Annotated in this window: 61 protein-coding genes and 1 riboswitch (2 of these 62 cut by a window edge); of the genes, 21 read left to right on the top strand and 40 right to left on the bottom strand. The window is 37.3% G+C overall.

The genetic code is table 11. The features are described from left to right. The 7 genes from HCH28_RS20355 to mutY form a co-directional block, all read right to left on the bottom strand. Positions 1-1,267, bottom strand: partial view of an ABC transporter substrate-binding protein gene (locus HCH28_RS20355; protein ID WP_221682839.1) — the 5' portion only. It extends 350 nt beyond the left edge of the window; 1,267 of the gene's 1,617 nt are visible here — the first part of the coding sequence; it begins with the start codon at positions 1,265-1,267; the stop codon falls past the left edge of the window. Between the two features lie 30 nt (positions 1,268-1,297). Continuing rightward, a complete protein-coding gene (locus HCH28_RS20350) occupies positions 1,298-2,278 on the bottom strand; it encodes an ABC transporter ATP-binding protein (protein ID WP_221682838.1) in 981 nt (326 codons plus the stop codon). After that, the gene (locus HCH28_RS20345) at positions 2,253-3,266 is read right to left on the bottom strand and encodes an ABC transporter ATP-binding protein (RefSeq protein ID WP_221682837.1); all 1,014 of its coding nucleotides are present in this window, start codon (positions 3,264-3,266) and stop codon (positions 2,253-2,255) included. The genes HCH28_RS20350 and HCH28_RS20345 overlap by 26 nt, the downstream gene beginning before the upstream one ends. A 295-nt stretch (positions 3,267-3,561) precedes the next feature. Continuing rightward, positions 3,562-5,307 carry an ABC transporter ATP-binding protein gene (locus HCH28_RS20340; RefSeq protein WP_305068591.1) on the bottom strand — a complete coding sequence of 582 codons (1,746 nt, stop codon included), beginning with the start codon at positions 5,305-5,307 and terminating at the stop codon, positions 3,562-3,564. A 179-nt stretch (positions 5,308-5,486) separates the two neighbouring features. After that, positions 5,487-6,038: a nucleoside tri-diphosphate phosphatase gene (gene ntdP / locus HCH28_RS20335; RefSeq protein ID WP_004230486.1), complete on the bottom strand. Its 552-nt coding sequence runs from the start codon at positions 6,036-6,038 to the stop codon at positions 5,487-5,489. 318 nt (positions 6,039-6,356) lie between these two features. Then, positions 6,357-6,536: a gamma-type small acid-soluble spore protein gene (locus HCH28_RS20330; protein ID WP_004230485.1), complete on the bottom strand. Its 180-nt coding sequence runs from the start codon at positions 6,534-6,536 to the stop codon at positions 6,357-6,359. A gap of 78 nt (positions 6,537-6,614) precedes the next feature. Then, entirely contained in the window at positions 6,615-7,664 is a 1,050-nt protein-coding gene (gene mutY, locus HCH28_RS20325; protein WP_221682836.1) for an A/G-specific adenine glycosylase, read from the bottom strand. A gap of 197 nt (positions 7,665-7,861) precedes the next feature. Between mutY and HCH28_RS20320 the strand changes: the two genes are divergently transcribed. Further along, positions 7,862-8,848 carry a metal-dependent hydrolase gene (locus tag HCH28_RS20320; RefSeq protein WP_221682835.1) on the top strand — a complete coding sequence of 329 codons (987 nt, stop codon included), beginning with the start codon at positions 7,862-7,864 and terminating at the stop codon, positions 8,846-8,848. A gap of 35 nt (positions 8,849-8,883) precedes the next feature. Here HCH28_RS20320 and HCH28_RS20315 read toward each other — a convergent pair whose 3' ends face one another. Genes HCH28_RS20315 through recX form a run of 3 tightly spaced genes read right to left on the bottom strand, consistent with a single transcriptional unit; the run spans position 8,884 to position 10,284 of the window. Further along, complete coding sequence (locus HCH28_RS20315; protein WP_221682834.1) at positions 8,884-9,153, bottom strand: YfhJ family protein; 270 nt, start codon at positions 9,151-9,153, stop codon at positions 8,884-8,886. 1 nt (position 9,154) lies between these two features. Beyond that, a complete protein-coding gene (locus HCH28_RS20310; protein ID WP_036076977.1) occupies positions 9,155-9,484 on the bottom strand; it encodes a YfhH family protein in 330 nt (109 codons plus the stop codon). Then, a complete protein-coding gene (gene recX, locus HCH28_RS20305; RefSeq protein ID WP_036219262.1) occupies positions 9,481-10,284 on the bottom strand; it encodes a recombination regulator RecX in 804 nt (267 codons plus the stop codon). The genes HCH28_RS20310 and recX overlap by 4 nt, the downstream gene beginning before the upstream one ends. A gap of 205 nt (positions 10,285-10,489) precedes the next feature. Between recX and HCH28_RS20300 the strand changes: the two genes are divergently transcribed. The 5 genes from HCH28_RS20300 (at position 10,490) to HCH28_RS20280 (ending at position 15,428) form a co-directional block, all read left to right on the top strand. Beyond that, positions 10,490-11,398: a TIGR01777 family oxidoreductase gene (locus tag HCH28_RS20300; protein ID WP_221682833.1), complete on the top strand. Its 909-nt coding sequence runs from the start codon at positions 10,490-10,492 to the stop codon at positions 11,396-11,398. Between the two features lie 67 nt (positions 11,399-11,465). After that, complete coding sequence (locus HCH28_RS20295; RefSeq protein ID WP_009371550.1) at positions 11,466-12,290, top strand: polysaccharide deacetylase family protein; 825 nt, start codon at positions 11,466-11,468, stop codon at positions 12,288-12,290. 37 nt (positions 12,291-12,327) lie between these two features. Then, positions 12,328-13,716 carry a 23S rRNA (uracil(1939)-C(5))-methyltransferase RlmD gene (rlmD, locus tag HCH28_RS20290; RefSeq protein WP_221682832.1) on the top strand — a complete coding sequence of 463 codons (1,389 nt, stop codon included), beginning with the start codon at positions 12,328-12,330 and terminating at the stop codon, positions 13,714-13,716. Positions 13,717-13,949: 233 nt separating this feature from the next. Then, positions 13,950-14,633 (top strand): Crp/Fnr family transcriptional regulator, encoded by a 684-nt coding sequence (locus HCH28_RS20285; protein ID WP_221682831.1) that lies wholly within the window; start codon positions 13,950-13,952, stop codon positions 14,631-14,633. A 135-nt stretch (positions 14,634-14,768) separates the two neighbouring features. Further along, positions 14,769-15,428 (top strand): peroxiredoxin-like family protein, encoded by a 660-nt coding sequence (locus HCH28_RS20280; RefSeq protein WP_221682830.1) that lies wholly within the window; start codon positions 14,769-14,771, stop codon positions 15,426-15,428. Between the two features lie 506 nt (positions 15,429-15,934). On the opposite strand, the gene HCH28_RS20275 is transcribed toward HCH28_RS20280, so the two are convergent. Both HCH28_RS20275 and HCH28_RS20270 read right to left on the bottom strand, forming a co-directional pair. Beyond that, complete coding sequence (locus HCH28_RS20275) at positions 15,935-16,570, bottom strand: hypothetical protein (protein ID WP_221682829.1); 636 nt, start codon at positions 16,568-16,570, stop codon at positions 15,935-15,937. A 238-nt stretch (positions 16,571-16,808) separates the two neighbouring features. Continuing rightward, positions 16,809-17,993 (bottom strand): MFS transporter, encoded by a 1,185-nt coding sequence (locus HCH28_RS20270; RefSeq protein ID WP_221682828.1) that lies wholly within the window; start codon positions 17,991-17,993, stop codon positions 16,809-16,811. Positions 17,994-18,367: 374 nt separating this feature from the next. Between HCH28_RS20270 and HCH28_RS20265 the strand changes: the two genes are divergently transcribed. Continuing rightward, the gene (locus HCH28_RS20265) at positions 18,368-18,553 is read left to right on the top strand and encodes an SE1561 family protein (RefSeq protein WP_004230471.1); all 186 of its coding nucleotides are present in this window, start codon (positions 18,368-18,370) and stop codon (positions 18,551-18,553) included. 40 nt (positions 18,554-18,593) lie between these two features. Here the strand turns inward: HCH28_RS20265 and HCH28_RS20260 are convergent, their stop codons facing one another. Continuing rightward, on the bottom strand, positions 18,594-19,394 hold the full coding sequence (locus tag HCH28_RS20260; RefSeq protein WP_221682827.1) for a YwqG family protein: 801 nt from the start codon (positions 19,392-19,394) through the stop codon (positions 18,594-18,596). Between the two features lie 188 nt (positions 19,395-19,582). Between HCH28_RS20260 and HCH28_RS20255 the strand changes: the two genes are divergently transcribed. Both HCH28_RS20255 and HCH28_RS20250 read left to right on the top strand, forming a co-directional pair. Further along, positions 19,583-21,121: a fumarate hydratase gene (locus HCH28_RS20255; protein ID WP_221682826.1), complete on the top strand. Its 1,539-nt coding sequence runs from the start codon at positions 19,583-19,585 to the stop codon at positions 21,119-21,121. A gap of 272 nt (positions 21,122-21,393) precedes the next feature. After that, positions 21,394-23,298, top strand: coding sequence for a heavy metal translocating P-type ATPase (locus HCH28_RS20250; RefSeq protein ID WP_221682825.1), 1,905 nt, complete (start codon positions 21,394-21,396; stop codon positions 23,296-23,298). Positions 23,299-23,474: 176 nt separating this feature from the next. On the opposite strand, the gene HCH28_RS20245 is transcribed toward HCH28_RS20250, so the two are convergent. Both HCH28_RS20245 and HCH28_RS20240 read right to left on the bottom strand, forming a co-directional pair. Then, on the bottom strand, positions 23,475-24,392 hold the full coding sequence (locus HCH28_RS20245; protein WP_221682824.1) for a YihY/virulence factor BrkB family protein: 918 nt from the start codon (positions 24,390-24,392) through the stop codon (positions 23,475-23,477). 22 nt (positions 24,393-24,414) lie between these two features. Continuing rightward, positions 24,415-24,741, bottom strand: coding sequence for a hypothetical protein (locus tag HCH28_RS20240; RefSeq protein WP_004225578.1), 327 nt, complete (start codon positions 24,739-24,741; stop codon positions 24,415-24,417). A gap of 177 nt (positions 24,742-24,918) precedes the next feature. On the opposite strand from HCH28_RS20240, the gene HCH28_RS20235 reads away from it, so the two are divergent. Beyond that, the gene (locus HCH28_RS20235) at positions 24,919-25,140 is read left to right on the top strand and encodes a DUF1128 domain-containing protein (protein ID WP_004225580.1); all 222 of its coding nucleotides are present in this window, start codon (positions 24,919-24,921) and stop codon (positions 25,138-25,140) included. A gap of 66 nt (positions 25,141-25,206) precedes the next feature. Here the strand turns inward: HCH28_RS20235 and motB are convergent, their stop codons facing one another. Together motB and motA are read right to left on the bottom strand one after the other, a co-directional pair. Continuing rightward, positions 25,207-25,959 carry a flagellar motor protein MotB gene (motB, locus tag HCH28_RS20230; protein WP_004225581.1) on the bottom strand — a complete coding sequence of 251 codons (753 nt, stop codon included), beginning with the start codon at positions 25,957-25,959 and terminating at the stop codon, positions 25,207-25,209. Next, entirely contained in the window at positions 25,943-26,746 is an 804-nt protein-coding gene (motA, locus tag HCH28_RS20225; protein ID WP_004225583.1) for a flagellar motor stator protein MotA, read from the bottom strand. Before motA ends, motB begins: the two co-directional genes overlap by 17 nt. A gap of 191 nt (positions 26,747-26,937) precedes the next feature. Between motA and HCH28_RS20220 the strand changes: the two genes are divergently transcribed. The 3 genes from HCH28_RS20220 (at position 26,938) to HCH28_RS20215 (ending at position 29,197) form a co-directional block, all read left to right on the top strand. Then, positions 26,938-28,179 (top strand): aminopeptidase, encoded by a 1,242-nt coding sequence (locus tag HCH28_RS20220; RefSeq protein ID WP_221682823.1) that lies wholly within the window; start codon positions 26,938-26,940, stop codon positions 28,177-28,179. A gap of 140 nt (positions 28,180-28,319) precedes the next feature. After that, the gene (locus HCH28_RS25185) at positions 28,320-28,454 is read left to right on the top strand and encodes a hypothetical protein (RefSeq protein ID WP_004225590.1); all 135 of its coding nucleotides are present in this window, start codon (positions 28,320-28,322) and stop codon (positions 28,452-28,454) included. Positions 28,455-28,633: 179 nt separating this feature from the next. Further along, entirely contained in the window at positions 28,634-29,197 is a 564-nt protein-coding gene (locus HCH28_RS20215; protein ID WP_004225593.1) for a beta-class carbonic anhydrase, read from the top strand. Positions 29,198-29,269: 72 nt separating this feature from the next. Here the strand turns inward: HCH28_RS20215 and HCH28_RS20210 are convergent, their stop codons facing one another. Together HCH28_RS20210 and HCH28_RS20205 are read right to left on the bottom strand one after the other, a co-directional pair. Beyond that, positions 29,270-29,857: a GNAT family N-acetyltransferase gene (locus HCH28_RS20210; RefSeq protein WP_221682822.1), complete on the bottom strand. Its 588-nt coding sequence runs from the start codon at positions 29,855-29,857 to the stop codon at positions 29,270-29,272. Between the two features lie 147 nt (positions 29,858-30,004). Next, positions 30,005-30,829, bottom strand: a complete 825-nt coding sequence (locus tag HCH28_RS20205; protein WP_004225596.1) for a polyphosphate kinase 2 family protein — start codon at positions 30,827-30,829, stop codon at positions 30,005-30,007. A 199-nt stretch (positions 30,830-31,028) separates the two neighbouring features. Between HCH28_RS20205 and HCH28_RS20200 the strand changes: the two genes are divergently transcribed. Beyond that, positions 31,029-31,742, top strand: coding sequence for a hypothetical protein (locus HCH28_RS20200; protein WP_221682821.1), 714 nt, complete (start codon positions 31,029-31,031; stop codon positions 31,740-31,742). Positions 31,743-31,771: 29 nt separating this feature from the next. On the opposite strand, the gene map is transcribed toward HCH28_RS20200, so the two are convergent. Continuing rightward, complete coding sequence (map, locus tag HCH28_RS20195) at positions 31,772-32,527, bottom strand: type I methionyl aminopeptidase (protein WP_004225600.1); 756 nt, start codon at positions 32,525-32,527, stop codon at positions 31,772-31,774. Between the two features lie 162 nt (positions 32,528-32,689). Then, positions 32,690-33,250: an energy-coupled thiamine transporter ThiT gene (gene thiT / locus HCH28_RS20190; protein WP_221682820.1), complete on the bottom strand. Its 561-nt coding sequence runs from the start codon at positions 33,248-33,250 to the stop codon at positions 32,690-32,692. Between the two features lie 134 nt (positions 33,251-33,384). Further along, positions 33,385-33,492, bottom strand: a riboswitch (TPP riboswitch). Between the two features lie 125 nt (positions 33,493-33,617). Here thiT and HCH28_RS20185 point away from each other — a divergent pair. Both HCH28_RS20185 and HCH28_RS25180 read left to right on the top strand, forming a co-directional pair. After that, complete coding sequence (locus HCH28_RS20185) at positions 33,618-33,941, top strand: magnetosome magnetite crystal formation protein family (protein ID WP_009371560.1); 324 nt, start codon at positions 33,618-33,620, stop codon at positions 33,939-33,941. 55 nt (positions 33,942-33,996) lie between these two features. Further along, a complete protein-coding gene (locus HCH28_RS25180; protein WP_255601705.1) occupies positions 33,997-34,119 on the top strand; it encodes a hypothetical protein in 123 nt (40 codons plus the stop codon). Between the two features lie 30 nt (positions 34,120-34,149). Here the strand turns inward: HCH28_RS25180 and HCH28_RS20180 are convergent, their stop codons facing one another. The 9 genes from HCH28_RS20180 to HCH28_RS20140 form a co-directional block, all read right to left on the bottom strand. Beyond that, on the bottom strand, positions 34,150-37,230 hold the full coding sequence (locus HCH28_RS20180; protein WP_221682819.1) for an AAA family ATPase: 3,081 nt from the start codon (positions 37,228-37,230) through the stop codon (positions 34,150-34,152). Beyond that, complete coding sequence (locus tag HCH28_RS20175; RefSeq protein WP_221682818.1) at positions 37,227-38,384, bottom strand: exonuclease SbcCD subunit D; 1,158 nt, start codon at positions 38,382-38,384, stop codon at positions 37,227-37,229. The genes HCH28_RS20180 and HCH28_RS20175 overlap by 4 nt, the downstream gene beginning before the upstream one ends. Before the next feature lie 141 nt (positions 38,385-38,525). After that, the gene (locus HCH28_RS20170) at positions 38,526-39,428 is read right to left on the bottom strand and encodes an SGNH/GDSL hydrolase family protein (protein ID WP_221682817.1); all 903 of its coding nucleotides are present in this window, start codon (positions 39,426-39,428) and stop codon (positions 38,526-38,528) included. 30 nt (positions 39,429-39,458) lie between these two features. Further along, positions 39,459-40,688 (bottom strand): aminopeptidase, encoded by a 1,230-nt coding sequence (locus HCH28_RS20165; protein WP_221682816.1) that lies wholly within the window; start codon positions 40,686-40,688, stop codon positions 39,459-39,461. Position 40,689: 1 nt separating this feature from the next. Beyond that, positions 40,690-41,838, bottom strand: a complete 1,149-nt coding sequence (locus tag HCH28_RS20160; RefSeq protein WP_221682815.1) for a DEAD/DEAH box helicase — start codon at positions 41,836-41,838, stop codon at positions 40,690-40,692. Between the two features lie 216 nt (positions 41,839-42,054). After that, a complete protein-coding gene (gene cuyB / locus HCH28_RS20155) occupies positions 42,055-42,756 on the bottom strand; it encodes a cysteate racemase (RefSeq protein ID WP_004225616.1) in 702 nt (233 codons plus the stop codon). After that, entirely contained in the window at positions 42,753-43,985 is a 1,233-nt protein-coding gene (locus HCH28_RS20150; protein WP_004225618.1) for a carboxylate--amine ligase, read from the bottom strand. The genes cuyB and HCH28_RS20150 overlap by 4 nt, the downstream gene beginning before the upstream one ends. A 55-nt stretch (positions 43,986-44,040) precedes the next feature. Beyond that, positions 44,041-45,078, bottom strand: a complete 1,038-nt coding sequence (locus tag HCH28_RS20145; RefSeq protein WP_255601704.1) for a C39 family peptidase — start codon at positions 45,076-45,078, stop codon at positions 44,041-44,043. Between the two features lie 172 nt (positions 45,079-45,250). Continuing rightward, on the bottom strand, positions 45,251-46,747 hold the full coding sequence (locus HCH28_RS20140) for a class I adenylate-forming enzyme family protein (protein WP_221682814.1): 1,497 nt from the start codon (positions 46,745-46,747) through the stop codon (positions 45,251-45,253). 244 nt (positions 46,748-46,991) lie between these two features. Here HCH28_RS20140 and HCH28_RS20135 point away from each other — a divergent pair, with 244 nt between their 5' ends. Next, positions 46,992-47,585 carry a metallophosphoesterase family protein gene (locus HCH28_RS20135; RefSeq protein ID WP_221682813.1) on the top strand — a complete coding sequence of 198 codons (594 nt, stop codon included), beginning with the start codon at positions 46,992-46,994 and terminating at the stop codon, positions 47,583-47,585. A 40-nt stretch (positions 47,586-47,625) separates the two neighbouring features. Here HCH28_RS20135 and HCH28_RS20130 read toward each other — a convergent pair whose 3' ends face one another. From HCH28_RS20130 to HCH28_RS20105, 6 genes are all read right to left on the bottom strand, one after another. Continuing rightward, positions 47,626-49,377, bottom strand: coding sequence for a methyl-accepting chemotaxis protein (locus HCH28_RS20130; RefSeq protein WP_221682812.1), 1,752 nt, complete (start codon positions 49,375-49,377; stop codon positions 47,626-47,628). A gap of 281 nt (positions 49,378-49,658) precedes the next feature. After that, positions 49,659-50,243 carry a DUF305 domain-containing protein gene (locus tag HCH28_RS20125; protein ID WP_004225628.1) on the bottom strand — a complete coding sequence of 195 codons (585 nt, stop codon included), beginning with the start codon at positions 50,241-50,243 and terminating at the stop codon, positions 49,659-49,661. A gap of 102 nt (positions 50,244-50,345) precedes the next feature. Next, positions 50,346-50,519 (bottom strand): cysteine-rich CWC family protein, encoded by a 174-nt coding sequence (locus tag HCH28_RS20120; protein WP_255601707.1) that lies wholly within the window; start codon positions 50,517-50,519, stop codon positions 50,346-50,348. A gap of 92 nt (positions 50,520-50,611) precedes the next feature. Then, the gene (locus HCH28_RS20115; RefSeq protein WP_221682810.1) at positions 50,612-50,809 is read right to left on the bottom strand and encodes a gamma-type small acid-soluble spore protein; all 198 of its coding nucleotides are present in this window, start codon (positions 50,807-50,809) and stop codon (positions 50,612-50,614) included. Between the two features lie 14 nt (positions 50,810-50,823). Next, positions 50,824-51,033 (bottom strand): hypothetical protein, encoded by a 210-nt coding sequence (locus HCH28_RS20110; protein WP_221682809.1) that lies wholly within the window; start codon positions 51,031-51,033, stop codon positions 50,824-50,826. Between the two features lie 44 nt (positions 51,034-51,077). Further along, a complete protein-coding gene (locus HCH28_RS20105; protein ID WP_221682808.1) occupies positions 51,078-51,311 on the bottom strand; it encodes a hypothetical protein in 234 nt (77 codons plus the stop codon). 135 nt (positions 51,312-51,446) lie between these two features. Between HCH28_RS20105 and HCH28_RS20100 the strand changes: the two genes are divergently transcribed. Next, complete coding sequence (locus HCH28_RS20100) at positions 51,447-51,941, top strand: L,D-transpeptidase family protein (protein WP_202342770.1); 495 nt, start codon at positions 51,447-51,449, stop codon at positions 51,939-51,941. Between the two features lie 39 nt (positions 51,942-51,980). Here HCH28_RS20100 and HCH28_RS20095 read toward each other — a convergent pair whose 3' ends face one another. Beyond that, positions 51,981-52,748 (bottom strand): DUF2935 domain-containing protein, encoded by a 768-nt coding sequence (locus tag HCH28_RS20095; RefSeq protein ID WP_221682807.1) that lies wholly within the window; start codon positions 52,746-52,748, stop codon positions 51,981-51,983. A gap of 178 nt (positions 52,749-52,926) precedes the next feature. Here HCH28_RS20095 and HCH28_RS20090 point away from each other — a divergent pair, with 178 nt between their 5' ends. Then, positions 52,927-54,600, top strand: coding sequence for a ribonuclease J (locus tag HCH28_RS20090; RefSeq protein WP_221682806.1), 1,674 nt, complete (start codon positions 52,927-52,929; stop codon positions 54,598-54,600). 44 nt (positions 54,601-54,644) lie between these two features. On the opposite strand, the gene HCH28_RS20085 is transcribed toward HCH28_RS20090, so the two are convergent. Then, on the bottom strand, positions 54,645-55,298 hold the full coding sequence (locus HCH28_RS20085; protein ID WP_221682805.1) for a restriction endonuclease subunit S domain-containing protein: 654 nt from the start codon (positions 55,296-55,298) through the stop codon (positions 54,645-54,647). A 211-nt stretch (positions 55,299-55,509) separates the two neighbouring features. Here HCH28_RS20085 and HCH28_RS20080 point away from each other — a divergent pair, with 211 nt between their 5' ends. Continuing rightward, a complete protein-coding gene (locus HCH28_RS20080) occupies positions 55,510-55,899 on the top strand; it encodes a helix-turn-helix domain-containing protein (protein ID WP_004225641.1) in 390 nt (129 codons plus the stop codon). 41 nt (positions 55,900-55,940) lie between these two features. Here HCH28_RS20080 and HCH28_RS20075 read toward each other — a convergent pair whose 3' ends face one another. Then, positions 55,941-56,816: a radical SAM/SPASM domain-containing protein gene (locus tag HCH28_RS20075; protein WP_221682804.1), complete on the bottom strand. Its 876-nt coding sequence runs from the start codon at positions 56,814-56,816 to the stop codon at positions 55,941-55,943. Between the two features lie 196 nt (positions 56,817-57,012). On the opposite strand from HCH28_RS20075, the gene HCH28_RS20070 reads away from it, so the two are divergent. Then, on the top strand, positions 57,013-57,426 hold the full coding sequence (locus HCH28_RS20070) for a hypothetical protein (protein WP_221682803.1): 414 nt from the start codon (positions 57,013-57,015) through the stop codon (positions 57,424-57,426). Positions 57,427-57,626: 200 nt separating this feature from the next. Here the strand turns inward: HCH28_RS20070 and HCH28_RS20065 are convergent, their stop codons facing one another. Then, positions 57,627-57,671, bottom strand: partial view of a SpoVR family protein gene (locus HCH28_RS20065; protein WP_221682802.1) — the 3' portion only. The gene runs 1,359 nt beyond the window's last position; only the last 45 of its 1,404 coding nucleotides appear in the window; the start codon falls outside the window, past its right edge; the stop codon is at positions 57,627-57,629.

Raw genomic sequence — 57,671 nt, 5'->3', positions numbered from 1 at the left:
CTAAATACGTAGCCCATTCAAATGACACAATTTTAGATTTAATACCTACGTCTTCTAAGTTCTTTTGAATCGCTTCAGCCACTTTTTGTCCGTCTGGCATGTATGGACGTGGTACTGGCATCGCCCATAGCTCAATTTCCTTGCCATCGTAGCCTGCTTCAGCAAGTAATGCTTTCGCTTTTTCAGGATCATACGTATAGCCTGTCACTTCATCGTTATAACCAGAAATTACTGGTGGCATTGGGTTTTTCGCTGGTTCAGCTAGCCCTTCATAAAACGCATCCACTAATGCTTGTTTATCAATTGCATAGTTGACTGCTTGACGTACTTTTACATTATCAAAAGGTGGACGTGTAACAGTTAAACCAAGGTAACCAACGTTCATAGATGGACGTTCGATTAACTGTAAATTTGCATCGCCTTCAATTGTTCCTTTATCAGAAGGACTTAAGCCATCAGCTACATCAATATTGCCTGCTAATAAATCATTTAAACGTGCTGAGTTTTCTGGAATAGAACGATAAATTACTTTATCTAATTTAGGATACCCATCAATATAGTAATCTGGGTTTTTCTCAATTGTGATTGAGTCATTACGTACCCAGCTAACAAACTTGAATGGACCTGTTCCTACAGGATTTGCAGATAAACCTTCTTCATCTGCTTCAAATGCTGTTGGAGAAGCAATTGCAAATGGAGACATTGCTAAATTTTTTAAAAATGGTGCTTGAGGTTGACTTAACTTAAAGACAACTGTGTAGTCTCCCTCTGCAGTTACTGATTCAATTACTTGCTTGTCACCAACGACAAATTGTGAACTAAAGTAAGGATGTTTATCTGCACCTGTTTTCCAACGTTCAATATTCTTAACAACAGCCTCAGCATTGAAATCTGTGCCATCATGGAATTTCACACCTTCTTGTAGCTGGAAAGTATACGTTAAACCATCCTCTGATGCCTCCCATGATTTGGCTAAGCCTGGTTGAATTGTTACATCTTGCTCTCCAAAGTTTACAAGTGTTTCATAAATATTAGCTGTCACTGTGAAGGATTCACCGTCTGTAACAACAGCAGGGTCAAGTGCTACAGAATCTCCACCACGACCATAGACTAAAATTTTTGGTTCTCCACTGCTAGCTGTATCGCCACCAGTTGAAGTATCTTTACTACCCGTATCCTTGGTATCTGAGCCGCCACATGCTGCTAAGATTGTCGAGAGAATAAGGAGTAGCATTACACCTAAAGTCCAAAACTTCTTTTTCTTCATCGAATTTCCCCCTATGAGTTTTTATATCATTTAATGTTGGAGTGCCTCGTAAAGATGGCAAGCAACATAATGACCTGGTTTCACTTCTTGCATTTTAGGTATTACCTGTGAGCACTGATCCTTTTTAAACGGACATCTCGTATGGAACGTACAACCGCTTGGCGGGTTTGATGCACTTGGAATATCTCCTGAAATGATGATCTGCTCCCGTTCAAACGTAGGATCTGGAACAGGGACCGAAGATAAAAGTGCCTGTGTATATGGATGAAGCGGTTCAGCATATAAGTCCTCACTCGCTGTCAGCTCAACTAATTTACCTAAATACATAACGCCAACTCGATTACTAATATGACGCACAACCCCTAAATCATGGGAAATAAAAATATAAGTTAGCCTCAAATCCTTTTGCAGCTTTTGCAATAAATTCAAAACCTGTGCCTGGATGGATACATCAAGTGCAGATACTGGCTCGTCCGCAATAATTAAGCGTGGATTAGTCATCAAGGCTCTAGCAATGCCGATACGTTGCCTTTGCCCTCCACTAAATTGATGCGGATAGCGCTTGATATGATATTCATTCAATCCAACAATCTCAAGTAGCTCCAACACTTTCTGTTTTCGCTCTTTGGCATTACCTATCCCATGAACAATAAGAGGCTCCTCTAAAATTTTGCCGATGTTATGGCGAGGATTTAGTGAGGCATAGGGATCCTGAAAAATCATTTGAATATCTCTACGTGCCTTCCTCATTTCGTTATTGGATAATTCTGAAATCATTTTACCTGCGAATTCTATCTTACCTCCAGTTGGCTCCAGTAAACGCATTAATAAGCGACCCGTTGTGGATTTGCCACAGCCTGATTCGCCAACAATTCCTAATGTTTCTCCTTCAAACACTTCAAAGGAAACATCATCTACGGCCTTTACATCCCCGGCATGTGAATGAAGGACTCCTTTTCGAATCGGAAAATACTTTTTTAACCCCTCAACCTTTAATAACGCTTTCGACACGTTGCTCCACCTCCTGCTTCTCTAGTAAAAAACATCTCGATTTATGATTCTCTGCTGCTTCAAATAAAGGTGGTGTTTCCTGTAAACAACGTTCCATTGCATATTCACAGCGTGCCGCAAAACGACAGCCTACCTGAATACTTCCTGGTTTCGGTACACTTCCAGGAATGGAGTATAAATTTTCCTTTTTATAACGCATGTCAGGTACTGATTGAATGAGCCCTTGTGTATAGGGATGTTTAGGATTAGTAAAAATTTCATGAATCGGCGCCTCTTCCACTATTTGTCCTGCATACATAACAATCACTCGCTCACAAGTTTCCGCGACAACCCCCAGATCATGTGTAATTAACAACACAGCTGTATTCAATCGTTTATTTAAGTCTTTCATAAGCTGTAAAATTTGGGCTTGTATCGTAACATCCAATGCAGTTGTAGGCTCATCCGCAATCAATACTTGAGGATCACAGACAAGTGCCATAGCAATCATCACACGTTGACGCATACCGCCAGACAGCTGATGTGGGTAGTCCTTTAGCAATTCCTCAGCACGTGGTAGACCTACCAATTTCATGATTTCGACCGCTCTTGCAAACGCTTCCTTTTTTGTCCATTTTGGATTATGGATTAATATAGCCTCCTTTAACTGATCACCAATCGTGAACAGAGGGTTTAGCGAAGTCATGGGCTCTTGGAAAATCATTGCAATGTCTTTTCCACGTATTTTTTGCATTTGTTTATCCGTACATTTAGCAATATTTTTGCCATCTAGCAAAATTGCTCCACCCGTTATTTTACCTGGTGGTGATGGAATTAATCCCATGATGGACAGCGACGTAACACTTTTACCACTTCCCGATTCTCCTACAATCCCTAAAATTTCTCCTTCATGGACAGAAAAATCGATATCGTCTACAGCAGGAATTTGCCCATTATCTGTGAAAAAGGTTGTTTTCAAACCTTTTATTTCTAGTAGTTTTTTCCTCATGTGTAACGCCCCACTCTACCTATATTTTACTTAAATGTATAATAATATTAATAGAATACTATAACTTTCGTTAAATTCCTTATTTTCAGATAATTCTAACTAAAAATCCTTACTCTTTCAATCATTAATATTCTGCAAATTACATAGAATTTCTACAATAATCGCCTTCGATAATAATAAAATCTTATAAAGAGATAATTTTTAACATTTTTCAAAAAAAAATAGCCTTCCATTTTCGAATAAATGAAAGACTTTTTTGAAAAAAGTTCTTAAACCGTGTAATTTACGGAAAATTTTAATCTAAATGCTGCACTTGGAATAAATTATAATATGTCCCTTGACTGTCCATTAACTGTTCATGTGTTCCACTTTCGATTAATTGACCATGATCGATGACGAAAATCTTGTCAGCATGGGTAATTGTAGAAAGACGGTGCGCAATAATAATAGTTGTTCGTTCATGAGCAAGCTTGTCTAACGATTCTTGAATCAGTGCTTCACTTTCCAAATCTAATGCAGAAGTAGCCTCATCAAGGATTAAAATTGGTGGATTTTTTAAAAACACACGCGCAATGGCAACTCGTTGTTTTTGTCCGCCAGAGAGCTTTACTCCTCTTTCTCCAACCTTTGTGTCATAGCCATTAGGCAGACTCATAATAAAGTCATGGGCATTTGCCGCTTTCGCTGCTTCGATAACCTGTGCATCTGTTGCATCTGGTTTCCCCATTAAAATATTCTCTTTGACAGAGTCACTAAAAAGTATATTATCTTGCAGGACAATACCAATTTGAGATCGTAAGGAATGTAAAGTGACATCCCGTACATCTTTTCCATCAATGGTCACTTGCCCGCTTGTTGTATCATAAAAGCGAGGAATTAAACTGATAATCGTTGACTTACCACCACCACTCATCCCTACAAAGGCAACAGTCTCTCCAGGATTTATCGTTAAATCGATAGCATCTATAATAGGTGAGCCAGTTTCTTCATATTGGAAGGATACATTTTGAAAGCGAACCTGCCCATTTGCACGTGGGAGTTCAAGAGCATAGTCCTTATCCTTCACTTCATAAGGCTCATCTATTAAATCGAACATTCGATCCATTGAAGCAATTGACTGTGTTAAAGTTGTGGAAGAGCTAACAAGTCGACGAAGTGGGCCATACAGACGTTCAATATAAGCAATAAAAGCAACCATTGTTCCAACTGAAAGTGACCCATTTATTACTTGATAGCCCGCGTAGGCTATAACTAGTAATGGCGCTACATCTGTAATGGTATTGACGACAGCAAATGATTTTGCATTCCACTTTGTTTGATCAAGCGCTTTTTCTAAAAACTCACCGTTTGCTGAATCGAACAATTTTTGTTCATGCTTTTCTAAAGTAAAGCTTTTAATAATGCTCATACCAGCTACACGTTCATGTAAATAGCTTTGTACACCTGCAAGAGCTTGAGAACGTTTCCGTGTTAAATCTCTCAATTTGCCAAAAAAGTACTTCACACTGAAAGCATAAAATGGAAATGCGATTAACGCTACTAGTGTTAGCTTCATATCCATGGTTAGCATAATGGCAATCGCAATTACAATCGTCGCCAGATCTAACCAAACATTCATTAATCCTGTCATGACAAAGGTTTTTGTTTGTTCAACATCATTAATTACCCTTGAAATAACATCCCCTGCTCGTGTATTGGCATAGTACCTTAAGCTTAAACGCTGTAAATGTGCATAAATTTCCTTACGAATATCAAATAGCACCTTGTTGCTTACGTGTTGTGCAAAATATTGTCGATAATACTCAATAGGTGGACGGATAATAAAGAACACAATAATAGTGCCACCTAGCCAATAAAATAGTTCTTTTGTTTTTTCTACATCTGTTAAGTCATCTGCTGCAATAATATCGTCTAGCACAATCTTAATGAGCAGTGGAATAAATAGTGGAATAGCAAATTTTACTATACCAATGATAATCGTTAAAATAATTTCCCATGTATATGGTTTAACAAAGCGCATATATCGCTTAATGCTTCCCAATTTATCATCACATCCTTACAAAAAGAAACAGACATTCGAAGATGAATGCCCTAAGTATTATAGCAATATTTTGACTAAAATACAGTTATGATGACTTTATAGCGAACTATTTTACCTTTGCCTTACCAACACTCTGCTCCCCTCCAATAAAAAACACCTATTAGTTAAACTAATAGGTGTCATGATTGATCATCTGACTGCATATCAAGCTGGAACTTGTAACGATTTGTCCAGACATCGATGAAATCGGGTGCAAATGGTCCTCTTTTTTGTTGAATCCAGCTTATTAATTTATCGACATTGCGCTTTAAAATCTTATCTATGACATCAGGATAAGACATTTCCTTCCGATGGAGCTCATATTCATCCTCGTCTAAAAGTGTATAAGACATGTCAGGAAAAACTTTAATATCTAAATCATAGTCGATATATTTAATGGCATTATTATCGAAAACAAATGGTGAGCTTAGATTGCAATAATAATACACACCGTCTTCACGTAGCATACAGATGATGTTAAACCAGTGTTCCGCATGGAAGTAGCAAATAGAGGGCTCTCTCGTTAGCCATGTACGACCATCGGATTCTGTTACAAGTGTCCGTTCATTCGCACCGATTACGATATTTTTCGTTCCTTTTAAAACCATCGTTTCTTGCCAAACACGGTGGATACGGCCATTGTGCTTATAACTATGTATTTGTATCGTTTCTCCTTCTACCGGTAATGCCATTTTGTTAGCCCACCTTTTCGTCTATGCTACCTAAATCTAGCAGTCTCTAGTATATTATAGCAATGTGTACGCGAAAGGTGTAGTTAGAAAACCACAAATTTCACTACGCTATTTTGAATTTGTATAAAATTTAGTCAATTATAAGCGAATTTTAATATAATGTCAGCTTTGATGGGATTTTTTAGTTAATGCTATAGAGGATTTCCTTTTATGCTGACCATTTACTTACCTAAACAATTTGAAAGGGGCTGTCTTTTTCATCTTTTCGGATTTAAGACAGCCCCTTAGAGGTAAATGCAATTATGCAGTTACAAAGTGTTACTCACCTAAATCTTGGTTAGTTTTTGAGAAACGGCCAGAAGCTGGAGCTTTCTTTTGCTCTGCTTTCGCATTTTGCTTTTGCACTTCATTTACGTCCGTTTCATAACCAAACTCTTCACTTTGACGTTGCATGTTTTTATTCGGTTGGAAATTTTGGTTGTTTTGTTTTTTCATCATTCATTCACCTCCACGCTAGTTATTGTGTACGGAGGTGGTGACTTTTATGCTCATGAATCAGTGATTTTTAAGAAGGATTTATTTTCCTGCCGTTTGCTTTTTTACTTCATCCCAAATTTTTAGCATAGGCACAGGCATCGGTAAAAGTTCTATTTGCTCATAGTTTAGCCAATCACCTAGCTCAGTCGATTCGCATTTTATATAATAGCTATTTAAATGCCAAGTTAAATGTGAAAAAACATGTTTAAATGTAAGCAGTTCATATTTGGCCTGGACATTTACTGTATATTCCTTTGTAAAATTTTCTGCTGAAGATTGGCTTGTATCAATCATCGGAAATTGCCATAGATTAGCGAGCAAGCCTTCCTCAGGACGTTGTTGCATTAAAAATTGTCCTTTGTCATTTTCATATACGAGCACATCATATGTGAGATGCTTCATTTTTGTCTTTTTTGATTTGACAGGTAATTTTTCTGGTTCTCCCTCATTAAAAGCTATGCAATACTCTCTTACTGGGCATAATAAACATTTTGGAGAGGTAGGTGTACAAATAAGTGCACCCAGCTCCATTAAGCCCTGGTTAAACGATGAAGCATGATCAGGATCAATTAGTTCCTCAACCGCACTTTCAAAAATTTTCTTCGTTTTGGGAAGAGCTATATCTTCGTGTATATCAAGCACTCTACTTAGAACACGCATAACATTACCGTCAACTGCATGTTCAGGCTTATTATAGGCAATACTTAAAATAGCACCTGCAGTATAGGGACCAACACCTTTTAATTTAGAGATTTCATGGCGATTGTCAGGTACTATACCACCGTAATTTTCTAACACCTCACGAGCACCTGCTTGTAAATTGCGAGCACGAGAATAATAGCCAAGACCTTCCCAATGCTTTAATAAGTATTCTTGGGGTGCTTCCGCAAGCAAATCTAATGTTGGAAAGCTTTCCATAAAGCGATTGTAATAAGGAATAACTGTGTCGACACGTGTCTGTTGTAGCATCACTTCAGATACCCAAATTTTATAAGGGTCTGTTGTGTGTCTCCACGGTAAATCACGCTTCTCTGTGTTAAACCAGTCAACTAATGATTGTCGAAATTCTGTTACATATGGGTAATTCACAGTGACCTCCGTTGTTTTTACGATTTAATTTATGATGAAAAGGGTATACAATGAAGAAAAGAATATTCGCGGAAGATCGACAACAATCGTCGCTTTCGCACGAATGTTAGAATATTTCAATAAACCTTTTATTATGTTTGAAATAAAGTTGTATGCACATTGTACTCGATTTTAATGCATACTAGGAGTGGATATTTTTGGATTCAGGTACACATTTCGTTATGGGTATTGCCCTTGGCGGTCTTGCATTAGCTGACCCTGTAGTTGCCAATCATTCAATGACTTTTACAGCAGTAATGGCAGGTACAATTATTGGCTCACAAGCTCCAGATGTCGACACTGTGTTAAAACTACGTAATAACGCCATCTATATCCGACATCACCGAGGAATTACACACTCACTACCAGCTGTAGCTATTTGGCCTATTTTAATTACAATTGTTTTATCACTGATTTTGCAAGATGTGAATGTGTTACATTTATGGCTTTGGACATTTTTAGCTGTCGCACTTCATGTTTTTGTCGATATTTTTAACGCGTATGGAACACAAGCAATTCGACCTTTCTCTCGAAAATGGGTTGCGTTAGGTGTCATTAATACCTTCGATCCCATTATTTTTTCCTTACATTGTGTCGGTATTGTGTTATGGGCATTTGGCACAAATCCAGTATGGACATTCAGTATCATGTACGTGGTTATCGTGATTTACTATATTTTACGATTCGCTGTGCAAAAAGCGGTAAAAAACGCGGTGCATCATACTATTCAAGATGAAGAATATGTCATTGTAGCACCTACTATGCGCTTCTTCCACTGGCGAATCGCAGCCAAATCCAAAACTCATTATTATGTTGGCCGTGCTTATGGAAGGACTGTTAATATTTATGATAAATTTGAAATTAAGCCTTTGCCTAAAACTGCGCTTGTAGATGCTGCAATGAAAGATCCTAACTTAGCTGCATTTGTGTCTTTCTCTCCTATGTATCGATGGGAGATTTCCGAGCTTGAAAACGGCCTAATAGAAGTAAGGTTAATCGATTTGCGTTACCGTAGTGACAATCGTTATCCTTTCGTTGCTGTAGCACATTTAAATGATGCTAATGACATTATGACGTCTTACACAGGCTGGATCTTTACAGAAGATAAGCTTCAGAAAAAATTACAAATTGGTGCAAGTAATTAAGCAGTAAACCCTGACCAATATTGGTCAGGGTTTTATTATTGTACCATATCATCACTAGCATCTAGTAAATGTATATACTTCGAATTGCGCCCTGCAAAGGCATGTAGTTTATCACCATAGCTAGCAATTAATTGACGAACAAGATTTTCTGTATACTCTGCCCCACGATAATCATATCCTGCTTTCGCGGCAGTTGATTCAAAGTCACTCCATAACAACTCCACCCAAACCTGTGCCCGTCCAACAGACATCTGAGGATTCTTTGCAAGTAACTCTGCTGTTAATTTCTCAATTTTTTCTTCCATTTTATTTGCCCACCTTTACTGGGGAAAGGATAGATACTGGTAGTGCCTCTTGGTATTTGTCTCCGCCTAAACGATGACCCCAAGCAAAGCGTCCCTTCAAATAATCTACTTGGAAAAATTCATTATCTGAACCATCAATACGATACATTTCTCCTGGAACGATCGTATCAAGATCCACTAAATAAGCCGCAGCCATTAAAGCTTTGCGTTCATAAACAGCAAACTCATTGATGATTCCTAGCTGTTCTGCCTTTCGAGCTTTCTCTTTTAGAAAGGCAATTTCCTCTCGCAATTCATGTTCAGACATAGCTGCATAATTTTTTTCACTCATTCTTCATTCTCCTTCTCTTCTATAAAACGATCTATTACTTCTATAGGAAAACCCTTTTGATAGAGCGCCTGTTTAACCTTCATTTTTAGCTCATAACCAGTATACTTCGATACGTACTTTTTCCAAACTTTTTCGCCTTGAGCATCAAGTAGCTGCTGCCAGTTGTCATCATCCTGCCCTATCTCAACTTGGCTAAGCACCTCTTCTACAATCGAGAAAGCATACCCTTTTCTTAATAAGTAATCCTGAATTTTGGTCTTAATTTGTGTTGGGGTCTTCTTGCTCTCCGCTCGAACAATTTTCTCTGCCAGTTGCTTCGCCAGTTTTACTTGTTCCTCAAAACTATATGTAGCAAGCACCTCATCCTGCAAGTTTTTCTCAATGCCTTTTTTGATCATGTCTTGTCTAATGGCTCTTGGTCCTTTTTTCATAGTAGCTTTCTTTGTATCAAGCAGAGCCTTTGAATAGTTTTCATCATTAATAAAGCCATAGGATTTTAACTTTTGGATTGCCTCTAACACTACAGCTTCTCCAAATTCTAAGTTGAGCAGTTTTTTCTTAACCTCATGCTCACTTCGCATTTGATATGAAAGGAAGTTTAATCCCTTATTAAATGCCTTACGTATCTCATCTTCATAGGCAATCTCTTGAATTTCGAATTCATCGAGCACCTTTCCCTTTGTTAAACCAAATTGAATGAGAATGGCTTCATCAACCGGAAAAGCATATTCTTCATTTAAATAGATATTATAGCGTTCAGGATTGTTTTTTTGACGTGCAATTTTTGTAATCATACGCATAGTAAACACCTCACTATTATCATTATAGCATTTCTTTATGGGGGAACTGACAAATAGCACGGTTAATTTTCCTATGTCACGGGCATTCTTTTCCCTTCCACGGGTAAACTTCCTGCTCTGCAATAAATGCCTAAAGATGTTTACTTTTTTGGTTACATGATAAACTTATTAGGAAGCGTTTTATTCGAGAAAAGAGGTGCATGTTATGAAAATAGTGATTGCAGGTGGCACTGGCTTTGTTGGAAAAGCCCTTATACAGCTTTTGCAGGACAACGGACATGACATTTTTGTCCTAACGCGTCATGAGTCAAGGCTCGAAAATGGCGTTCACTATGTTCAATGGCTACATCAGCATGAGCAAGCTTTGACAATCTTTGAAGGTGTAGATGCCTTTGTGAATTTAGCAGGTGTTTCATTAAATAATGGTCGTTGGACAAAAAAACAAAAGAAAGCTATCTATTGGAGCAGAATGAATGCCACATCAGAGATTGTACGAATAATGGACATGCTCACGATAAAACCAAAAGTCCTTGTCAATGCTAGTGCGGTTGGTATATACCCAACTTCCACACAAGCCATCTATGATGAAGATTTTACGGATTACGCAACTGATTTTTTAGGCACTACAGTCCACGATTGGGAGCGACATGCGAAACGAGCAGAAGCATTAGGTATTCGTGTGGCTCTTGCACGTTTTGGTGTCATTTTAGGTAGAAATAGTGGCGCACTTCCACCAATGCTATTGCCTTATCAAATGCATATAGGTGGCACGATTGGCTCTGGAGAGCAATGGCTTTCATGGGTACATATTGAGGATGTAGCACGTGCTATTTATTTCGCTATTACAAATGAAAATATTCATGGACCATTTAATATAACAGCACCGCATCCGATGAGAATGAAGGAATTTGGTCAAACGATTGCAGAAGTCATGGGCAGACGTCATTGGCTGCCTGTTCCTAGCTTTGCGATGCGTTTAGCTCTCGGCGAACAAAGCACACTTGTTTTAGAAGGACAACAAGTGCTACCAACCCTATTAGAACAACAACATTTTATATTTAAATACCCTTATCTAAAGCAAGCACTTGAAAATTTGTTAAAGGCTCAAAATTAGAAAAAATTAAGTTGGATAATTTTTTAATAATTACGCATTCTAATGAAAAAGAAAGGATGCGTTTTTTATGTGGAAACAACATATTGTTGGTGCGGTAATTGCTACTTTTATTATTGCCGCAGGAATTAGCTTTAATCCATTTTTTGCTGCTGGTTCTGATGAACACCATTGGGGCTTTAAACGCGCTAAAAACGGTGAGCAGGCAGAGGCAGGAGCACAGCTCGATCAGTTACTCGACAAATATGGTGCGATTTATAAAGGGAAGGCAGATAAAAAAATTGCCTATTTAACATTTGATAATGGCTATGAAAACGGCTTTACTGAAAGTATTTTGGATACATTGAAAAAAGAAAATGTACCTGCTACTTTCTTTTTAACAGGCCATTACTTAGACAGTGCTAGCGATTTAGTGAAACGCATGGTGAAGGATGGTCATACTATCGGGAATCACTCCTATGGTCACCCTAATATGGCTCGACTTTCGCCAGATGGCATGCGTGCAGAATGGCAAAAGTTCGATGGCAAGTTACGTGAATTGACAGGCATCGATCGTACAACATATGCTCGTCCACCTGAAGGAATTTTTAATGCAAAAGTGCTAGAGGTGGGCAATGCAGAAGGTTATCGCCATATTTTCTGGTCTGTGGCCTTTAAGGATTGGATGAAGGATGAGCGTCGTGGTGCAGATTATGCTTATAATGCACTTATGGAACAACTGCATCCTGGTGCTGTTATTTTAATGCATACAGTAGCACAGGATAATGCCGAAGCATTACCAATGTTTATTGCAGAAGCTAAAAAGCAAGGTTATACTTTCTTATCGCTTGACGATTTAGTATTAGAATATGAAGATTTTCCTGTTGCTTTGCAATCGCCTGCTCCTTCGCTATAATGGGGAGATGACAATATAGAGCAGGGACGTGGAACGTTTGACGCAGCAAACAACAATGACCGTGGGACAAAAATTCCCACTGACAATAAAAAGGCTAGGCATTAATGGTGAAGGTGTAGGTTTTTATAAACGTAATGTGATATTTGTAAAAGGAGCCATTCCTGGTGAAGAGATCACAGCTCAAGTAACAAAAACACAACGTAATTTTGCTGAAGCAGAAATTTTAGCCATTCGTAAAGCTTCAAAACATCGTCAGGAAGCACCTTGCCCAGTGTACAATGAGTGCGGCGGCTGCCAGCTTCAGCATATGACCTATGAAAAACAGCTAATAGAAAAACGAGACATTGTTATACAAGCATTAGAGCGCTATGCCAAACCTTTACTCGAAACAATTGAAGTGCGAAAAACCCTTGGTATGGATGATCCTTGGCATTATCGTAATAAAAGCCAATTCCAAGTACGTAAAGAAGGCAAGCGTGTTTACGCAGGTTTATTTGCTGAAGGAAGTAATAAACTGTTAAACATTAATGATTGCCTTGTTCAGCACCCAAGTACTTCTAAAATCACAGTTGCTACTCGAAAAATTTTGCAAAAGCTAAATATCACTATTTACGATGGTCGTACGCTAGATGGTTTAGTGCGTACGATTGTTGTACGTACAGGTATTCGTACTGGGGAAACACAAGTCGTCCTTGTCACAACAAGGAAAGAAATCCCTCATTTAGCTGAATTGATTACACGTATTAAAAAAATTGATCCGAGTATTGTATCCATTGCACAAAATATTAACCGTGAAAAAACATCCTTAATCTTCGGTGATGAAACTGTTGTACTTGATGGCAAAGAAACCATTCATGAAGAGCTTGGCGAATTGGCTTTTGATTTATCTGCCCGCGCCTTCTTCCAACTAAATCCAACACAAACAGTTCATCTATATAATGAAATTAAAAAGGCTGCTGCTTTAACGGGAAAAGAAACAGTGGTTGATGCATACTGTGGCGTTGGCACAATTGGATTATGGTTAGCAGATAAAGCGAAGGAAGTTCGTGGAATGGATGTCATTCCTGAAAGTATTCAGGATGCTCGTAAAAATGCTCGAAACCATGGCTTCAAACATACGAAATATGCAGTCGGTACAGCGGAAAGTGTCCTAGCGAAATGGCGCAAGGAAGGATTTACTCCTGATGTGATTACAGTAGATCCACCACGTACAGGACTAGCACCAGAATTTATTCGAACAGTCCTTAAACTAAAACCTAAACGTTTTGTTTATACCTCCTGTAACCCATCCACTTTGGCAAAGGACTTACAACAGTTAACGAAGCTTTATGATGTTGAATATATTCAACCCGTTGATATGTTCGCACAGACTGCGCAGGTGGAATGCGTTTGCTCTATGGTTCTTAAAACTGAACATCGAAAATGATATTTACTTTGTAAATTTTGGTGACCTTGATTAGGCGCAGTCTGCATATTGTAGACTGCGCTTTTTTCTTTTTTGATAGTCTTTTCTAAAGTTTTATTGTCTAAGAAAAAATAGCTAAACATCTGAAGAACAAAATAAAAAATATTGAGTGATGTCACCGATTCACGATTGATTTCAATGTGTTTACATTATGTTATAGTCTTGTTGGGCCCATGCAATTTTAAGGAGGAAAAATGGATAACATTCAATACTTATCACAATTTAATCTGCTTAATTCGCTCTCGATGGAAGATTTAATAGAAATGGAACAATTAACTTTAATAACAACCTTTCCGAAAAACACTTTTATTCAAACACCGGAAACTTTTTCGGAGGGACTTTACTTTGTTAAAAAGGGGAAGTTGCGCCTGTATAAAGTAAATGCTCAAGGTAAGCAATTTACTTCGGATATACTTAACGAAGGTAATGTATTTGGGGAAATGGATATCATTTCATTTGGTACTCGAGATAATTATATTGAAACGATAGTGGAAAGCCACATTTGTTTGATGAATAGGGAAAGATTTGAAGGTTTTTTAATTCAGCGGCCTCAATTTATGATGACATTATTAAAAGTACTAAGTAATCGAATTATCGATATGAGTCAATTAACGCAAAATCTAGCTCTTGGGAAACTACATGACAAAGTTTTATATGCACTTATTAAGCTCTCGGATCAGTTTGGACTTACTGGCGATAATGAATATTACAAAATAGATTTGCCTCTCTCACATCAAGAAATCGCCAATTTAGTTGGTGCAACCAGAGAAGCTGTAACTGGGGTCTTACAAGAGCTTGTTAAAGAAGAAGTCATTAAGACAGGATTTAAAACAATCTATATCCATCGAAAAAAGCTTTTGGAGAGAAACATTTCATAGGCTGAAAAAATGCAGGATAGTATCAAGTAACATAGACATTTTTAAAATGAGTTGTAAACAATATTACATCTTCCTCCAAGAAAAAAATGTATCGTATAACTATATACAAAATATATACGATATGGAGATGAGATAATGGAAAACACACCATTTCAAAAATTGCAACGAGAATTAGATATAGCAGCTACACATATGGAAGAGATGCTGTCAAAGGAAGTGCTAGATATATTCGAAAAAACGATACATGATATACGAATATCTGATTCGGGTAGGGGTTTAATAGCTGGCGTCAAAGCGCCTGACTTCACTTTAGTGAATTCTACAGGTCAAAAGATAACATTGTCTGAAGAAATTTTGAAAGGTCCAGTTGTTCTTATATTTTACCGCGGTATATGGTGTCCATTTTGTAACCTTGAGTTAAAAGCATACCAGCGAATGAATGAGGACATTAAGGCAATTGGAGGCCAATTGATTGCGGTTAGCCCGCAAACCTCAAACTATTCTGCATCTGTGCAAGACAAGAACGAATTAAATTTTCATGTTTTAAGTGACTTGCAAAATAAAACAGCTGAAAAATATAAGCTTAAATTTAAATTACCTGAGTATGTCTATCCTATCTGCAGATCGCTCGATATTTCACTCGAAACATTTAATGGCGATCATTCTTGGGAACTTCCCGTACCCGCTACTTATGTAATTGATAAAGAAGGAATCATCCGTTTAGCTAGCGTGGAGGCAGACTATAAAAAACGTATAGAACCTAGTAAGGTGATGCAAATTCTCCAGTCACTTTAATAGCATCTTAGAATTATAAAAATATTATGAAAGACTGTCTCTCTGTTACCACATTCGTTTGGGATAACAAGGAATCGATTGATAATCGTCAAATTAAACATTAAAATAATCTTTACCAACTGTGATTTTACAATATATTATTAATCAAAGCTTAAAACCAATGTTGTAAAAACACATCAGTATGAAAAAGGACGTTTCTTATAGAAACGTCCTTTTTCTAATGCACAGCACAAGCTGCCTGGTGGATGATGGATGGTCCAGAAAAGTCGATACCTTAACCAATAACCCAGGATTTACATGATTATTAAATGTTAAATTTTCAGCTTTTATCCAAAGAACTTTCAAACGTAAGCTTTGTACTTTCACCTTTTACCTTTGAGCTTTCAAATCAGTTTAGTTGAAAGTTACCATTGGAGTAAGGCATGTTTTACGTTTTAACTCGCACACATGCCTTGAAGCGCGAGCGACTTTTCGTTTTCCATTTTCGCTAGGACATGCAAATCTTTTTAAACTTGTACTTCAATAAAAGTTGTGGCATTCGACTCTGATAAGACAGCGTCAACCTCTGATTCAAATTCTTCAATCCGATTGCTCAGTTTCTCAATTTGTTGTTTAATATTTAGGGGATCAATGATTTCAAACTCATTTCTTTTCATAAATGTTTCCGTATGTAATTTGACTTCCTCTGGTGATTGTTTATCTTTATTGCCCAATATGTTAATTAAATAGGTTTCCAGCTTTGCAGGTAAGGCATCATTTTCTTTGGCAACTGTATTGATAGCTAAACGATGCTGATGTTGTATAACTTCTAGCAAATTCTTTTCATATTGAATGGATTGTTTCCGTTCAATTGCCTCCGCTACAGTCATTTCCTCTTTGCCCACCAACACCTTTGTGTTTGCATTGGACTGCACAACTAGTGCCTTTATTTTATTTCGATAGGAAATTAAACCTACCACTTTATCATAGGATGCTTGCATTTGTTTTTCATATTCAGGAATGTCTACACCATTAATTTTACGATTGCTTTTTCGATTAGCTACGACTGCGCTAACCTCATTTGTTGCTGCTTCAATTCGTAGAGTCAGCATTTTTAATTCTGTTAAAGCACGGTGGATAGATAGTTTTTTCATTTCTGTCATGACAAAAACCTCCTTTTTAAGCAAGTGTTCTTTTATTATAAATAAAAAGATGGATAATGTCCAAAAATATCCATTTTCTTTTTTGTTGCTTTCATTAGAACATGTCTGTATAATAATCCTCTAGGTGCCAAACCTATGTAACTTGGACGGAACATCCTTGTTACGCAAAAAACGCCATAACAGCACGGATTTGCTGGGCGTTTTTTGTTTTTTGAGCGGGAGATGAGCCCCGCTCTTTTTATTTAGCCATCATTGGGTGTTGATGCTTGTGGCGTCCAAATATAAGTAACACGATTGCAACGGCTAACAAAAGCATTGCCACAAGTAAAAGGAAGCTATAATTTTTTACATATTCTAAATAAACCCCACCTAAAAATGGCCCTGTTAAGCTACCAATACTTAAAGCAATTCCGCAAAGTAAATTCCCCGTAGGCAGTAGCTCCTTTGGTGTCAAATCAGCCATAAATGTAATCCCTAAAGAAAACATCGAGCCAACCAGCGTACCCGTTAAGAAAAATGCGACAGCCACAGCGAATTGTGAATGCTCTAAAAAGCTTGCAATAGCGAAAATAATTGCGCCACCAAATGACCCAATCATCAAAATATTCCTTCTCCCTACTTTATCTCCTAGTGCACCAAGCGGCACTTGCGTTAAAATACCACCAAATGTAAACACAGATAAAATGATAGGAATCATGCCGACTTCAAAGCCCTTGCGTAATGCATAGACAGGAAACAAGGCATTTAGTGAAGACTCCAGAAAACCATAGACAAATGGGCCTAAAAAGGCAATCCACCCAAATAAAATAGCCAGTTTATACCGTTGCCATCCTCTGGCATTTAAGTCACCTGTTAAACGCTCAGGCTTTTCATTTTGTAAGAGAAATACAAAGGACCATGCAAATAGGCACATGATTGAAGATACGATAAACGGTAGCGCTTCAGCAATTTCAATGAGCTTCACCATAAGTGGTCCAACAGCAAAACCTATGCTAAATGATAAGCCATAGATGGCCATTCCCTTTCCTAAGCTTTTATGATCTGCTGTACTAGTAATCCATGTTTGTGTCGCATAATGCAAGGCATGATCGCCTACACCAATTAATAAACGAAGGACAAACCAAAAGGTCACACTTTTCCATAGAGGAAATGCAAGTAAAGACGCAAAAACTAGAGCTCCACCAATTAAAATAATCGGTTTATAGCCCCATCTGCGTAACGGCTGCTCGATAAATGGTGAAATCAGCAGTGTTCCTATGTATAAGCCTGTTGCATTCAAGCCATTCAATGCAGAGGATACCCCATCACGTTCAAATATTATCGAAATAAGCGGTAATAGCATCCCTTGTGAAAAGCCTGATATGGATACAATTACTACTAAAATGGTAAATCTTTTTGTGCTGTAATCTGAGAAGTACGTCATTTTTCCCTCCAATAACTAGTCATTCTTCCAAAGAACAGCATACCAAAAAGCCTTAGCGCTCACCACATGTGATTTTACGCTAAGGCTTAACTAATACTTATCCTCATTTAATTGTATAAACACGATTTTCGGCTTTTGAATATTACCGATTACTTGTTTAAACTCCCTCCTTTTCGAGTTAGCGTTGGTCAGATGACTTTTTTCAATCAGCTCCTTTACTTTATCTTAAAACAACTTTAACATACATCCTCAATATTGTAAATATTCTGTCTATTGTTTTTTTAAAATTAATCTCTTAGTCCTAGGTGTTTCCCTAAACATTGAAATTTAAGCTCAAATCGGCTACGATGAAAGGGATGAAATGAGGTGTACGAATGTCAAAGCCAATCACTGATAAAGAGCAACAAGTAACCTATTTAAAAGAGCGTCTTGAGATGTTTCTAGAAGTATTAGATGCCCTTGATCCTGAAACAGCTGAGTTAGAAGATATTGATCGCTTAATCCAAATGATGGATGATTTAGAGGACAAAATGGAGCAATTTCAAGCTCGTGAACAATAATGAATAAAAAACAAGCGAGCATCGTGTGCTCGCTTGTTTTTTAATGGCAATCCCAATTATAAAGTACCTTGCTAAAATCTTTATTCATTAACTCTTCCTCTGTGATAAAGAAATTGCCAACGCCACAATCGCCCCAAAGAATATTGTCGCCAACACTATCAATCTGTAACAGCATAATGATTGAATCTTTATAATCTCCATATGCTCGAGGATCCTCTTGCGTAAAGAATGGATACCCTCCAATTTTATGACCATCACCCGTCATAGCATCATAGAAGCTGTCTTCTAATGCTTCGTCATCCTCCAAAGCTGTTAAGATGCTAGCATACTTGTCATTGCTTCTAAAATCATCAATCGACATCGGCTCAACGCCTGTAGTAAAGGATAATGCCATTTCACGCTCGACAGGAAAATATAATTCCTCATCATCTATTTCGATAAAAGAAAAATCTTGAATAAGCTGTGCTTCATCTTGCATAACTTGTTCATGAAATATTACACGAAAGCCTTCTTGATTTTGTCCATTATCAAAATCCATTCCTAAAACATCGTCATAACCATCAATATAAAACTGCAATATTCCCTCTTCTGGGAAATTGGGTAAATGCATAGGAACCTCTGCAAAGTTAATTTGAGCTAATAACTTCAACGGTTGTCCCTTCATATTTTTTGGATATTCCATATCCAATGGGAAATAAGGATCTCCTGCAAACTTACTTTGAAATAAAGTTGTTTTACTTATCTCCGTATTAACCATTACAACAGGCTTCATTGTCCCTTCTATTAATGGTCTATATTGCTCGAATGCTTCTGGTAATTCAAGTAAAGTTTTAGCAGCCATGCAAGTTCCTCCTAATATTGGATTTATTCTATTTTAGAACAAATGTTCTACAAAATCAATACTCTCCTTCTATATTATTAAAATATGCTTTAATTTAGCAGTCTCAGATAAGGACTCTTTTTTTCATTAGTTGAAAAGAGTATAATGTAACGTGGAAATAATCAATTTTTCTATGGGGGGCAATACCAATGAATCTACAAAATTTGGAGAAGAGTCTTTACGATTTAATTACTGAAACATCTACGAATTTACCTAAGGATGTACGTCGTGCTATTAAAAAAGCAAAAGAAGCTGAAAATGCTGGTACTCGTGCAGCAATGAGCTTAGACACAATCGCAAATAATATTATTATGGCAGAAGATAACGTGTCACCAATTTGTCAGGATACAGGGCTACCAACTTTCAAAATTTATACTCCTGTTGGCGTAAATCAATTAGAAATTAAAGCTGCAATCAAAAAAGCAATCAATGATACAACTGCAGATGCAAAATTACGTCCTAATGCGGTGGATTCACTATCTGGTGCAAACAGTGGTAATAATCTTGGTGATGGTTTGCCAGTAATGAAATTTGAACAATGGGAAAAAGATTACATTACAATTAAGTTAATTCTCAAAGGTGGCGGCTGTGAAAATAAAAACATTCAATACAGTCTACCATGTGAATTAGAAGGTCTTGGTCGTGCAGGGCGTGACTTAGATGGTATTCGTAAATGTATTTTACACTCTGTATACCAAGCACAAGGTCAAGGCTGTTCTGCTGGTTTCATTGGTGTAGGTATTGGTGGAGACCGTTCTTCTGGCTATGATTTAGCAAAAGAGCAATTATTCCGCCATGTTGAAGATACAAATCCAAATGCAGATCTTGCTAAATTAGAAGAGTATGTGGTTAAAACGGCTAACACATTTGGTATCGGTACAATGGGCTTCGGTGGTGAAGCAACATTATTAGGCTGTAAAATTGGCGTAATGCACCGTATTCCTGCCTCTTTCTATGTATCAGTAGCATATAATTGTTGGGCTTACCGTCGTATGGCTGTGGACATCGATCCTCAAACTGGCGAAATTTTGAATTGGCACTATCAAGAAGGTGAAAAAATTACCTTCAAAGAGAATGAAGTAGCTGCTACAACAGAAGATACAACTACAGATGTAGTAGAACTTACTGCGCCAATTACTGAAGAACAAATTCGTTCATTAAAAGTTGGTGATGTCGTTTCTATTACTGGTCGTATGTATACTGGCCGTGACGCCATCCACCACCATTTAATGAGCCACGATGCACCAGTTGATTTAAATGGACAAGTTATTTATCACTGTGGACCTGTAATGGCTAAGGATGAAGATGGCAATTGGACAGTGAAAGCAGCTGGTCCAACTACTTCAATTCGTGAGGAGCCTTATCAAGGCGATATCATGAAAAAATTCGGTATCCGTGCTGTTATTGGTAAAGGTGGGATGGGACCAAAAACATTAAAAGCGCTTAATGAGCATGGTGGCGTTTACTTGAATGCAATCGGTGGAGCAGCACAATACTATGCGGACTGTATTAAAGGCGTTGATGGTGTTGATTTAATGGAATTCGGTATTCCTGAAGCTATGTGGCACTTAAATGTTGAAAAATTTACAGCAGTTGTGACAATGGATTCACATGGTAACTCACTACATGCAGATGTGGATAAATCATCATTAGAAAAACTTGCTTTGCATGCAGAAAGAGTCTTCTAATTAAATAATAGATAGCAGTAGTAACTCGTTTTATTGCACAATTTTGTAAGGCACAGAATATTCCTAGTGAATAGACTGTGCTTTTTTCAATCCTTTCGCAAATTGTTTAAAAATCTCCATCAAACTTCCTACTTTATTTTTATAAATTACTTTGTTATAATAATTCTAAATAAAAGAGATGGTAATTGAAATCCATTTTCAATTAAACAGCTCAAAACAATGCTATTTTATAAAGGTTTTGATATTGATTTTCATTATCAGGAGGGATAGAGATGGAATACTCTAATCGAGAAAATATAAAAGTAATTGAGAAAATAAAAGAACATGCAGAACTAATTGCCGCATTAATGGCTGGAATTTTCATCTTACTAGCATGGCGTTTAGACACAAATGGACAAACAACGGCTTCTGTTCTACTATATTTAATTGCCTTTTGTGTAGGTGGTTTCGCGAAAGCAAAAGAAGGCATTGAAGAGACCATAGTAGAGCGAAAGCTAAATGTTGAGCTGTTGATGGTATTAGCTGCAATTGGCTCAGCTGCAATTGGCTATTGGACAGAGGGAGCCATCCTAATATTTATTTTTGCAGTAAGTGGTGCACTTGAAACTTATGCGATGAATAAAAGTCATCGCGAAATATCTGCCCTTATGAATTTACAGCCCGAAGAAGCCTGGTTAGTGCGTGGCGGATTTGAGCCTATGAAAGTATCAGTTTCCACATTACAAATCGGGGATCATTTATTGATTAAACCGGGTGAACGAATTCCAGCAGACGGCATTATTTTTAAAGGCCAATCTTCTATTGATGAGTCAGCTATTAGCGGAGAGCCACTGCCAATCTCAAAAAGCGAAGGGGACGAAGTTTTTGCAGGCACAGTCAACTTAAATGGTGCTATTACTATGGAAATGACAAAGGCGAATTCAGAGACCCTTTTCCAAAAAATTATACAGCTCGTTCAAAGTGCCCAAAGTGAAAAATCCCCCTCTCAACAATTCATCGAAAAGTTTGAAGGGACTTATGTAAAATTTGTTTTACTTGGTGTTGCCATTATGATGGTTCTTCCTCACTTCTTACTCGGCTGGGACTGGACAACAACCTTTTACCGAGCAATGGTGTTATTAGTGGTTGCTTCACCTTGTGCACTCGTTGCTTCCATTATGCCTGCAACACTCGCTACTATATCAAATGGTGCAAAAAATGGTGTGCTATTTAAAGGTGGTTTACATTTAGAGCATCTTAGTGTGTTACGTGCATTGGCTGTCGATAAAACAGGTACTTTAACGCAAGGAAAACCAGTTGTTACAGATTTTATTGTCCGTGATGGAGTAGAACGTGATACGGCTTTAGCAATTCTTGCAGGAATTGAATCTCAATCCAATCATCCCCTTGCCCAAGCGATTACCTCCTATGCTAAGACTGAAGGAATCGACATACTACCACAAGCAACTATTGAAGATATTCCTGGCTGGGGTATTAAAGGAACGATCCAAAACAAGGAGTATCAAGTAGGCAAACCAGAATTTGTCGATGTGCAACTTGCTAACAATTTTGCAAATAATGCTGTAACTAAACTTGCAGCAGAGGGAAAAACAGTTATTTTCATTCGCGATCAACACGGTATTGTTGCATTAACTGCATTAAAAGATACTGTACGCTCCGAAGCTAAGAAAGCTGTTACATTATTAAAAGAGCTTGGTATTCAAGTGGTGATGCTTACAGGTGATAACGAAAAAACAGCCAAAGTTATCGCGAAGGAGGCTGGCGTTACTGAATTCGTCGCAGAATGTTTGCCAGAAACGAAGGTAACTGAAATGAAACGCCTACTTACACAGCATCAATTTGTTGGCATGGTCGGCGACGGTATTAATGATGCCCCTGCATTGGCTACAGCAACTACTGGCATAGCGATGGGTGAAGGCACAGACGTGGCGCTTGAAACAGCGGATGTCGTGCTAATGAAAAATGACTTATCAAAAATCGCCTATGCTGTTCGTTTATCACGCAAAATGCAACGTATTGTGAAACAAAATATTTTCTTTTCTATCGGGGTTATTGTCTTATTAATCGCCTCTAACTTTTTACAAGTTGTCGACTTGCCTTTAGGCGTAATCGGTCATGAAGGTAGTACAATTCTAGTTATTCTAAATGGTTTACGTATGCTCAATAAAAATGTTTAACATCAATTAAGCCTCAGCATAATTGCGTCCAGCTTGCTTGAAGCTACTCTTCCTGCGACATGCGCTGAGGCTTTTATTGAATAATTGATGCATTTAATCAGGTAAAATCAAGTAAAAAAGAGCCTCGCTACTCTTTAGGAGTTTAGCGAGGCTCTTGTTAATGAATGATCATTTCATTAACGACGAATTTCCTTTTGAAGTGCTCTTTTCTGCATTGTAGCATTTAATACGCCACCAAAGATTAAAATGATTCCCGTAAAATATAACCAGAGCATTAAAATAATGACGCCACCAATACTACCGTATGTAGCAGAATAATTTGCAAAATTATTAATATAAAAAGAGAAACCATATGTGACTGCTAACCAAGCAAGCGTGGCAAATAACGCTCCTGGCCATACGCCCATTATTTTCAAACGAGGACTTGTATTTGGCACAAACCAGTAAATGCCCATTAATACGCTGAAAATTAATAATGGCGGGATTGACCATCTTAATCTATGCCAAACTGATTCAAATTGCTCCTCTACTCCGACGATCGAGAATAGGAAATGCCCAATTTGCTGACCAAAGACCGGTAATAAGAGCGCAACGGCAATAACAATAACGAGAGCGATTGTAAAAACAAGTGATAAACCCCTATCTAATATGCCTGCTCTCCCTTCTGTATCATAGGCTTTATTTAAAGCACGAAGTAATGCATTAATGCCTTTAGATGCAGACCAAATAGTACCTAAAACCCCAATGGACAGTAAACTACTGTTGCGATTAGTTAAAATTTCATTCAGTGTATTTTCAATAAGCTTATACACTTCATCAGGTAAGATATTCACTAAAAATGAATAGACCTGAGTGGTTTCTAAGTTAAGATATGGTAATAGTGTCACCAAGAAAATAAGTAAGGGGAAGAACGATAGTAAAAAGAAATAAGCCAATTGTGCAGCAAGCGCAGATATTTCAACACGCTTGAGCCGACCTATTAAATCTTGGATAAAGCCTTTGGATGTCATAATATCAATCGCTCCCTCCTCTGGAGAGACAAACGATTTTACAAACCCAAAAGCGTTATGCAATGTTGCTTTATTCTTTTCCATACAATTCCTCCTAAAACGACCTTTACTCCTTATGAGGTAAAGTAAAGGCTGATTTCGTATCTTCAATCATTCCCTGTATCGTGGAAGGTAAATCCTTAAATTCATCCACCTTTTCAGCAATAGTGTTGACATTATCTGACACACTTTCACAAAGCACCTTTGCCGCGAGTACCTTTTCCTCTACCAACACCTGCAATTCTTCTCGATTTGCTGCATAATATGAGACGGCTTCCTTCATCTTTTTAGTTGAGGCAATTGTTTTTTCTCGTGTAGCGCGATCTAACATACTTAATGCTGCTCCTACTGCTGCTCCTGCTACAATAGATGCTAATAATTTACTTTGACCCATATTAAAACCCCCTGCTTGTATAGTTGCATATTCCCTATTATTTCATAAATAAACAGTCTTCTGCACTTATTCTACCCAATAACAGTCTATTTTTAAAGCAATGCCCAAATACGGAGTTGACATTTTTTTTATTCAATGAAATGATATGTGCGAGGATTACGAAAGGTAGGGTAAAAAATGGATTTATCAGTTCCATCTAAAGAAAACGTTATGTATATGGTTGATCAAATGAAGGACAAGCTTCGTATGGTGAATGTCGATGCAATGAAATCAGAAAACTTCGATGAAGCAAATTATGAAGATTTAGTGTATCTATATGAAATGGTTATGAAAAGAGAAACTTTTAGTCCAAGCGAAATGCAAGCGATTGTTGCTGAATTAGGATCTTTACGAAAATAGGTAAAACGAAAAGCTATTAGCCTAAGACATTTGTCTGTTGCTAATAGCTTTTTATTACTGTGTACTCTAAGTTTCTGAACCATCCTCAGTAACTAATGGTTGAATTAATACTTCTACACGACGATTCTTTGCGCGTCCTTCGGCTGTGTCATTTGGTGCAATTGCACGATACTCACCGTTTCCTTTTGCACTAAAGCGCGTAGGATCTAATTTGTCATTACTTTCAATAAGCAGTTCTAAAAATTTAGTTGCACGCATTACAGATAACTGAAAATTCGATGTAAAATTCGGACCTGCTGGCACATTATCTGTATGACCTGTGATGACAATATTTCGAGCTGGATCAGATTCCAGCATAGTTGATAGCTCTTTGGCAATAGGGACGTACTCAGGTTTAACTGTTGCCTGCCCTGGATCGAATAAAATACTATCACGGATTGTTACAAGCAACCCTTCATCCGTCATTTCTGTGGCAAACTGATCTTCCATTTCATTGACTGCAATAAAATTATCGACACTATCTTTTATTTCAGCTAACTCCTGTTGATCCTTTAAATAGGCAGAGTTTTGCTGTGGCGTTTGGTCGCTATCTGCATTCGGAGTAGGCACTGGAGCAGGTTGCTCTAGAAAACTAGTTCCACCATCAAAGACTTGATTAAAAACTGCCGACATTCTTTCTAGCTTTTCTTGATCGACTGAACTTGAGGCAAACAAAATAATGAATACGGCTAGCAGCAAAGTTAAAATATCTGCGTATGGCACTAACCAAGATTCATCAATATGTTCATCATGCTTTTTTTTCTTAGCTTTCTTTGCCAAGGCCACCCGCCCCGCTTTCACCAGAAATTTGACGACGTTCTTCCATCGTTAAGTATGATGATAGTTTCTGTTCAATTACACGTGGAGCCTCCCCTTCTAATACTGAAAGGATACCCTCAATCATCATTCTCTTTTGTTTTACCTCTAAAGCAGATTTACGTTTTAGCTTGTTCGCAAATGGATGCCATAAAACATACCCTGTAAAGATACCGAGTAATGTAGCCATGAATGCAGCTGAAATAGCATGTCCTAGCTTTTCGATATCATTCATATCAGCCAATGCGGCGATTAACCCAACTACTGCACCAAGAACCCCTAAAGTAGGTGCATATGTACCTGCTTGTGTAAAAATAGCTGCTCCACTAGTATGACGTTCTTCCATTGCTTCTACTTCTTCTGTTAGGACATCACGTATGTAGTCAGCATTTTGACCATCAATTGCTAATGTAAGGCCATTTTTTAAAAATGGATCTTCAATCTCTGAGGCCTTACTTTCAAGTGCTAATAGCCCTTCACGACGAGCTAAGTCAGCCCATTGTGAAAACATTTTAATAATCTCTATATCATTTGCTAATTTTGTTTCTTTAAAAAGAATTTTAAATAGCTTCGGCACACGCTTTAACTCCTGCATAGGAAAGGCAATTGTTACTGCGGAAATAGTACCAAAAATGATAATTAGGATAGCTGCAGGGTTATAAAATGCTGATAAACTTACACCCTTCATTACCATCCCTGTTAATAGTGCTACTAAAGCAAGTATTAACCCTATAATCGACGACTTATCCATTCTAGAACCTCCAAATCTACTATCTAATGTTATTTCGTCTTTTTTTCCATATTTTAAATATATATATTCCTAGTATAAATGTATTTCATATATTTTTCGATGTAATTAATGCTTTTTATTCACATTTCGACCATTTTTGATTATATTGAATTAAGAATATTACACTTAACTGTCTTAAATTGAAAGGGGATATGATTTTGTTATTATCGTTTGACACAAAATTACTAAAATATGCCGAGTTAGCGGTGAAAGTAGGAGTAAATATCCAAAAAGATCAGTATCTTTATATAAGCTGTTCGACTGATAACCTAAAACTCGCACAAATAATTACTAAAATCGCCTATAAAAATGGTGCAAAACAAGTTTTTGTCGATATATCCGATGATGAACTTGTACGCGCTCGCTATGAAGGGGCACCAAAAGACTCATTTGATTTCTTCCCACCTTGGAAAGTGCAGGAACGTGAATGGTTAGCTGAACATGGTGCAGCTTTCTTAAGCATTAGCTCACAAAATCCAGATCTATTAAAAGGTATTGAGCGTGATAGAATCATGGCATTCCAAAAAGCATCTGGCCAAGCACTTGCCAACTATTATCAATGGTTACAAGCAGATAAGTTTAGCTGGTCTGTCATTGCTGCTCCATCTAAAGCTTGGGCAGCAAAGGTCTTTCCTCACCTTCCAGAAGAACAGCAAATGGATGCATTATGGGAAGCTATCTTTGCAGCCACACGTATAGACCTTGAAAATCCTGTTGAAGCTTGGCATGCCCATGATCAGGAATTACATAGCAAAGCTGATTATTTAAATGCAAAGCAATTTAAGTCACTACACTATACTGCGCCAGGCACAGATTTAACAATTGAGCTGCCTCCACACCATGTGTGGACAGGGGGTAGTAGCATAAGTACACAAGGTCAAACATTTATGGCCAATATGCCAACGGAAGAAATTTTTACAGCACCGCTAAAAACAGGTGTTAATGGTTATGTATCAAGCACTAAGCCTTTAAGCTATGGCGGCAATATTATAGATAATTTCACATTAACATTTAAAGATGGTCGAATCATTGACGTCAAGGCGGAGCAAGGCCAAGAAATTTTAGCTTCTCTTATTGAAACAGATGAAGGTGCTCATTACCTTGGTGAAATAGCATTAGTACCACATCAATCACCTATTTCACAATCTGACCTATTATTTTACAATACATTGTTTGATGAAAATGCATCCAATCATTTTGCCATTGGTAGTGCCTATGCTTTTTGCATTGAGGGCGGCAAAGAAATGACTTCTGAGGAACTAAGTGCGCATGGTCTCAATCAAAGCTTGACACATGTAGACTTTATGATTGGCTCTACCAAAATGAATATAGATGGAATAACACATGATGATCAAATAGACCCAATATTCCGTGATGGAAATTGGGCTTTCTAAATAATCCATTCCTACTAATAGTATTCTAGGCTAAGTATGTTAAGGTTGTCATAAATTATCCTTAGATTTTCCTAGTAACCTATTGTATAATTGTTTTAGGGAATTTTAGTAGATCATTTAAGTAGAGAGGAGCTCTAATAATGTTCATTACAACTGTTCTTGGCTTTTCAGCAGTTTTATTAATTTCAACGGGATTCTTCATCCACTACCTACAAGTTGGTTTAGATAGCAAGTCTTCAGTAACTGTAGATCCAAAGCCAAACGAAAAATTTTAATGTGTAAAAAACAGCTACTATTATAAGTAGCTGTTTTTTTATAGCTTACAAGTTATTTCATCTACTAAAGCGTAAGAAACTGCTCCTTTATTGTAAAAATTATCTGAATAAAGTCTTTATTGTTTGCATATTGAAAATTTTGCTCTACAATATTTTTTGTAAGGAAGGGAGCAATATTCATGACAATGTTACAAGATATTCTAGAATTTAACAAAGAGTTTGTACAAGAAAAAAAATATGAGCCATTCATCACTACGAAATATCCTGATAAACGTATTGTTGTTTTATCTTGTATGGATACTCGTCTTGTAGAGCTTTTACCAAAAGCGATGAATTTGCGTAATGGCGATGTAAAAATAGTGAAAAGTGCTGGTGCGTTAGTGAGCCATCCTTTCGGTGCAGTTATGCGTAGTTTATTAGTCGCTGTCTATGGCCTACAAGCTGATGAAGTGTATGTTGTTGGTCATTATGACTGTGGTATGAGTGCGGTTGATCCTGATGCCATGCTTAGCGAAATGGTACAACGAGGCATAGATCCAGAAACAATTAAAATGTTGGAATATTCTGGTTTTGATTTAAAGGAATTTTTACGAGGTTTCGGTGATGTAGCAACAAGTGTTAAGAAAAGTGTCGATACAATTCGTAATCACCCATTAATGGTAAAAGACGTACCTGTCCATGGTTTAATAATTGATCCAAATACAGGTCATCTAGATTTAATTGAAGATGGAAATAAACAATAAAATTATTTCTTGATACATTAATAAAAGAACAAGTGCCTATCCTCACTATGTGGAAGATAGGCACTTATTATTCTATTCATCCTCTAAACGTGCATACATATAGTGATCTATCCAATGACCATTGATATACAGTAGCTTTCTTAGCAGACCCTCCTGCTGGAATCCAGCCTTCTCTAATACACGCATGGAGGCAGTATTTTGTGTCGATACATAGGCCTCTACACGATGCAGACCAATTTGTTCAAATGCAAATCGGACCACCATATTCACAGCTTCTGTGACAATGCCCTTTCCAACATAAATCTCATCCATCGCATAGCCAACAAATGCACTCGAGTATGGTAAGCGTTTGACAGCATAAAGTGCAATATGCCCTATTAGATTATTTGTACCATGCTCAAAAATACCAAAAGTAAATTCACGCTTTGACTCCATTAAATAGAGGCTTTCTTGAATTTTTTTGTATTGAGCATCGACTGTATAGTATTCAGGTCTTTGAAGTGGCTCATAAATAGACCAAAAGTATTTATTACGGCTTACGAGGCCCGTTAAACTTCGTGCATCTTTTTCTTGGAATGTGCGGATGTAGCATTTTTCCCCCTTTATTGTTACCACATTCCCACCCTTTTTTCTTAATAGATTCCAAATTTTAAGCAACATTTCTCCACACTAGCCTTCCAATAAAAATCAATACATTTCTCTTTGTTACATTGGCTATAAACTCTATTTATATTTCATTGTATGTAAAAAAACAGGCTGCTACAACCAAAACAGCTTATGTCTTATTGTCATAGCAGCACAATTTAATTATTTAGTTTTTTGTTCTTTCTTTTTCTCGTTTACTATTTCTAAGCTGGAGGAATCAGCATCTTCTAGTTGTGTATTGTCTAATACATTTGTTAAATGAAGACCACGTCTTTGAGCCTCTCGTTCAATGTGTGCAATAGTTTCCTGTAGCACCTGAACACGTGCATACTTTTTGTCATCTCCAGCGACTAAGATCCATGGTGCATCTTTTTTATCTGTCTTTTCAAACATCGCATTTGCTGCATCAATATACTGAGGTGTTTTATCTCGATTGCGCCAATCCTCGGCTGTTAACTTCCAAGATTTGTAAGGGTTTTGTTCACGTTCTTTAAAGCGTTTTAATTGCTCCTCATCTGAAACATGAAGCCAGAACTTAATAATTATGTAATCTCCAGCAGTTAAAATCTTCTCGAAATTATTAATTTCTTCATAAGCACGAGACCATTCATCCTTTGTTGCGAATCCTTCGATGCGTTCTACTAATACGCGACCATACCACGAGCGATCAAAAATAGCGATTTGCCCATGTTGAGGCAATTTTCTCCAAAATCGTTGTAAATAATTGTAGCGTAATTCATGAGCTTGAGGGGCAGAAATAGGATGTACAACATAACCGCGGGGATCGACACGTTCGATTAATCGTTTAATAGCGCCACCTTTACCAGCCGCATCCATTCCTTCGAATACCAAGATCAAGCCAATCTTGTTTTTTAATAAAAATTGTTGTGCATTCAACATTTCATATTGGAGTACTTTTAATTTCTTTTTATACATCTTTTTGTCTAGTTCAACAGTTAGATCTAGATTCTTCAAATTTTGTGTCATGAAACTTCACTCCTTTTATTTGGCTATTCTTATTGTACTAAAGAAATATATGGATGCCTATCAGACATGGTAAATTGTAGGTATTAATAGTAAAACAACACGATACATTGTTGGAAATTTCCGTTATAATAAAAAAAGTGACAGTACTATACTTATTTGTCTTTTCCCTATACAATCTAACACGAAGGGAGAGGAAAACATGCCTCGGTTTATCATGATGACAATCTCTTATCTTGTCTCAATCATCCTAACCTTTTCATCCTTTTTCGTGAACATCAACGGTCAATCTTCGCTAGAAATCGCTAATCGTTTTTCTGTAGTATTTGCACCAGTTAGTGTAAGTCATGTAATTTGGATTGTCATTTATTTTTTACTCGGTTATTGGTTAGTTATGAACATGAAAAAGACAACTTTGAAACAGTCTGCGCTTTTTAGTTGCATAAATATATTACAAGCATTAATGATATATGTCTGGCACCATGAGTTATTTATTGTTTCTCTTGGCATTACATTACTCTTAGTCTTGTATTTGTTTATGTTGTATAATACGTACCCTCTTCAGAACAAATCCTTGTTTGGTCGTATTCCTTTCTCTATTTATTTAGCATGGATGACATTTATTTTTATCACAAATACAAGCTTTACGTTAACGGCTTATGGTTGGAACGGCTTTGGTCTTAGTACGCCTCTTTGGGCAGTGATTTTACTTACTTTAGGAGGAGCCATTGCGCTACATATCCGTTTCCATCACTTTGATGTTATGTATCCAAGTGTTTTTATTTGGGCTTATATTGGAATCGCCATACATAATGGTTTTGATGAGCTACTTGTCACTACAGCCGCTTTATTTTTATGCGGTGTTCTCTTTGTTGGCATTTTATTTATTAAAAAAAATCCTGCCTACCAAAAATAATTTGGTTAGCAGGATTTTTTCATTGCATCCTATTCTTCGTCTAATGACGTTAAGATAATTGGTTTATCTTTTGTTACAATGACTGAATGTTCGATTTGAGCTACAAGTGATTTATCAGGTGTCACGAATGTCCAGCCATCACCTGCTTCTACGATATGCTCTGCATTTGCTGAGATAAATGGCTCAACCGCAAGGACCATACCTTCTTTCATAATAGTAGAATCCCATGCATCGTAATAATTTAAAATATGGTTTGGTTCATCATGTAAAGATTGACCTAAGCCATGACCTGTTAAATTCATAATAACAGTTAACCCATTAGCATTTGCCTCGCGTTCAACAGCTTTACCAATTTGATTTAATTTAGATCCAGCCTTTACTTTTGTCATTGCTCGATCAAAGGCACTTTTAGCAACACGGCAAAGCTTTTCTTTGTCCTCATAGCCATCACCCACAACAAATGAAATACCTGTGTCAGCAAAATAGCCATTTAAAGAACCAGAAACATCAATATTTACGATATCTCCTTCTTGAATAACACGCTTTCCTGGAATACCATGTGCTACTTCTTCATTGACACTAATACATGTATACCCTGGAAAATCATATTCTCCCTTTGGTCCTGAAATAGCGCCAGCCTCTGCAAACATGCGACCAGCAATTTCATCAAGCTCAAGTGTTGTAACTCCTGGCTTTGTTGCAGCTTTCATCGCTTCGCGAATTTCAGCACAAATGCGTCCTATTTTTTTAAAAGCTTCAATCTCTTCTTGCGTTTTTACAATCATGTATAACGTCCCTTTCATCTAATATCTATTCTTTAATATAACATAACTTTTTATGCGTATAACGATAAACGCTTTAAATATTGTATGCTTTCCTACTTTGCAAAGTGCTAAAAGAGCTATTCACGATAAAAAAGCCCCTCCACTCATGTGAAGGGACTTGCATTAAGCTTTTCTTTGCATTAATTGTGGAGCGGCTGTGAATAAAAGAACACCAACGATTGCCGTTAAAATGGTTGCTGGTAGCATATATGTACCATTGTAGATGATGGAATAGATCCATGCATTTTGGTCACCGGCATATTCGGCAAAAAATACAGCACCAGCAATTGTATGTGCTGTGTATCGTAAGAAGCCTGCGAAAACGGTACCTATGATTATATAAAGTGCCATTTTTGTTTTGTTCATATGTTTAGCAGCGTCTAACACTGGTCCACGAACAACCGCCGCTAATCCTACAACTGTAAAAGCAACTCCATAATCCAAGAATCCTTGTAGCCAGTACACAATCGTAGCACCAAACATGGTTTGCATTACACCTACGAGTAATCCAGTTGTTAGCCCAGCTACTAAGCCCCAGCGAAATGCTATTAACATAATTGGTACCATAACAAGACTAACTGAGCCGCCTTGTGCCCATACTTTAAAGGAAACCTGATCCAGTACGAGACCAATCGCTGCAAAAATCGCAATCTCCACTAGCATTAATAGTCTTTTTTTGTCCATACATATTCTCTCCTTTGTTCCGATGTAGGATACAAGAGCAGGAATAGAAAAGCGCTGATATGTCTCTTTCTGACACCTTTTTTCCTTTAAGGACGAAAAAACGATGTCAGGACAGAGCCTCACATCGTACAAGTGTCGGTTTCTATCCACATCCCTACGCAAGCGTTAACTTACAGGTTCGAAGAGTCAAGGCATTACGTGCCCAGTCTCAGCTGACATCATCAGCTCCCCTTGTGGTCGTTACATCTGAATTTATTTGAACAATCTCATTGTACGCAAAGGATTGAAGGATTACAACCTTCCATACATCATTTTTTTGAAACTTTGCTGTTTTTCATGCGTAAATATTTAAAAAGGAGGTACAACTATGGAGAATCAAAAAATTTTAGCTGCCTTTAGTTATCTTAGTATTTTCTTCGCCCCTTTTATCGTTCCATTAATTGTATATTTTGTGACAAAAGACAGTGATGTAAAAAGCCATTCGATTCGTGCACTTGTCTCTCATTTAATACCTTTTGTTTTTGGCATTCTATTCTTTATTGTCTTTGTTTTTTCTACATTTAGTTTAGATCCAACCTCCAATAACAAGACGGTGATGATTATTTGGTTTGCTTCATTCGCCATCTATGCTCTCGTCTCACTAGGTATTGTGATTTGGAATATAATTCAGGCTGTTCGTGTTATCCGTTAATGTTTTATTTTTAAGTGAAACAGGTAGTAGTAATTGTAAAAGGAGCTGTTTTGGGATGAAAGTATCAAACGTTGTAAAAACTGCCGTCAAGTTAGCACCTATTGTTATTCCTATCGTAAAAAAAGTAATGGCTGCAAAAAAGGGCACAACACCTAATACCACCACTCGAAAAAAATAAAACGAAGGCGTATTCCTATACGCCTTCGTTTTATTTCACTTCAAAATGGGTTTGACTATGGCCATTCAATGTTTTTTCCACGTGTAAAACTGCTGGCATCGCAGATTTCAATTCAGGCACATGAGAAATAACGCCAATCATACGACCAGAATCCTGTAAATCAATTAATGTATCAATTGCTTTATTTAGTGATTCCTCATCGAGTGAGCCAAAGCCCTCATCAATAAACATCGTTTCAATATGAATATTACCTTGGAAGCTTTGAATCACATCTGCCATCCCCAATGCAAGGCTCAATGAAGCATTAAATTTTTCGCCACCTGATAAAGTTTTGACATCTCGTAATTGATCCGTATAAGCATCATAAACATCAAGACCAAGGCCACTTTGCTTCGCATGCTTTTCTAATCTATCTGAACGTCTAAGCTCGAATTGACCGTTTGATAAATGATACAGACGTATATTGGCAGCTTCTGTAATTTGATCTAAGTAGTTAATTTGTATATACCGCTCAAAGGATAGCTTTTTCGAGTTTTGTCCATTTAATAATCCATAGAGCTCCTTTACTCGCCCTGCTTCTTGTTCAAGTAAATGAAGCTCTTTCGCTATTTCTTCCACCCTTTCACTAAAGCCTTGGCATGCTTGTATAAAGCCATTCATCTGTTGCAAACGTTTAAATGCTTCCTCATAGGAAATTCGATGCTGTTCTACTCTTGCTTCAAGCGCCTCTAAATCTTGCTTCTCTTTCCCTTGAAGATAGGTAGCCCCTTCGGTAATCTGGATTTGCAACGTGTGTACTTGTAAAGCATAGTCACTGCATGCTTTTCGAAGTGCATCTAATTGTATGGCACTCCGTTTAGCAGTAGCATAAGCCTCATAGCTTTCGAAACCTAATTCTTGCATATTTGCTGTAAATTGCTGAAGCTTTTCATTCATTTTAAGCTGTAATTCCTCAAAGGACTGTTTGGCAATTTCTACAGTTAGTGTTGCATTGCTAGCTGTTTCCTTTGCTGCATGCAAATTTTCCTGACTCACTTGCCAACTTTTTTGAAGCTCTTCTTTCTGTTTGCTAACTTCATTCAGTTGTTGCTTTAATTGCTGTAAAGTTGGTAAATTAGGGGGCATCTGCTTAAGTTGTTCGTCTACAACCGCTTGTAATTTTGTCCATTCTTTTATCTGCTCTGCTAAATATTGCTCTAGCTTCATATGTTTATTTCGTAGCTGTTCTATTCGCTCATGCTGATGCTTTATTTTCAATCGCACATCAGCTAATTGATGTTGAATAATTTTTAATGCAGCAATCTCTTGTTCCACTTCATGTAAAGTAGCGGTGATCTGTGATTGGTCTTCTTGTTTAATATGCTGTGCTTCAAGTTGTTGCCATGTATCTTGAAGAAGTTGCTGCGCTGATGCTAAAAATGCCTCTTTCTCTAAATACTTACGCTCGTCTGATGATGCCTTCGCTCTTAATGCTTCCACTTGAGCATGCTCAATAACTTCCAGTTGCTCATTGTGCGCTTTTTGATGTGTCATACTACCACAAACAGGACAGGCTTCTCCTTCCTTCAGCTGTTCTGCTAAAATACTAGCTTGACTCGTCAGCCACCGTTGCTGCAAAAGTTGAAGAGCCTCTTTACTATCTTGATAGAGACTGTCTGAAGCAACTACATCCTGCTTAGCTAACTCTACGGCATATTTATATTTCTCCGCTTGCTTGATTAAAGCAACTTGTTCCCGTAGTTTCGGTAATTGCTCTAAATAGCTTTCATAGGGTTCAACCTGTTTTTCATAGCCTTCTAACGATTGAGAAAAATGCTGGAATTGCTCTTGTTCATTTTCCAAAAGTTTGAGGTTATCATTTACTGCTCGTTTTGCATTTTCAGCATATTGCTCCGCTATTTGCAGCTGCTGTATATTGTTTTCATAGGCTTCAAATTTCGGCAATAGCGCTAGCATCTGCATTTCCTGCTGTAAGACTTGCTGTCGTTCAGATTCTTTAGCCTGCTCTATCTCATATTTTTCTTGTGCGTCTTGCAACTTTTCTTGTGACTGCTGTTGCTTAACCTTTGCTTGTTGAAAAGCTAGTTCTTTTACATTCAGTTCAGCACGTAAATCCTTGCATTGTTGTTCGAGTAGCACAAGTCGCTCTGCTTGTTCTGCTAAAGCAATCTCCTTCTCCTTTGCTTGGTATAAATCCTGCTGTTGTAAAAGCATTTGCAGCCGTTGCTGTCGAGTAGCTTGTTCATCAAATTGCTCATTTAGCGTTTTTGCTAAGCGATAATATTCCTGCTCTTTTTGATGAAGGCTATATGCTTCTTCATAGTATGACTGTTCATTTTCTCCACATTTCTTATAGTAGCTAAGCTCCTCATCAAGTGCCTCTGTTAGTTGATGTAAATTTTCCGTATTATCAGCAATCAATGTGAATAAAGCGGAAGAACGCTGTGGTAAGGCGCCCACAATTTGACCAAGTAAATGTTCTTTTAATTGTTTGGCACGTTCAAGCTCCCTTTCTGCTTCTTTACGCTTGGCATCAAGCTTTTTTGCCATGACACCGAAACGATCTGTTTTAAAGATTTTCCGTAAAATTACTTCTTTATTTGTTGAATCAGAGGTTAATAGTTTTCTAAATTCACCTTGAGGTAACATGACAATTTGGCTAAATTGATCTTTTGTGAGACCTATAATTTCCTGCAATTTCTTATCGACTTCAAGCGTTTGCTGTTTCTCTACAATGCTATAATCCAGCTTTCCCTCTTTTACTTCTGCTAACTCTACTTTCTTTCCAGTAACCGTTTTATTTTTTTCTTTAATATGACCTGGCTGTCGTACTATTTGATAGACTTTTCCATGCATTTCAAAGACGAGTTCTACAGCTGTATAAACTTCATCATGTGCAAAACCGCTTCTTAGTAAAGCTGTATCCTGTCGATCCTCCCCACTACCTGATCCGTAAAGAGCATAGCAAATAGCATCGAAAATGGTTGTTTTACCTGCACCAGTTTTTCCAGAAATGGCAAACAATCGATGCTCCCCTAGCTCTTGAAAATCAATTACTTCCGTGTCTTTATATGGACCAAACGCAGTAATTGTTAACTTTAATGGCTTCATTTTACAGTCTCTCGCTCCTCATCTAATAACTCCTGTAACATCTCTGTGAATAGGCGTTCCGTATCTTCATCAGGCTGAATGCCAATAATATCAGTGAAGAATGAACGGAATAAATCAATATCCTCTAGTTTTTCAGCTTCTACTACTTGTAGTTCACGTGGCATATCTTGTCTTAGTACCTTCCGCTCCACATGCATAGCGTGCGGAAATACACTACGAATACGTTCCATTGGTGAAGTCACAGATAGTTTATCCGTCAATCTAACAAATACATAATCCTCACTTGGTGTGAGCGTTAATAACTCCTCTAATTGACCTTCTACTACTCGTAGATCTCTTCTTGGCACAAGCTTTCTTTTACTTACTGTGGTGTTACCTTGCCCGTCTAATTCGATGATTAAAAAACCTTTCTCATGTAAGTGCTCAGATAACGAGTATTTTAAGATAGAGCCGGCATAACGTATAGTTTCGTTTAAAACAAAATGTGCCTTATGTAAGTGCCCAAGAGCCGTATAGTGAAAAGGTTTGAATAAAGCTGCATTCACACAATCTGAGCCTCCAATGGAAAGTGGTCGCTCGGAATCACTAGTATTTGCTTCCTCCTCACCATACTTCGTCACAAAAGCATGTCCAACAAAAACATGACGCTTACTTGTGTCCATGTCTTCTGTGATATGCTCAATAATTTTTCGCATGGCGTCTTGATGAGAACGGATTGACTCATCTTCAAAGATGTTGCGAATAGCAGCTGGCTCCGTATAGGGCACTAAATGAAAATGTACTTCTCCATGTTGATCATTCAAAACAATAGGTGCATGATTTTTTGTAAATTGGCCCTTAATATATAAACCACTATCACGCATTAAACGACTACCAAAATTTAAACGACCTGCACTATCATGATTTCCCGCCACTGCTAGAACAGGAATCTTCTTTTCTAATACTATTTTCGCTAATACATCATTTAGTAAATTAACTGCCTCAATAGGAGGCATCGAACGGTCATATAAATCACCTGCGATGATAATTACATCTGGTTTTTCCTCATCTATCGCTTGTATAAATTGTTGAAGAATATAATGTTGATCTTCTGTCATATAGACACCTTGAACAAGCTTTCCTAAATGCCAATCTGCTGTATGAAATATTTTCATTCTAGTACCTCCTAGTCTTCTCTATATTTTAGCATGACTATTCCCCATCTAGTGCACACTAAAGGTTTAGTAGTTCTAGCCAAAATTGGTTTTCATAGAAAAAAGCATCTTAATAGGTAAGATGCCTTAGATATCGATTATTTAGATGTATTTGATAAATGCCTTATATCCTGGGAATCCCTGAATTACGTAAGTCATACGAGGAGATTGATGTTGTGCCACATTTTGCTTCCGAGGCTTCGCTGATGATTGTTGCTTTAGGATTTCCTCAAATGATTTGGGATTTGGCTCTGGCAATTCTGCTGAAGAGATGTTTAAAGCATCTCTCCCACTATAAATCTGTAAAAATGAGTTAGCCATTTGTCGATAGCCTTCAATATTTGGATGAACATCGGCACTATTTGGTAAGTAGTTGGTTGCATTCAATCCAAAGGCATCATAGACATTTATATAAGCTGCGCCAGCTTGCTCTGCTTGTTGTTGTAAAATCGTATTTAATCTACCTAACTGGGTGTTTGTTCCTTCTTTTTGCGTCGGATGAACTGTTGGATACGCAAAATAATACCCTATGACATAGATTTTTGCTTTAGGCGCACGTTCTTCTAATTCATCCAAAATCGATATCATATTTTTTCTAGCCAAATTTAAAGCGTAATCTGCCTGAAGCTGTGAAAAAGCTAAGGTCCCTGCATGTGGGTTTACCTGGACAAGACGTAATAAATCATTAGCCCCTGCCGAAATTGTAATAAGTGTCGCATTTGCTAATAAATTTTGCGCTTCCTCAGATCGTATTCGTTCTAATATATCCGCCGTAGTAAAGCCAGGAAAAGCAAGTTCTTTTGTATAAAATGATAATTGACCAATGGAACTTAATTTCATGGCAATCAAATCACTATACCCTACATCAATTTCTTTGTAGGGTGTTTGACCTGCTGCTAAGGAATCGCCAATAGCCACATAGGTTTCTGTTTGAGCAAAAGCAGATGAAACCCAAATTGTCATGAATAATACTGTCATACCTAGCAAGCTACATAATCGTTTCATCTGCTTCCCTCTTTTCTTATTGACTAAAAATTAAAAAGCCCAGCTACCCTTGCGGAAAATTGGCTCAACCGTACCATCTGGTAAAATACCATCGATGTCCATTTCACCACTGCCAATCATGAAGTCTTCGTGTGTCACAGAAATATTGGCACCCAATGCTTCAAGTTGACCGTTTTCTAGGTCTCTACCGCCCTCTAAGCAAGTCGGATATGCCTCACCAATAGCTAAATGGTTTGAAGCATTTTCATCAAACAGCGTATTGAAATATAAAATCTCCGAAGCTGAAATTGGTGACTCGTGTGGGACAAGTGCTACTTCACCTAAGTAGCTCGAGCCTTCATCCACTTGAATAAGCTCTTGCAATAAATCATGTCCTACTTCAGCCTCTGCCTTAATAATCTTGCCCTCTTCAAATGTTAATTTAAAGCCATCGATGATATTGCCCTGATAGACTAATGGCTTCGTATTACTAACATAACCGTTTACACCTTGTTTCATTGGCAGTGTATAAACTTCTTCTGTTGGCATATTGGCCACAAAGACATTATCTTCTGGTGTTTTACTACCACCAGTTAGCCATTTATGTTGTGGAGCTAAAGCGATTGTTAAATCTGTACCAGGTGCTGTATAGTGAAGCTTTGCATACTTTTTATTATTTAAAAGCTGTGCACGAGATTCTAAATTAGCTACATGCTGACGCCAATTATCAACTGCATTGCCTTCTCCAATATGAACCGTTTTAAAGATAGCTTCCCATAATGCAGGTACTTGCTGCTCCTCTGTTAATTGAGGGAAGACCTTTGCTGCCCATTTAGCTGAAGGAACTGCTACAATGGACCAAGCAATTAAATCCTTCATGACTGCATTGCGATAGTTTTTCAATGCTGCACCTGATACTTTTTGATGTGTTGCTAGTCTGTCTGCTGGAATTCCTGTTAGCTTATCAGGATCTGCTGCATCAATCCATAAAAGAGCTCCTTTACGTTCAATCAGTTCATCACGCATTTTCACAACCCATTCAGGGAAGCAATTAAATTCCTCATCGGAAGCATGCTCAAAATAAGCACGATCCAATTCATCATCGGAAAAATTTACATGAACACGGCCTGCTCCAGCCTTATAAGCCTCTTTTACAACTAAACGGGCAAAATCTAAAGCATCCACAGATGTATTGACTAATAAGTACTGACCTGGTTGGATGTTCACACCAACTTTTACTGCAAGCTCTGCATATGCCTGTAATTTCTCTTCAAATGTCATACTATTTCCCTCGCTTCTGTCCAATTGTTTTAGAATTACCATCAATCAGCTCGCCATCATGCCATATTTTTTGCACAGGCTTGCCTGGAATTTCCCTTGTCCATTTTTTATAGGTTTTTTCATCACGATAAGATAATAGGGTTAATACTTCACCATCTGCTCCAGCACGCCCAGTACGACCAGAACGATGCAAATACTGTTCAATTGTTCGTGGGACATCAACATGAATAACATGTGTTAAACCAGCAATATCTAAACCACGAGCTGCAATATCTGTTGCAATTAAAATACGTGCGTCTCCTTTACGGAATGCATCTAACGCTTTTTTCCGTTCTTCTTTCTTCATATCAGAGTGGAGCGTGACAATCGGTGCTGAACGGTATTGTAGTTTTGTTTCCTTCATTAATAATTGATCGATATTATTAACAAAAGCCAACGCTCTTAAACCCTCTGTATGGGAAAGTCGGCGGAGGAAATCCGTTTTATCACGTTCTTCTACCTTCACAAAAGAATGGACAACTTTACCAACCTTTAACATGTCCTCAGGCTTAATTTTAAAACGCAGTGGCTCAAACATCATACGACTCGCCACTAATTCAATTTCCTCTGTAATCGTAGCTGACACAACAACAACTTGTCGGCCATAGGCAGAACCTTCGATAAAGGATTTGATAACAACACGGTATTCACGACTTAGTAATTGATCACATTCATCTAAAATAACTGTTTCGACTTCTTTGAGTTTTAATTTTCCTGCTCGTGCTAATTCGTTTAAACGACCAGGTGTGCCAACAACAATCGTTGGCTTTTTCTTCAACTTTTCAATTTGACGAGCAGAATTGGCACCACCAATCAGCTGTTGAACAGTAATGTCTGTTCCAGCCGTCCACTCACGTATAACTTCTACGATTTGCATAGCAAGCTCTTGCGAGGGAGCTACGATCAGTCCTTGCGTTTGCTTTTTTGCCCCATTCACTTTATTTAATAATGGTAAGACATATGCTAACGTTTTACCTGATCCTGTAGGTGATTCCGCGACAATATCTTTGCCTTCAAGCATAGCTGGTATCATTTCATCTTGAATTTTCATGGGTGTTTCAAAGTTCCATTTTGCTTGTAGTTCTTCTTTTAATAAATTAATGACTGACATGTTATTTCCCACCTTCTATCTACTTGACACTAGTTTAACACACTCCGTAGGTTCCTACTTTATATGTACGTAAGCAATTATCTAATCGTTTCAAGAAAACATTGCTTCCTTTCATAAAAAATCTGCTTCACTCAACACGGAAAAGTAAGCCTGTCCACAACTCTTTCAAGAATTGTAGCTTACCCGTGAAAAGCAAGCAGATTCTTCTCAATTCAACTAATCGATTAATTCATAACCACAAGCTAAAATGGCACATTCCGCTAAAACGATTAATGAATCAATATAAATGTCACTTAGCTTCAAATCTCTGTTAACAATAGAAAGCTCTGTACAACCTAATACAATTCGATCACAATTTAATGCTAGCATCGCCTCTTCTATCGGTTGCCAGTCTTCTAGCGTAACATCCTTCCCAGCCTTGACATAATCATAAATGATTGACATCACATAGGATCTCATTTCATTATCTGGAACAACTGGTGTAATACCAAACTGCTCAAGTGCTTCCTGATACATCCGTGATGTTAACGTGCCTGTTGTTGCTAAAATACCTACTCGCTTTGCTCCTAAATCAGCAGCACGCTTCGCTGTTTCGCGAATCATATGCAAGACAGGTATAGGAGAACCCTCTTCAATTTCTTGATAAAACGTATGCGCCGTATTACAAGGGATCGCAATTATGTGTGCTCCTACCGAAGCTAGTTTTTTTGCATCCTCAATAATGACTGGTACCGGATTCTCCTTTGTATTATCTAAAATATAAGCCGTACGGTCAGGAATATTTGTATCATTATCAATAATGGTATGTAAATGGTCCTGATCTTTTTGTGCCTTTGTACGCCTTACAATCATTTCTCCTATAAACATTGTTGCAAGTGGACCAACGCCACCAATAATACCTAAAGTTTGTTTTTTCATGTGTTAGACAGACCTTTGTTATTAAAATATTTCTTATAGCTGCGATAGAAGCTTAAATTATCAAGCGTGACATTCAACCAACGTTTTGCATTCATATCCTTATAGTTAAAAATAGAATCTGTAGCCATCCCTTGTCGAATTAAACTTTTCGCCTCCATTACTAGTTGTTCATTTTGAACATATTTGAACAGCACACCATTCGGTACGATTGTCCAAAGATGCTTGTTCTTCAAATATGTTAGTTGTTGTTTACTTCCTCGAACATAATCGTCCGCTACATACTGCATTAAATTAAAGCCACTGGCCGTCACATAATAATTGGAAAGTTCATTATGTAATTCAATACTCAACAATTTATATTGACCGTCACGATCATCATATTTCATATCAAATGTGGCAAAGCCATGGAATTGTATCGCTTCGAGAAAGGACTTAACATTATCCATTAATTCCTGATGATAGGTTGTCATAATCGCTACATAACGTCCTATCCCTTTTGGAGAATGCTCTTCTAAAATAGGGTTTCCTACGGCAAGAAGTTTTGCCTTCCCATCTTGTCCTATATATGCATTAACAACCCGCATGTTAGCATCTTCTCCAGGAATATATTGTTGAATCATCAAATCATCACGATATGCTGATTCTTTATAGATAGCACGTAATATACTGTCCTTTTCATCCTTATCATATGCAATATATACTTTTTTCTTACCAGGAAAAATGCATGTAGCATATTTTGTCATATTCATCGGCTTAATGACAATTGGATAATCAAATGGCATGTCGTAGTCTTCATAATCATTTACCGTGCATACATGTGTGGCAGGGTATTGAAAACCAAATTGTGCGCATAGTTCATACATACTTTCACGAGTTAAAAGTTGATGCGCAAGTGGGGCGTCTACATAAGGAACTAGAAAATTCTCTGCTAACTCCTCTTTATGTTCAACGATTTTTTTGACATAAAATTCATCACAGGCTAATAACAGTAATTTTTTGTCTTGGAACTCCTCCGCAATAGCTTTTAAAGCGGTCACAAACCTTTCTTCGATATGAAGTCGCGGTATCTCACGAAAAGTCCATAAATCACTTTGTTGAATTTTTTCCATATTCGTATGGTTTAGTGCAAGTGGCTTCACACCATAGGCTTCGTAAAATGCTCTGGCCATGCCATAAGCATTCATTTCATCTCCAAGTAAAACAGGTAAAAAAACGTGCTCAATGGCCATTCTACTCAACTCACTTTTACTTTTTTATTAGTGTAACATACTAATGATTTATAGCTTATTTATGAACAGCTACAGCTTGTTTGCCTAATTCCTGATAACTTTTGAAAAATTGATCGACATTGTAAGTCACATACCCTTTTAAAGGATCCATTACGACTACCTTATCACCTAAATGTCCCGTTAAGACGACTGCATGTAAGTTCATAAAAGCATCATGTGGAGTCGTTTCCCCTGTATAAATCCAGCCTCTTTCTGCTTTTCGTTTAGGCTTCGATAGATCTAGCGTTACCCATGTCACGACAGGAATACCTTCACGCACAAGCTGTAAAATATCATCCTGTGAGGCGTTACTCATATTTTTGACATGTAGGTCAGCTTGTTTATCTGTAATAACTGCCTCAGCCGCTTTGACAATTGGAGCAGCAAAAACATACATGCCTCGAGCTTTATCACGAGGGTTACCTGCAAAAGCTTCATTGGGATTTGGTCCAAAACGTTGATTGCCTACAGTTCGTATTTCTTGCTTTGGTAAATACTTGTCAGTCATTTCGAGTTTTGACACATTCATTCCAAAATAATTTAATACGGCTGTAAGTGAAGTAATTTCACAGCCATGTGGCAGCTCAGGGTTTTGCATGACAACAGGGACATCTAACTCCTGATCGTCTCTTAAAAAGTGTGTTTGCAATCGATAATAGGGCTTAGTTGTATCGTAAGTGAAATTCTCGATTGTTGTATACCCATTATTTGTCGTACTATTTTCAAGTGTCGTTGCCGCAATTGCATATTCTCTCCCTGCCTTTAGCTTCGAAAAGATAGCTTCTCCCTCTTCTGAACCAATCGCTTCTTCCACTACATCACCTGTTTGTACATCTGTAACCGTAAGGAAGAGATTTGGAATAGGTGCCCCGCTATTAAATTCTACTGTTAAAACCGTTAATTGATTTTTTTGTTCAGCATCTTGCTGAGAAAATGGCTGACAGCCTGAAAGTAACATAATAATCAAAATGCCAATAAGTAAAAGGCGTTTATACCCCGTCCACAAGACAAATTCCGCTCCTATTCTAAGGCGAAGAGCAGCCCCCTTCGCCATACTCATTATTCCATTTGTCGTAGACTCTATTATACGATACTTTCATAGCCGTTCCTATTTTATCTTGATTTAATAACTATATTTTGTACTAATAGCGAGTTTCACAAGACTCTTTTGCGAGTAAACTCCAAAAATTTGGATAGCAATTATGCCAAAGGTTAATTGAACTGTCTTAAATCGTTGTTACTTTCGGTCGTAACGTATGTTTTAGTACCTTCCCAGAGGCATTACGTGGTAATTCTATTAAAAATTCAATTTCATAAGGTACTTTATATTTGGCAAGTCGTGTTTGACAATAGGATAGTATCGAATTTTCATCAAGAGACTTCCCCTCCTTTAACACCACAAATGCTTTTGGTACTTCTCCATATACTTCATGTGGCAATCCAACCACTGCTGCTTCTAAAATTTCCGGCATTTGATATAGAACTTCTTCTATTTCGATTGGGTAAATATTTTCTCCACCGCGAATAATCATATCTTTTTTTCGATCTACAATATATAAATAGCCTTCCTTATCAAAGCGTCCTAAATCGCCTGAGTACAGCCAGCCATCCCTAATCGCTCTTGCTGTTTCCTCTGGATTGCGCAAATAGCCCTTCATTACTTGTGGACCTCTTACGCAAATTTCGCCCACCTCTCCAGCTGGAACGGTCTTTCCTTCACTATCAACTACACAAACCTCTGTCTGTGCTAATGGTTTTCCCACTGAGCCAATTTTCGTCAATGCATCTGTATCTAATAGAGAGGTAGCTGCAGGTGAATTTTCAGTTTGACCATAAAGATTTTGAACCTTTACATTTGGAAATGCTTCTTTCACTTGCTTTACAAGCTCATAAGGCATTGGGGCAGCCCCGTAACATAATAAACGTAAATGCTTAAAGCTATGTTCCTTGAAGCCTGGAGTATTTAATATGATCGTATACATAGATGGAACACCAAAGAAAATTGTCGTTTTAGTAGCTACAATTTGAGCTAACGTTTTAGTTGGTGAAAATGCTTCTTCAATGACCACCGTTCCTCCTTGATAAAACATAGGCATAGCAAATACATGAAGACCTGCACAATGGAACAAAGGCGTACAAATAAACATTTTGTCCTTGCTCGACATATTCATAGAAGACGACCAAATATCTGCTGTAGCCACGATATTCTGATGCGTTAGCATGACGCCTTTGGGTTTACCTGTTGTTCCTGACGTATACATGACCACTGCCGTATCGTCAGCCTCTAATTGCACAATTTTTCTAGCATGATTATCATGCTCAATTATGTTTTTCATTTCTTGAAATCCGATGGTATGTTGGAATGAATAGGAAACGTCCTCTAATACCTCTGTTAATCTTTCATCAAAAATTAAGCCCCTTGCTTGTGAATGATTAAAAATAAAATCAACCTCAGGAGCAGCTAATTTAGTGTTAATAGGCATCACAATAAATCCAGCTAATTGGACACCTAAATAAGCGATTAAAAATAAATCTGAATTGAGCGTATATAGGGCAATCACATCATCTTTTTCAAAATCTTGTTCCTGCAAGTAAGCCGCAAATCTTTCTACACGTTGATAAAAATCATGATAACTTAATGCCTTTCCATCATACAATGTTGCAATTGCATTTGGTTGCTGCCCTGCATAGTCTTCAAGAATATCTGTCATAAACTTCGTCATTATAAGCCCTCCATACATTCATTTTATTATTACTGAATAAACAAGAATGGGAAACTATTAAACTTCTTAAAATTCAGAAAATTATGATTATATTTTATCAAGCAATGTATTTCTTGGCAATTTTTCCACACATTCAAAATATGTAGCTGAAGTAACAAAATATTCTTAGACATTTTACTTTTCTAGCAATTTCTATTGGGTGTATGATACTTGTACGATTATTATTAGGAAAGGCCGGGTTTAAATGCTTTATGCACTTTTAGGAGATTTACATTCTAATATAGAAGACACTAAAGCTGTTCTAGCTCACATTCAACAAACAGCAGAGGAAGCAAAAATCATTGGATTAGGGGATTTATATGAATGCACTGTAAGTAAGAAAAAGGCACAAAACATATCTGGCTTACCTTTGCAAAAGGCGGCCATAGTAGAAAGTGAGTTTGAAAGACTACTAACCTTCCCCTCTATTCGAGGCAATCAAGAAGAACGTATTACTCAGGTCACTGGCATTGAACGTTTTAGAGCTTTACCTGAGACAATAGAGATTGATGGAGCCACGCTTATGCACGGACATCAATTTAAGTGGAATGTAAGCTGGCAACCGACTTTCCCACCCTTTCAAAAACCATTATTTTTCTTTGGGCATAGTCACGAATCAGGCCTTTATCATCAACAAAAAAAGCTGCCGATTCGTATTCGGTACGGGCAACCAATTGCGTTACAAGACAAACAATATGGTGTGAATGTAGGCTCTGTTATCAATCACCGTGAATGGTGTCTTTATGATAGCCAAAAACGTACAGTGACATTTATGTGTGTTCCACCTATTAATCTATAAAAGAGCAAGCTAGTATGTAGACTAGCTTGCTTTCCATTTTTTAATGAATATATTGCTTTTTCTCGCTCAATAAAATTTCCTTTAACTCTTTTAATTTTTCAATTACAACATACGATTCATCCGTAATTTCTTTCAGGTATTTTTCAGCGCCCGTTTTATTGCCTACATTGTATTCACGCACTGCTTTTTTTGCTATATCATGGACGTGGATAAATGGTTGTTCTAACTCTGTATAGACACGCTCATCACCCAACAATTTCTTTCCTGTGCCGTAATACCATTCGCCAAGGCGTGATTCTTTTGGAGACCCTACATCCTGCTCCGTCATCGTTTCAAAGCCTAGTAGCAAATTGTAGATTTTCCATCTCCACAATAGATGGTCGGTAATAGCTAATTCAATAATATCCTCTTGGCTAATAATAAAGTTTTTAGAAATTGTTGTGGATCGGTATCCATCAATCATTGTACTTAACTTATAAATGGCAGAGCCCATATCAAACACGATTACCTTACTTTTTTGCATGCTCTCTGTAATTGTATGGTTACGTTCAGAAATAGTAGTAGCAGATTGTGCCTGAACCTTTGCCGTTGTAGCTATTTCCTCAAAGCGCGCCCCCTGCTGCTGTAAGTTTTTATTTAGCTCAGCTAGCGTCTGTGATATATATAAGGTATCTGTAACACCTTGATGTAAATCTTGGGAAAATTGAGTCGTCAATGAACTAATATTATGGGTAATATGAAGTAGCTCCTGTATATCTGTATGTATAGATTTGACAGATGTACTTGTATCATCAGCAAGTTTCCGAACTTCCTCTGCAACAACCGCAAAACCTTTTCCTGCTTCTCCCGCACGAGCGGCCTCTATTGATGCATTTAAAGCCAACAAATTTGTTTGATCTGCAATTTTTTTAATTAATTCCATTAATTTCGCTACACTATTTACACGTTCAACTAAACGCCTAATGTCTTCCTGCATTGATTTATGGCCTTCATCGGTCGTCTGTAAAATAGATGATACTTGTTGTAATGATTCCAAATCCTGATTTAATTTTTTAAAGGCATGCTTTGTTTGCTCTGAAATATCACCAACTGATGTGGCAATTTCTTCAATACTTTCGTCTAACTCATGCATTAATTGATCTGCTGCAACAATCTCCTGTTGCTGAATCTCCTGAAATTCAATCAGTTCCTTAATGGTATCTAACTGTGTATTATAAGTAATTATTTCACCTAATCCATTTACTACAGATCCTGCTTGAATTTCAATATAGGTCTCTAAAATTATTTGTTGATCAATTGTTACTAAGCTATCGTAAGACAATAAAACATCCAGCATTTTTTCTTCATCACGAGATAGTTCTTTGACAATAAGTGGAATGATTAATTGATTAATCAGTGTATAGGCAGAAATCATCCAATTCGGTAGTACACCAATTCTTGCATGAACATATGCAATTTTACGACGCTTAAAGACATAATCTAAATCTAATTCATCATCAAATAAGCTAATGAAATGGGTATCAAACAATCCTTTTAAGCGCTCTACTGTGGAATGTGTATTGATGACCTGATTAAACTCTGGGATTTCCAGTAGACGAGCATAAAAATTATCGAGTATATGCTGTCGATTATTCTCGTAAATTTTACGTAAAAACCCAACAGATTCTCTTCTAATTCTAGATAAAGCAAGGAAATCCAATTTTTCTTTAAAGCGTTCATTTGTTTCGATGTCTGAATTTTTCGTAGCCGAAAAATAATCATAACTTTGATTAATCTTCTTCCTTTTGAACATAGCTCCCACTCCTAGTTGTATTCAAGTAAAATAAAATTACCAATATTTTAAAGCCAATTATAGTTTTCTCTTCATTACCTTCAACTAATAAAACATATATATTTTACCAACAATAGAATGACAAAAATAGATTCTCATTTAATTCTTTACACTTTATTATTTTTTCGTCCACTTTATTGACAATTTCTTATTTTCTTAGTTAAACACTGTCTTTACGCAGAAAAAGCGCTAAAATCCCAATTGATTTAGCGCCTTCTTCCCATATAAACTTCTCGTTAGTGCTAGCACTCGCAATCGCAATTTTGTAAGCTATCCAGTAGCTTTTCCATGGCTTCTAGTTGCTCACACAGCGTTTGAATCATGCAACGTAGGATTGGAATTAACTCTTGACAAATGCAGAATCTAAGCACATTTTGTGCCAGTCGTATACCACCCTGATGATGGACGATCATTTCCCGAAGATAATTGATATTAATGCTATTAGAGACTGGTGGAGCACACATTGCATTGAACATAGCTTCTGTAATTTCTTTGTAAGCACACATATACTCGTATAATTCATACTCTGAGTTTTGTACGACACAACAACGATTTTGTATCGCTTCAAGACTCTCAACCATTTCTGTATGTGTGCGAATGATTTCTAAGGCGAGATTTTGCACAGGTATATTCGTTGTATAACGTAAAACATTTTCAGACATTTGGATTGCTGCAACTTGATGAGGGATGATTTGCTTAATAAAATTTTCTGAGATACTACAGGTAATGGTAACATAGGTCATACCCTGCATCATTTTTTTGAGGATTCGCTGATATTCCTCTAAATATGCCTTTGTCACATTACTGAGTTCAATTGGTTTAGCCATTAGACACACTCCTTTCAGAGTAATGTATGCCTGCTAGGTTGTTGTGCGATAGACAATTGTACCAATTGCTCAATTTTTACCAACCTTTATCATCGCAAAAAACTATACTTGTTCTTTCTTATATGTATCTATGCATGTTGAACAAATGCATAGATTTGGCTCTCTTTGCACTGTAGTTAACAGGGTTTCTGGAATGCTAACTGTCATACACCAGCACTCTTTTTTGCCTTTTGCCACGCCACAATGGTTTTCGCCTCCGCATAATGGACATCTCATTTCTCCAGTTGACATGATTTACAACTCCTTTATTTTTCACCATTGTAAAATAAAAAGGGAAGAGCGCTCAATACCTTGCTCCTCCAAAACGTTTATTGTTGATGTTTGTGTATGTCTTGTTTGACTTCATCAATGTCTGTGTCGCTATAAATAGACGTACCATGTCCACCACTTTTAGCTAACAACGCCTTTACTTCATTATAGGATAATCCTGCCTGTGCATTTTTTTGCTTCACTTCATTAATATTTGTTCCTGCAGCTGTAAATTGGACGTCTTTTTCATGATTCATTGATTTTTTACCTCCTATAATTCATCTGGCTGCATTTCAATTAATTCGTCGCCTTCTCTTTTGACTCGCTTATTGAGTTCCTCTATTGGAATGGCATCTACAGTTTGCATATCCTCATGCAAATCGAAAAGACTAATCGTATCTGATTCAACCATGTCAGGCTTGTCCTTACTATTTAAATTCATGAACATTTTCTTTTCATGTGGTATTTTTTCCATATCCATTCTGTCACACTCCTTTTCCTATAATGTGTGTAATGCTGAACAGATTATGTGTCTTTCTCAATCGCACTTTTATCAATTCGATGATACTCAGCTATTTGAATAACTCGTACATGTTTTGTGTGCAATTCATGGTATATCCCCCTACTATCCGTAAAGGAGATATATTGATCACGTTCATTTTTCACTAATTTTTCTGCCTCTTGTTGTGATTCAATAAAAATGAACCTTCGAACATAATGTACCTCATCAAAGAAATACGTAATTTTAAATTCCTTCATCTTTATGCCCCTTAATCCTGCAATGTCACCGCTTATTCTGTCCAGAAACTGAAAAACCTTGCATTCCTAAAATTACATAAAACATTCTGAAGCATATAGTAGAGCAATAAACCTTTGCAATGGAGGGACTAAAAATTGATTCATACAGTCAAAGCTGGTGAAACCCTTGTTCAAATTTCTCAAGATTACCGTACACCTTTGTCATCTATTCTCGCTGCTAATCTAGGAATTCAGCCTGACCATCTTTTCAATGGTCAACAAATTATCATCCCCGGCTTGCCCGACCCCGAAGCAATTCCTTACCATATCGAGATATCCACCAATAATCGCTGGCTCCGTTTATATAAAAACAATATCCTTCAAAAACAATACCCAATTGCAGTTGGACGCATGCTTCACGAAACACCAGTAGGTAGTTTTATTATCATCAATAAAGCGCCAAACCCTGGCGGTCCTTTTGGTACGATGTGGATGAGTCTTTCTAAAGAACACTACGGAATTCATGGCACAAATGATCCTAGCTCTATTGGGCATGCTGTTTCACATGGGTGTATCCGCATGCAAAATCGAGATGTTGAAGAGCTAGCCAGTATTGTGCCAATAGGTACAGAGGTAGTAATTCATCCCTAACCAAAAAGGCTATCTAGTCAGCTTAGATAGCCTTTTGTTTTAATTATCTTGTTCTCTAGCCTGTGCAAGCTTTGTTAAATAGTATTGCTCTTCACGCCACATATGATCCGCCATCGGAGCTGTAAATGTACCTAGCACCTCTGCACTTAGCTCCATTTCTTCTAATTCTCTTAAGAATGTTTTAAATAATGTCATTTCAAGCTCAACATCTTTATTAAAGCGTTTTAAAGCAGGAAAGGAATCCATATTCGTACGTAAATAGCCTGTTAATTCTACGGCCTTTAAGTAAAATTGTTCAAAGTGTTGAGCAAACTCATGACTCTTTTGTTTCAAACGCTTCTCAACACCATCTAAATCATCATTAATAATGCCTGCGTGTCCAGAGGCATCTAAAAGCCAAACTAAATGATGATGAAGCTCATGAAAAATCGGTGGTGCTTCTCCTTTTTTCAAGTAATTCAGCACATTTTGGTATTCTTCTAATTCATTGACCATATGGTTGACAAACGTAGGCGTTAAATGAATTCCATTATCCCCCAATAGTTGATGTCTGAGTAGATACAGCTTGAACTGCTTAAATTGCTCAACCTTGTCGTCCACGGACACTGAAAAAGATACAGCATTTGAATCATCGAGCGAAGGTACATATGCAAGTAGCTCCGAGAATTGATAAATATACGTATAGGCTCTTTGAATATCATCCTTTTCTGAGGGATAGAGGGCGTCATGAATAAATTGAGCGTGATTTTGCATGATTTCTAGCCAAAATCTATGCTCAAAAATAGCATGTTGCACAAAACTAGACAAAGCTTTACCTCCTTTTAATTTGATTTTAGAGAAATATTCTTGTTATCTCTCCATTCTATTCTTTACATTTTACAATTAGTCGTATTGCAAATTTCGTATAGGATGAAATGCTAAAAGCTATACTACTTATGGCAAAAGCATTTAGATGGCTTTATTTAAGACTATAGGAGGGAATACGTTGTCAACAAGTAAACAGCTATTATCCATATTCGCCCTTGGTGGGATAAATGAAATTGGTAAAAATATGTATGTAGTACAATATGCAGATGACATAATTATTATTGATTGCGGAGCAAAATTTCCTGATGAAACCCTGCTCGGAATTGATTTAATCATTCCAGATATTACGTATTTACTTGATAATAAGGAGAAAATTAAGGCATTAATTGTCACGCATGGACATGAAGATCATATTGGTGGTATTCCTTACTTACTAAAAAAATTAAATGTCCCTGTGTATGCTACCCGATTCACACTCGGACTTATTGAATTAAAGCTTAAGGAACATAAACTTTTACGAGGAACGGATTTAATTGAAATTCATGCAGACTCAGCTCTACATTTAGGACAATTCGATGTTAGTTTCTTTAGAACCAATCATAGTATACCCGATTGTTTAGGAATTGTTTTAGCCACTTCCGAAGGAAACGTTGTCCATACTGGAGACTTTAAATTTGACCTAACGCCTGTTAACAACCAATTTGCTGATATTCATAAAATGGCTGAAATCGGTTCAAATGGCGTGCTAGTTCTTATCTCGGAAAGTACAAATGCGGAAAGACCAGGTTTGACACCTTCAGAGCAACTTGTAGGGCATCATATTGAGGAAGCCTTTTTACATGCTGAACGAAAAGTAATTATCTCTACCTTTGCTTCAAATGTTAATCGTATTCAACAAATCGTACATGCAGCAATTGCCACCAATAGGAAGCTAGCTTTAGTAGGGCGTAGCATGGTCAATGTCGTTGATGTCGCAATTGAACGAGGTTATTTATTTGTACCAGAAGATCTGTTAATTGATGCACGAGAGGTCAAATACCTCCCTCCAGAAGAGGTGGTGGTCCTCTGCACAGGTAGCCAAGGCGAGCCTCTAGCTGCACTTGCAAGAATAGCAAATGGTAATCATCGTGAAATTAAAGTTTTACCAGACGATACAGTCATTCTTGCCGCTTCACCAATCCCCGGTAATGAAAAGGGTGTTTCTCGTATTGTGGACAATTTGTTTCAGCTTGGTGCTAAAGTTATTTATGGTTCTTCCAGTCATACAGGTATGCATGTATCAGGACATGGTCATCAAGAGGACTTGAAACTTATGCTGACGTTTATGAAGCCTAAATTTTTCATACCTATTCATGGTGAGTATCGTATGTTACATCAACATCGTTTATTAGCAGAATCTATTGGCGTTCAAAAGGGACATACATTTATTATGAAAAATGGGGATGTTGTTGATATTGAAAATTCAAAGGCAAGGCAAACACGGAAAATTCCTGCTGGGGATACCTATGTAGATGGGATTGGCATTGGTGAGGTCGAAGGAATTGTCCTGCGTGATCGCAAGCAACTTTCAGAAGATGGAATGCTTGTTATTGTATTGACACTCAATAAAGCTGATGGTGCTTTTATTTCGGAACCCGATACCATTTCACGTGGTTTTGTTTATGCTAAAGATTTCGAGGCACTGTTAACTAAAGTCAATGTGCTTACCAAAGAAATCGTCAATGAGCTTCAAGAAGAGAGCAGACAGCAAATACATGTTCTTCGCCGAGAAATTAAAAGAGCTGTTGGGCAATATTTATTTACCCAAACAAAACGTAAGCCCATGATTTTACCAATTATTATTGAAATTTAACAAGTCGGTGCAAGGATTGCCCAATCCATTTGCACCGACTTATGTTAATTGCTCAACCTTTGAAAGGAATCATTTAGGAAATCTCCATTATAAACCTTATGTAACATATCAGCATATAGATATTGGAGCTGGTCAAAGCTATGATGTAAGTTTTTTGCATGCTGATTTACTTGTTTTGACACATTATCGAAATACTGTGGAAGTTTTTCTACCGCTGTGACTAAAGAATCTTTATTCATTAATAAATGCTGAATAGCGTTTAATAGTTGAGCTGCTCTATGCTGTATATCAAGAGGAGGTAATTCAATTATTAAACGAAAGATATGACGTTTCTCTTTATTTATTTGATACCATTTAAAAAAGTGAAATAAATAGTCACTAACAACAATGGATTCATTTGGAATAATGGCAATGATATCATGACCGATGCACACAGCTTTTTTACATTGATAAATAATGGTTTCCTTTAAATTTAATTTATTGAGTAGAATGCTTTTTGCAGGCACTAGTGACAAATTTAATGAATCAACCGTGTGATCAACCTTTGGCACTTTACTAGCATCATCATCTACCAATAATTTCAATAGTGTTGCTTTGGTGATAAAAGGAGTACCTTCCCTTTTAAACCATTGATCGTTCGCAATTAAATGACCAATTTGGACTTTTGCTATTTCTTCTAAAAAAAACTGCTTCACCATGTATGAACCCTCCAATCCTCTGTCCCAATTAATACCCTGAATACAATCTTCATTAACGCATACCTAGTTATTTATTTAGGTCATTTATCTGGATAAAAGTATTACTCTAAAGATTGTACCATTTTAATGTAACTTTTTCTCTATTATACCACTATAATAGTATAGTCATTTACATTGTTTTTCACTAGCTTTTAACATAGAGGTGAATCATATGTCAGATTTTTTAAAGCTAGTAGGTGAACAACTTCGGATTATTCGATTATCTAAAGGACTTAGCCAAGAAGAAGTGGCTGAAAGAACAGGGAAGTTAGGTTTCAGTAAAGGAAGAGTTTCCAATATTGAGCATGGACAATCTAATATTACCTTAAGTACTTTGGAAACAATCATGAAGGCATTAGACATTACCCCTGAGGAGCTATTTAATTTTCAAAAATTATCTGGCGTTACTGATATTGAGGAGAAAAACCTCATGCTAGACATTCATCGCTCATTATTAAGAGAACGAAATTTAGACGAGGTAAAATATGTAGTTCGTATAACGAAGGATTTTTTAGATACGATTGATTCTCAATCAAAGAAAAACAGCTCTAACGGTCAATGACCATTGGAGCTGCTTTTTTATTTCAAAGTAACTTTTAGTAGCTACATACCAAATTTTTGACGATAGCCGCATTTTCTACATAATTCTTCCACAGCTTCTCTTCTTGAGAAGCCTTCAACAATCTTGTTGGCACGCTCCCCTTCTACAATGTCGGAGAAGGATTTTTCATGTACATTTCCTAAATTAATGACACCTTCCCCATCCAAACAGCAAGGTACAACGGTACCATCCACCAATATAGCCGCTTGACTACGCAGTGCATGACAAAAACCCTTGCCTTCATCCTCTGGCTCTAGAAGACTTGGCCATCTAAACTCATGATCCTGATTTAAATACACATGAGGGGCAATTTTTACCCCTTTCCCAGGTTCTACTTTTTCTTCTATACGATAATCAAGATGATACTCATTTTCTAATATTTCTAAAGTCTCGCGGTTGCGACGAGCTGCAACATCCGAAACATGATCCTGTTGTAGATTCCATAAACGATAGGAAATAATCGTATTGAATTCCCTAGAATCTCGCACAAAATCCAAAATATCCCCTAAATATTTTTCACGATTTTCGGAGCCTTCATGCCCATCAAAGCTATGCAACGAGAAATTAATTTGACGTAACGCTGGCTTTCCTAATATTTTCTCGCGATTTTTTTTGATTAGCGTACCATTCGTTGTAATATTGACTTTGAATCCTTTTGCATGGGCAGCATCTAATAGCTGATCAATTCTTGGATGTAGTAATGGCTCTCCTTTCACATGCAAATAAATATATTTTGTATGTGGACGAATTTCATCTAATATTTTATTAAATTGTTCGACTTTTATAAGCCCCTTTGCACGCGCTGTAGGTGGACAAAAACTGCATGCTAAATTACAAACACTCGTAATTTCTATATAAACCTTTTTAAATGTTCTCAATGTTGCTTCTCCGTTCCCATTCACTAAATAATCAAATCTCATTCATTTTAACAAATTTATTGGATAGATAGCAAAAATCGTTGAGCTTCCCTCTGGACTCTCCTACCTTTTCTCTAGGTAACATGGCTACACGTACAGGTGGGTTCAAGAAGCGCTAATATCTTAATAGTAATAGGAAAGGAAGGGAGGAGAAACGATGTCTGGTTTTAATTCTAAAAAATTTTATGGACCTGACGAACCTGAGCAGGAATCCTCTAACAAGCAAGGGAAAAATCATATAACAATAAATTTTACATTCAATATAGGAAATACTGATTTTCACTTTGAGCAACGTGCAGAAGGCGGAGGCCAAATCAATCATGATGTAGGCACAAATGCCAACCAAGGTGGACAAAATGCTAGTAACGGTAGTCATACACGCAACGTCAATTCGCAATTTGCTGACGGTAATGGAAGAAGTGGTATTGCTGGTAATGATAATGACGAGGCTGGTGGGCAACAAGGCATTAAAGTACGGGATAGTCTTGTCATTGAAAGTGATATTCATTCATCCTCTAACCATAGTGAAAGTAATGAAGAAACTGATGTATTAACTGAAGAAGTTGAGTAGATTGGTTTCAAAAAGATCATGTCAGTAGCAAAAAAGGCCATTTGACACGAAGAGGCTCTGTGCTCTGCCACTGGAAAGCAATTAGCCTGCAACCGATTGTTGAACTTTCACAAAAATACTATTGATGGTTTTGTTTTTCAACACGATGAAAAAACTTCTATCTGCTTGATGGTACCTTCAACAGATAGAAGTTTTTTTTATTATACATTGCGTTTATAGTTTTTTGTGCCGTCATATGAATAAAG

The sequence above is a fragment of the Lysinibacillus sp. K60 genome, from assembly GCF_019731275.1.
In the GTDB taxonomy this organism is placed as follows: Bacteria; Bacillota; Bacilli; order Bacillales_A; family Planococcaceae; genus Lysinibacillus; species Lysinibacillus capsici.
The sequence above is the reverse complement of the archived record's forward strand: the minus strand, read 5'-3'. Positions and strand labels throughout refer to the sequence as shown.

What these genes read in the sequence shown, in the direction of transcription:
- HCH28_RS20215 (WP_004225593.1), top strand. Translation starts at nt 28,634, where the DNA reads ATGACAATGTTACAAGATATTCTAGAATTTAACAAAGAGTTTGTACAA.
- HCH28_RS20125 (WP_004225628.1), bottom strand. Translation starts at nt 50,243, where the DNA reads ATGGCTAAACCAATTGAACTCAGTAATGTGACAAAGGCATATTTAGAG.
- HCH28_RS20345 (WP_221682837.1), bottom strand. Translation starts at nt 3,266, where the DNA reads ATGAGGAAAAAACTACTAGAAATAAAAGGTTTGAAAACAACCTTTTTC.
- HCH28_RS20220 (WP_221682823.1), top strand. Translation starts at nt 26,938, where the DNA reads ATGATTTTGTTATTATCGTTTGACACAAAATTACTAAAATATGCCGAG.
- HCH28_RS20275 (WP_221682829.1), bottom strand. Translation starts at nt 16,570, where the DNA reads ATGACAGAAATGAAAAAACTATCTATCCACCGTGCTTTAACAGAATTA.
- HCH28_RS20170 (WP_221682817.1), bottom strand. Translation starts at nt 39,428, where the DNA reads ATGAAACGATTATGTAGCTTGCTAGGTATGACAGTATTATTCATGACA.
- HCH28_RS20265 (WP_004230471.1), top strand. Translation starts at nt 18,368, where the DNA reads ATGTCAAAGCCAATCACTGATAAAGAGCAACAAGTAACCTATTTAAAA.
- HCH28_RS20310 (WP_036076977.1), bottom strand. Translation starts at nt 9,484, where the DNA reads ATGAGTGAAAAAAATTATGCAGCTATGTCTGAACATGAATTGCGAGAG.
- HCH28_RS20160 (WP_221682815.1), bottom strand. Translation starts at nt 41,838, where the DNA reads ATGTCAGTCATTAATTTATTAAAAGAAGAACTACAAGCAAAATGGAAC.
- thiT (WP_221682820.1), bottom strand. Translation starts at nt 33,250, where the DNA reads ATGGACAAAAAAAGACTATTAATGCTAGTGGAGATTGCGATTTTTGCA.
- map (WP_004225600.1), bottom strand. Translation starts at nt 32,527, where the DNA reads ATGATTGTAAAAACGCAAGAAGAGATTGAAGCTTTTAAAAAAATAGGA.
- HCH28_RS20315 (WP_221682834.1), bottom strand. Translation starts at nt 9,153, where the DNA reads ATGGAAGAAAAAATTGAGAAATTAACAGCAGAGTTACTTGCAAAGAAT.
- HCH28_RS20330 (WP_004230485.1), bottom strand. Translation starts at nt 6,536, where the DNA reads ATGATGAAAAAACAAAACAACCAAAATTTCCAACCGAATAAAAACATG.
- HCH28_RS20070 (WP_221682803.1), top strand. Translation starts at nt 57,013, where the DNA reads ATGTCTGGTTTTAATTCTAAAAAATTTTATGGACCTGACGAACCTGAG.
- HCH28_RS20250 (WP_221682825.1), top strand. Translation starts at nt 21,394, where the DNA reads ATGGAATACTCTAATCGAGAAAATATAAAAGTAATTGAGAAAATAAAA.
- HCH28_RS20175 (WP_221682818.1), bottom strand. Translation starts at nt 38,384, where the DNA reads ATGAAAATATTTCATACAGCAGATTGGCATTTAGGAAAGCTTGTTCAA.
- HCH28_RS20115 (WP_221682810.1), bottom strand. Translation starts at nt 50,809, where the DNA reads ATGAATCATGAAAAAGACGTCCAATTTACAGCTGCAGGAACAAATATT.
- HCH28_RS20105 (WP_221682808.1), bottom strand. Translation starts at nt 51,311, where the DNA reads ATGAAGGAATTTAAAATTACGTATTTCTTTGATGAGGTACATTATGTT.
- HCH28_RS20110 (WP_221682809.1), bottom strand. Translation starts at nt 51,033, where the DNA reads ATGGATATGGAAAAAATACCACATGAAAAGAAAATGTTCATGAATTTA.
- HCH28_RS25185 (WP_004225590.1), top strand. Translation starts at nt 28,320, where the DNA reads ATGTTCATTACAACTGTTCTTGGCTTTTCAGCAGTTTTATTAATTTCA.
- HCH28_RS20135 (WP_221682813.1), top strand. Translation starts at nt 46,992, where the DNA reads ATGCTTTATGCACTTTTAGGAGATTTACATTCTAATATAGAAGACACT.
- cuyB (WP_004225616.1), bottom strand. Translation starts at nt 42,756, where the DNA reads ATGAAAAAACAAACTTTAGGTATTATTGGTGGCGTTGGTCCACTTGCA.
- HCH28_RS20085 (WP_221682805.1), bottom strand. Translation starts at nt 55,298, where the DNA reads ATGGTGAAGCAGTTTTTTTTAGAAGAAATAGCAAAAGTCCAAATTGGT.
- HCH28_RS20245 (WP_221682824.1), bottom strand. Translation starts at nt 24,392, where the DNA reads ATGGAAAAGAATAAAGCAACATTGCATAACGCTTTTGGGTTTGTAAAA.
- HCH28_RS20080 (WP_004225641.1), top strand. Translation starts at nt 55,510, where the DNA reads ATGTCAGATTTTTTAAAGCTAGTAGGTGAACAACTTCGGATTATTCGA.
- HCH28_RS20260 (WP_221682827.1), bottom strand. Translation starts at nt 19,394, where the DNA reads ATGGCTGCTAAAACTTTACTTGAATTACCAGAAGCATTCGAGCAATAT.
- motA (WP_004225583.1), bottom strand. Translation starts at nt 26,746, where the DNA reads ATGGATAAGTCGTCGATTATAGGGTTAATACTTGCTTTAGTAGCACTA.
- HCH28_RS20285 (WP_221682831.1), top strand. Translation starts at nt 13,950, where the DNA reads ATGGATAACATTCAATACTTATCACAATTTAATCTGCTTAATTCGCTC.
- HCH28_RS20300 (WP_221682833.1), top strand. Translation starts at nt 10,490, where the DNA reads ATGAAAATAGTGATTGCAGGTGGCACTGGCTTTGTTGGAAAAGCCCTT.
- HCH28_RS20185 (WP_009371560.1), top strand. Translation starts at nt 33,618, where the DNA reads ATGGAGAATCAAAAAATTTTAGCTGCCTTTAGTTATCTTAGTATTTTC.
- HCH28_RS20270 (WP_221682828.1), bottom strand. Translation starts at nt 17,993, where the DNA reads ATGACGTACTTCTCAGATTACAGCACAAAAAGATTTACCATTTTAGTA.
- HCH28_RS20255 (WP_221682826.1), top strand. Translation starts at nt 19,583, where the DNA reads ATGAATCTACAAAATTTGGAGAAGAGTCTTTACGATTTAATTACTGAA.
- HCH28_RS20210 (WP_221682822.1), bottom strand. Translation starts at nt 29,857, where the DNA reads ATGTTGCTTAAAATTTGGAATCTATTAAGAAAAAAGGGTGGGAATGTG.
- HCH28_RS20180 (WP_221682819.1), bottom strand. Translation starts at nt 37,230, where the DNA reads ATGAAGCCATTAAAGTTAACAATTACTGCGTTTGGTCCATATAAAGAC.
- HCH28_RS20200 (WP_221682821.1), top strand. Translation starts at nt 31,029, where the DNA reads ATGCCTCGGTTTATCATGATGACAATCTCTTATCTTGTCTCAATCATC.
- HCH28_RS20150 (WP_004225618.1), bottom strand. Translation starts at nt 43,985, where the DNA reads ATGGCCATTGAGCACGTTTTTTTACCTGTTTTACTTGGAGATGAAATG.
- recX (WP_036219262.1), bottom strand. Translation starts at nt 10,284, where the DNA reads ATGCGTATGATTACAAAAATTGCACGTCAAAAAAACAATCCTGAACGC.
- HCH28_RS20130 (WP_221682812.1), bottom strand. Translation starts at nt 49,377, where the DNA reads ATGTTCAAAAGGAAGAAGATTAATCAAAGTTATGATTATTTTTCGGCT.
- HCH28_RS20205 (WP_004225596.1), bottom strand. Translation starts at nt 30,829, where the DNA reads ATGACACAAAATTTGAAGAATCTAGATCTAACTGTTGAACTAGACAAA.
- HCH28_RS20140 (WP_221682814.1), bottom strand. Translation starts at nt 46,747, where the DNA reads ATGACGAAGTTTATGACAGATATTCTTGAAGACTATGCAGGGCAGCAA.
- HCH28_RS20280 (WP_221682830.1), top strand. Translation starts at nt 14,769, where the DNA reads ATGGAAAACACACCATTTCAAAAATTGCAACGAGAATTAGATATAGCA.
- HCH28_RS20240 (WP_004225578.1), bottom strand. Translation starts at nt 24,741, where the DNA reads ATGGGTCAAAGTAAATTATTAGCATCTATTGTAGCAGGAGCAGCAGTA.
- HCH28_RS20295 (WP_009371550.1), top strand. Translation starts at nt 11,466, where the DNA reads ATGTGGAAACAACATATTGTTGGTGCGGTAATTGCTACTTTTATTATT.
- HCH28_RS20165 (WP_221682816.1), bottom strand. Translation starts at nt 40,688, where the DNA reads ATGACATTTGAAGAGAAATTACAGGCATATGCAGAGCTTGCAGTAAAA.
- HCH28_RS20235 (WP_004225580.1), top strand. Translation starts at nt 24,919, where the DNA reads ATGGATTTATCAGTTCCATCTAAAGAAAACGTTATGTATATGGTTGAT.
- ntdP (WP_004230486.1), bottom strand. Translation starts at nt 6,038, where the DNA reads ATGGCATTACCGGTAGAAGGAGAAACGATACAAATACATAGTTATAAG.
- HCH28_RS20120 (WP_255601707.1), bottom strand. Translation starts at nt 50,519, where the DNA reads ATGAGATGTCCATTATGCGGAGGCGAAAACCATTGTGGCGTGGCAAAA.
- HCH28_RS20145 (WP_255601704.1), bottom strand. Translation starts at nt 45,078, where the DNA reads ATGGCGAAGGGGGCTGCTCTTCGCCTTAGAATAGGAGCGGAATTTGTC.
- HCH28_RS25180 (WP_255601705.1), top strand. Translation starts at nt 33,997, where the DNA reads ATGAAAGTATCAAACGTTGTAAAAACTGCCGTCAAGTTAGCACCTATT.